This is a genomic window from Halomonas sp. HNIBRBA4712, from assembly GCF_043558675.1.
GTDB lineage: Bacteria > Pseudomonadota > Gammaproteobacteria > Pseudomonadales > Halomonadaceae > Vreelandella.
On sequence record NZ_JBIFXR010000001.1, the window covers coordinates 55,905 to 110,946 of the forward strand.

Consider the following 55,042-nt stretch of genomic DNA (forward strand, 5'->3'; position numbering starts at 1 on the left):
GTTGTGGGAGGTGGATTTCTGCTCGATGGAAATCGCCGGCGAGAGCCCTTCGATGTGGTCGACATCGGGTTTTTCCATCATGGAAAGAAACTGGCGCGCGTAGGTGGAAAGCGACTCCACGTAGCGGCGCTGCCCTTCGGCGTACAGCGTATCGAAGGCGAGCGAGGATTTCCCCGAGCCGGAAAGGCCGGTAATCACGATCAGCTTGTCGCGCGGCAGCTCCACATCGATCTGCTTGAGGTTGTGAGTGCGGGCACCTCTGACCAGAATGCTGTCCATCAACACCTCGAATCGCGTGGCAAAAGCGCAATTATACGTTCGCCCGCCCGGTTACGGCAAAGCGGCAGAGACGCTTTGTCGCAAGGCGAGCGTTTCCAGCGTCTGGCTTAAGCGCTAGAATGGAGGGCTTTCTCGGGCGCTTGCGCCCGCCACCGTTTGCCGGCGCTTGCACCCCGAGCGCGGACGGCAAGGCCGCTATTCAAGGCCGCGATTACACGTTTACGATCAAGGGCACTATGCGCAACCTTTCCACACTGCTGCTGGCTTCCGAACGCCGCGCCATCAGTGGGCTTGCCGGGCTGTACGCGTCCCGCATGCTGGGGCTTTTCATGGTGTTGCCGGTGCTGGCGCTCTACGCCGATGCACTCGAGGGCGCGACACCGTTTTTGATCGGCGTCGCGCTCGGCATCTACGGGCTCACCCAGGCGACGCTGCAGATTCCCTTTGGGCTGTTGTCGGACCGCTTTGGGCGCAAGCGTATCATCGCCATCGGCCTTGTGACCTTTGCCCTTGGCAGCATCGTCGCCGCGACCGCAGACAGCATCGGCGGCATCATCGCCGGGCGTGCGCTACAGGGCGCCGGCGCCGTCGCCGCGGCGATCATGGCGCTTCTCGCGGATCAGACCCGCGAGCAGGTGCGCACCGCCGCCATGGCCACCATCGGGCTTTCGATCGGCGTATCGTTCGCCATCGCCATGGTGCTCGGCCCCTGGCTTGCCAGTAAGGCCGGGCTTGCCGGGGTGTTCTGGGCCACGGCGGCGCTGACCCTGGCCGGGCTTTTGGTGCTGTGGCGCTGGGTACCGCCGGCGCCGCGCCGACTGCGCCACAAGGACGTGGGCATGGACCGCGCCCAGTTCAAGAGCGTGGCGGCGCGGCTGGATCTCTGGCGCCTGAACGGCTCGATTTTCTCGCTGCACCTGATTCTGATGGCGATCTTTGTCGCCATTCCGTTTCGCCTCGTCGAGGCGGGGGTGGCGCTCGAGTACCATGGCCTGGCCTACCTTTCGATCATGGCGCTGTCGTTCGTGGCCATGGTGCCGCTGATGATCGTTGCCGAGAAGCGCCAGCGGATCAAGGCGGTCTGCCTTTTGGCGATCGGTGCGATCGCGCTGAGCCTGGCGCTGCTGGCGCTGCCGAGCTTTCACGGCCATGCGCTGCTGATTGGGCTGTTCGTCTTCTTCACCGGCTTCAATCTGCTCGAGGCGACGCTGCCGTCGATGTTGAGCAAGCTCGCCCCGGCCGGCGCCAAGGGCACCGCCATGGGCGTGTACTCGACCAGCCAGTTTCTCGGTGCGTTTCTCGGCGGCACCCTGGGCGGGGCGCTCTCCAGCGCTTTTGGCCTGGACGCGGTATTCATCGGCTGCGCCGTGCTGGCGCTTGGCTGGTGGCTGTTCATGTGGCGCCTGCCGAGCCCGCCGCCGCTTTCGAGCGAAGTGGTCGCACTCGAGGACACCCATCCGGACACGCTGGCGCTTTTGATGCAGCGCCTGGCCGACGTGGTCGGCGTGGAGGACGTGATGGTGGTGCCCGAAGAGCGGCTGATGTATCTCAAGGTGAATCGCAAGGCGCTTGACCGCGGCGCTCTGAACAAGCTGATTCCCACCGACAAACCCTGACCCCGACAGGCGTAAACAGTGAATTCGTCGCGACGCAATCAGTGATACCCTAGCGCGTGACGACGGCATAACCGAACCGACCTACTCAACAGGAGCGAGCCATGGCGCGCGGGATTAACAAAGTCATCTTGATCGGTAACCTGGGCCAGGACCCGGAAGTGCGTTTCACCCCGTCGGGCACGGCGGTGGCGAACCTGAACCTGGCGACCTCGGACACCTGGACCGACCGCCAGAGCGGTCAGCGCCAGGAGCGCACCGAGTGGCACCGTATCGTGCTGTTCAACAAGACCGCCGAGATCGCCCAGCAGTACCTCAAGAAGGGCTCCAAGGTCTATATCGAAGGGCGCCTGCAAACGCGCAAGTGGCAGGATCAGAACGGCCAGGACCGCTACAGCACCGAAGTCGTGGCCAACGACATGCAGATGCTCGATAGCCGCGGCGGCGACTTCCAGGGCGGCGGCGCACCGCAGCAGAACTATCAGAACAGCGCCCCCCAGGGCGGCCAGAACTATCAGAATCACCAGAACCAGCCCAACACCCCGCCGCCCCAGCACAATCCGTACGGCGGTCAGCAAAGCGCCCCCCAGCAGGGCGGGCAGGGCGCACCCAACCGCGGCGGCCAGGGTGCCCCGAACGACCAGGGCGGCCGCTTCGGCGCGCCGGACCCGGGCAACTTCGACGATTTCGACGACGAGATCCCGTTCTGATTGCGTCGCACGTGATCGTGACCATCTTTTTTGGAACCGTCGCGCGTAGAGGAGACCGCCTGCCTTGAAGCTTTTGATCCTGGATGCCGGGCACTGCCTGAGCCTGGCGCTGGCCCGCGAGGCCAGCCGCCGGGCGGATACGGAGCTCGTCATCGAGCAGGGTATGCGGGTGGATGCCGAGACGCTTTCGACGATCGCACCCAACGCGGTGATCATCCCGCCGCTGGCGGTGCCTCAGCAGATGGCGCCGGCGGACGTCAGCGCCTACGCCGATGCGGTCGATGCGTGCATGGAGGCGTGCAAGGCCAATGGCGTGGCGCTGGTCTGGTGCGTGTCGGACCAGCTCTACGAAGAGGGCTTCGATATCCCCATCGACGAGCACGTGGTGCCCGCCCCGCGCGACGAGAGCCTGCGGCGGCTGGTGGTTACGGGCAACCGGATTCGCGCCGAGTATCACCGCCACTTGATCGTGCGGCTGGGGCCGCTCTTCGCCCTCGACGGCAGCCACGCTTGGCTTGGCGAGCTCATCGACCGGCTGGTGATGGGAGAGAGCGTGCGCGCCGCCGAGGACGTCATATGCTGCCCGACCTCGGCGGACTCTGTGGCCATGGCGCTGATCGGCATGCTCGCCCAGCAGGGCTGTGGCGCCGAGGCCTGGGGAGCCTACCATCTGGCAGGGGTGGAGCCGGTCAGCCCCTTTACCTTTACCTCGATGGTACGCACCCAGCTCGCCACCCACCTGGAAGGGCGCGGTGAAACGGTGGCGCTGGGCGCGGTGAAGGCGCTCAACCACCACCACGACGCCAAGCTGCGGCGCGTGCTCAACTGCCGCCGGGTGCTGGACGTGTTCGGCGTGCATCAGAAGCCCTGGCGGCTGGAAGTGGGGCGGATGCTCGACGCCTGGTGTTTGACCCGCGACCAGCACCATCCGGAACGAGGAGATTCCGTTTGATCAACGTGCTGCGTAGCCTGGTGTTCTACCTGGGCTACTTTTCGGTCATGCTCGCCTGCGGCGTGCTGTTTCTGCCGCTGGCGCCGTTTCTGCCGCTGGCCGGGCGCTACCGGCTGTTGAATCTTTACAACTACTTTCTGATCTTCTGGTTTCGCCTGGTGTGCAACGTGCGCTACGACATCCAGGGGCGCGAGCACATCCCCAGTGGGCCCTGCGTGATCCAGGCCAACCACCAGTGCGAGTGGGAGACGGTGTTTCTCCAGGTCATGAAGCCGCCGGTATGCACCGTGCTCAAGCAGGAGCTTCTGCGTATTCCCGTCTTCGGCTGGGGGCTGCGTCTGCTGCGCCCGATCGGGCTCGACCGCTCCAAACCCGCTCGGGCGATGAAGCAGGTGCTCACCCAGGGCGTCGCGCGCCTGCAAAGCGGGCTTTCGGTGCTGATCTTCCCCGAGGGCACGCGGGTCGACCCGGGACATCGGCGGCGCTACAACAAGAGCGGCACGGTGGTGGCGTGTCGCGCCGGCGTGCCGGTGCTGCCGGTAGCCCACAACGCCGGCGAGCGCTGGCCCGGGCGCCACTGGGTCAAGAGCCCGGGCGTTCTGCGCGTGCGTATCGGTGAGCCGATCGCAACCGAAGGACGCACGCCGGACGAAGTGCTCGTCGAGGTGGAGCGCTGGATCGAAGCGACGCTTGAGGAGATTTCCGAGGTGCCGCGCGGCGAACCCGTGGCCATGAGCGTTGCGCCGCCGGTTCGGTAGTACGTTCGAGCCGGATAGGTTCCAAGGGTTCTCGGTCCGGTGCGGACGTATGATGGCTGAGTTGGGCGCTGCCGGGCATCCCGTAGCGAGGGTCTTTCGCCAGGGAAGGCGAAAGTAGCGTACAGGGAGGTATTCACAGCGGCCCGCGTACGGCGCCCTCGCGTAGGGTTGCCCGGCACTGCACAGAGCGAATTCACAAAAACGGCGCCCGAAGGGCGCCGTTTTTGTGGCCGCATGCTGTGCTAGTCGGCGTAGCGCTGGAACACCAGGCAGGCGTTGGTGCCGCCAAAGCCGAAGCTGTTGGAGAGCGCGCGCTCGATGGTGACGTCGTCGCGCCGGGTTGTGACGATATCGAAGCCGTCGGCCTGCTCGTCGAGTTCAGTGACGTTGGCCGAGGCGGCGACGAAGCCGTGCTGCATCATCAAAAGCGAGTAGATCGCTTCCTGCACGCCGGTGGCGCCCAGCGAGTGGCCGGTCAGCGATTTGGTCGAGCTCATCGGCGGGGTCGTGTCGCCGAACACTTCGCGAATCGCTTTAAGCTCGGCGACATCGCCCACCGGCGTCGAGGTGCCGTGGGTGTTGATGTAGTCGATATCGCCATCGACCGTCGCCATGGCCTGACGCATGCAGCGCATCGCACCTTCGCCGGAAGGCGCGACCATGTCGACGCCGTCGGAAGTAGCACCGTAGCCCACGACCTCGCCGTAGATCTTCGCGCCGCGCGCTTTCGCGTGTTCGAGCTCCTCGAGCACCACCATGCCGCCGCCGCCGGCGATGACGAAGCCGTCGCGGGTCTGATCATAAGGCCGCGAGGCGGTTGCCGGGGTGTCGTTGTAGTGGGTAGAGAGCGCGCCCATGGCGTCGAACAAACACGACAGCGTCCAGTGCTCCTCTTCACCGCCGCCGGCGAAGACGACATCCTGCTTGCCCAGCTGGATCTGCTCCATGGCGCTGCCGATGCAGTGCGCCGAAGTGGCACAGGCCGAGGAGATCGAGTAGTTCACGCCGCGAATCTTGAACGGCGTGGCCAGGCACGCGGAGACGGTGCTGCCCATGGTCCGGGTGACGCGGTAGGGGCCCACGCGGCGAAGACCCTTCTCGCGCAGCACGTCGGCGGCATCCACCTGGTTGGCGCTGGAAGCACCGCCGGAGCCTGCGATCAGACCGGTACGCTCGTTGGAGACCTGCTCGGGCGTGAGTCCGGAGTCCTCGATCGCCTGAGCCATGGAGACGTAGGCGTATGCCGCCGCGTCGCCCATGAAGCGCAAGAGCTTGCGGTCGATCAGCGCCTCGAGGTCGATATCGACGCTGCCGGCCACGTGGCTACGAAACCCGCGCTCGGCATACTCCTCTTTAAAGCGAATGCCGCTGCGCCCGTTTCTCAGCGCATCCAGTACCTGCTGCTGGTCATTGCCCAGGCAGGATACGATGCCCAGGCCGGTGACTACCACTCGTCGCATGGAAGCCTCCTGTTAAAAATTCGCGGTGGAGGTGAATAGGCCAACGCGCAAGTCATTGGCCTGGTAGATGTCGCGTCCGTCCACGGACACCGTGCCGTCGGCGATACCGAGAATCAGCCGGCGCGTGATGACCCGCTTGATGTTGATTCGGTAGGTGACGAGTTTGGCATCCGGCATGATCTGACCGCTGAACTTCACTTCGCCGCAGCCCAGCGCCCGCCCGCGGCCCGGGTGACCCAGCCAGCCCAGATGAAAGCCCACCAGCTGCCACATGGCGTCCAGACCCAGGCAGCCCGGCATCACCGGATCACCGGGGAAGTGGCAGTCGAAGAACCACAAATCCGGGGTGATATCGAGCTCGGCGATCAGTTCGCCCTTGCCATGCTCACCGCCTTCTTCGTGAATGTGCGTGATGCGATCGAGCATCAGCATGTTGGGCGCTGGAAGCTGCGCGTTACCGGGGCCAAACAGCTCGCCGCGCGAGCAGGCCAGCAGTTCTTCGCGATCAAAGGAATGTTGCTTGGTCACTGAGTCGTTCCGAGGTTCAAGGTGGACGTTGGCCGCCTGTCGAGGCCGGGCCCAGGCTGTGGGCCCTGCGCGACAGACGGCTGGCAAGGCCACGCCTAGTCTACTTCCGGAAACCGCACAATGCACGCCATCCTCGGCGGATTGGCGTTAACGCGCGCGTTCACAGCGCCTTGAACGCCTCCAGCGCCCGGGTGCGGGCCGCCTTGTGATCGACGATTGGCTCGGGGTAGTCGACCTTTGTCAGCATGTCGCGCGGCGGAGCGTGGCGCGCTTTGGCAGGCAGTTCGGCGAGTTCCGGCAGCCACTCGGCGATGAACTCGCCCTGGGGGTCGAAGCGCGTCGACTGGATGGTGGGGTTGAAGATACGAAAGTAGGGCGCGGCGTCGGTGCCGGTAGAGGCGGCCCACTGCCAGCCGCCGTTGTTCGAGCAGAACTCGCCGTCGATCAAATGCTCGAGAAAGAACTGCTCGCCGCGGCGCCAGTCGATCAACAGGTGCTTGCTCAGAAACATCGCCGTGACCATGCGCAGCCGGTTGTGCATCCAGCCGGTGCTCACGAGTTGGCGCATGGCGGCATCCACGAGCGGGTAGCCGGTACGCCCTTCGCACCAGGCCTTGAAGCCTTCGTCGTCGTCGCGCCATTTGAGCGCTCTAGTGTGCTCCTGAAACGGCTCGTGGCGCGCCACGCGGGGAAAGCCCACCACCACGTGCTGGTAGAACTCGCGCCATACCAATTCGCTGACCCAGGTGGTGAGGCCCTTGTCGCCGTCGGCCAGGTGGCCGCCGTTATGACTCATTACCGCCTGCATGCACTGGCGATAGGAGAGCACCCCGAGGGCCAGATAGGGCGAAAGCTCGCTGGTGCCGGCAACCGCAGGGAAGTCGCGCTGTTCGTTATAACGCTTGGCGCGTTTTTGCAAAAAGCGCGCGAGCGCGTCGCCGGCGGCGTCCTCACCCGCAGGCCAGGCCTTCTGGTTGACCGGCTTTTGCTCGAGTTCCGGCAGCGCCGGGATGGCGTTGTTGCCGATCGAAAGCGCGTCCTGCTTTTTGGGCGCATCGAGCACGTGCAACTGCGAATCCTTGAGGTGCTTGTGCCAGGCCTTGGAGAACGGCGTGAACACGCTGTAGTACTCGTTCTTGCCGGTCAACAGCGTTCCGGGGGCGTAGGCGACGGCGTCGTGGTAGCCGTGGGCGGGGATGCCGGCATCCTTGAACGCCTCGAGCACCGCCAGGTCGCGGCGCTGCTCGTTGAGCGGGTATTGGCGGTTGAAGTGCAGCCGCTCGATGCCGTGCTCGCGGGCAATCTCCAAAAGCGCCTCGGCGGCGGCGTCGTAGCGGCCGATGTCGCGATGCAAAAGCGGGATATTGAGCGCGTTCAGGCTCTCCTTGAGCGCGCGCACCGTGCGGTGCCAGAAGTCGATCTTGTTGGCGCCGTGACCGTGGGATTGCCACTGCTCGATACAGCGTAAAAACACTGCCACCACCGGGCCTTTCTCTGCCGCCGCGGCGAGAGCGGCGTGATCGAAGGTGCGAAGGTCGGTGCGAAACCATACGAGCTGAAGCGCCATAAAGCCCTCCCTGAAGCATGAAGCGCCGGCGTGGCAAGACACCGGCGTGATGGCTGGAGCCTTAGAGAATGCCGGACTCGCGCAGCAGCGGGCGCAGTCTGGCGATCGCCTGGGGCAGGTCGTCGCCCAGCACGTGAACATCGCTGTCGCGAAGGTCGGCGTCGCGCTGGCGGGCGACGTCGCCGCACACGCCGATCGGCACACTCAGCGTGGTCGCGGCGCGGGGCAGCGCGTGGCGGATGAACTCGTCGCTTTCACGCTGGCCGCTGGTGAGAAGCACCATCGAGCAGTGCAGCCGCGTGACCGCCTGAGGCAGATCCTCGAGAGAGAGCGAATGATCCAGAAGCTGCACGCGGTAGCCCTGTTCGCTCGCCATCAGCGCGGTCATCAGCATCCACAGCGGGCCGGGGTCGTCGGGCATGGCGTTGAGCAGGATCAAGGGGCCGCGAGTCGCCTGATTGGCGTAGTGCAGGCGAATGCCGACCTGGCTGCGCAGAAATGCCTCCAGCGCCCGGCGAACCAGCGCATCGGGCTCGATCGCCCACTTGGCTTCCAGCGTCGCGATCACCGGCTGCCACAGCTCGTTGACCGCAGTGCTCAACGGGTAGAGCGCCAGACTCTGCTGATAGAGCGATTCGAGTTTGGGCAGGTCGATCGCCTCGATGGTGGCGAGCAGCTGCTGGCGCTGGCTGGCCCAGTCGCCGGCATCCGGGGCCGGCGCCTCGACGGTTTCCGGCTGATCGAGCAGATCCGCCACCTGGCTGACCGGCACGCCGCGGTTGAGCCACTGCAGGATACGCTCGATGCGAATGATGTCGTCCTGAGCATAGAGGCGGTGCCCCTTGGGAGTGCGCTCGGGGCAGATAAGACCGTAGCGGCGCTCCCAGGCGCGCAGCGTGACCGAATTCACGCCGGTCAATCGGGACACTTCCCGAATGGGATAAAGGGGCGTATCGGGGGGGTGGGTCGCCTTTGTACTCATGGGCGCCATTGCCTCTTGGTTGCCTGCCGCGCTTGCTACAGGGATCTTTCATGAATGGCGGCGGCGCGTTTTCGTGACCTGCGCGCCGTCTGATATAACGTTAAAGTCTTTTATGTCGCGTAATTTGTACAACTTTTTGCCTTTGGGTACAACCTTCAGCGTGCGAAACATTATACGGGCGTTTTATTTCTGTAACCCGTTGGCAGCGCTACCAATGCCTTTCCAAGCTCGTGCCCCGAAAGCCAGGCGTCCTCGACGCGGCTGCCGCGAAAGCTCTCGCCGCAGAGCGCAAGGCCCTGCGCGCTGTACAAGTATGACTCCCGCGACGGCTCTTTGGTCTGGGCATAGCGCCAGCGATGAGCGCCAAGATCGGTGATGTTGGGCAGCGTTATGCCTGCGGGCAGCCGCGAGCGAAACGCGGCGTACAGCGCGCAGGCCGCCTCCTCGGGCGGGCGCTCGAGGTATGCGTCGCTCCAGTCGAGCTGGGCAAGCAGGCTCAGGCTTTCGGGCTGCGCCTCGCGGCCAGGCTTGGTCTGGTTGCGCGAGACCAGCCGCAACGCCGGGTGGTGCGCATGCAGCGTCTCCCAGCGCGCAATGCCGTCAAGGGCGGGCAGCGGCGTCTCGAAGCGCACCCAGGCCACCCAGCAGCTTCGCTGCGGTTTTTCTGCGCAGGCGTTGGCCAATGCCGTGTCCCACTCATCGAGCAGCGTTTGGGCCTGGGGTGGCGGCGCGGTGATTACCACGGTGTCGAAGGGGCCGAAAACCTCGCCGGTATCGCTTACCAGCCGCCAGACCTGCTTGTCGCCGGGACTCTTTTGCAGCGCCCGGATACGCGTCTCAAAGCGGCTCGTAACGTGGCCAGAACGCGTAAGCCGGTCGCTTAGCGCAAAAGTGATCGCACTCATACGCGGGGCGCCGGCGTAGCGGGGCTTTCCATCCGCCAGCGGTGTCCAGCCGCCGTCGTCGTTAACGCGGTAGCTCACACTCGGCCAGCGGGCGATCACGCCTTCCTGCTCGAGCGAGGCCACCAGCGCTTGAAAGCGCGCATCGCGGGCGGTGAAGGTTTGCGCGCCCAGGTCGAATACCGCGCCGGGGCGACGCTTGCTGGCCATGCGCCCACCGGGGCCGCGCGCCTTGTCGAACAGCGCGACGTGAACGCCCTGATGGGCGAGCGCCTGAGCGCAGGCGAGCCCGGCGATACCGGCGCCGATTACGGCGACGCGTTCGGGGCGCCGGCCCCGGTGGGTGGTTTCGAACATGACTCCTCGCGGGAATGGGTTACACTCAGTGGACGTATCGTAGCACTTTTGTACAGCATTTTTGCAGCTAGACGTCGTGCAGGGAGGTTTCAATGCGGATTCTGGTGACTGGCGGTAGCGGTTTCGTGGGCCAGCGGCTTTGTCGAAAATTGATCGACGCGGGCCATCAGGTTGACGTGGTCTCGCGCTCACCCTCCCAAGCGGCGCGGGTGCTGCCGCGAGAGTGCAGCACGGCCAAAAGCGCCATGGGGTTTGTCGATACCCCGCCGGAGGCGATCGTCAATCTCGCCGGCGAGTCGATTGCCGGCAAACGCTGGAGCGATGCGCAGAAAAAGCGCCTGATCAGCTCGCGCGTGGAAGCGACCACGGCGCTGGTCGAGTTCTGCAAGGCGCTCAAGAAAGCCGATAAGCCGCTGCCCACGGTAATGGTCAGCGGCTCGGCCATGGGCTATTACGGCGATCAGGGGAAAAAGCGGGTCGATGAGCAGACCCCGCCGCACCCGGAGTTCGCCCACCGGCTATGCGCCCAGTGGGAAGCCGCCGCCGAGCCGATCAAGGCGCTCGGCGTCAGGCTTGCAATTGTGCGTATCGGCCTGGTGCTCGACGAAGGCGGCGGCACGCTCGCCAAAATGCTGCCGCCGTTCAAGCTGGGTTTGGGCGGGCGCTTTGGCAGCGGCGAGCAGTTCATGCCCTGGGTGCATCGCGACGACCTGGTCGAGGCGATCATCTACCTGATCAACCGGTCCGGGCTGGAAGGGCCGTTCAACGCCGGCGCCCCGCACCCGGTGACCAACCGGGAATTCACCAGAACCCTGGCGCACCACTTGAACCGTCCGGCGCTCTTCCCGGTGCCCGCCTTCGTGCTGAAAGCGGGGCTTGGCGAGATGTCGCGGCTGCTGCTCACCGGCGCCGACATGCGCCCGGACCGGCTGCACGAGGCCGGGTTCAACTTCGGCTACCCGACCCTCGACAAGGCGCTCGCCGACATCCTGGGCGACGACTAGCCTGCTTCACGATTCACGATTCACGATTCACGATTCACGGTTCACGGTTCACGATTCACGATTCACGATTCACGACTCGGAATCGACCGTAATCACCACGCGCACCGCATCGAGGCGCAGGCGGGTGGCGCCAATCGCCTCAAGGAGGGCCTGGCGCTCGCGCCGCACCGCTTCGAGCTCTTCATCGCGTACCGCCGGGTTGTGGCGAGCGAGCGCCTCGAGGCGGTCGAGTTCGCCGTCGAGCTGGGCGCGCATGGCGCTGCGTGCCTGCTCGACGAGTCCCGGCAGCGCCTTCTCCGCTTCGGCTTCGCCCTGGCTCAACAGCGTACGCAGCTCGGTCAGCCGGCTCTTGATCAGGTCGCGTGCCATCGACTTGTTGACCTTCTGCACGTTCTTCGACAGCCCGGTGAAGGAGATGTTGGCGGTCAGGTTGGCGCCGGACTCGTCGAGCAGCACGCGTACCGTGGTCGGCGGCAGGAAGCGGTTGAGATGCAGCGCTTTCGGCGCCGGGCAGTGAGTGCAGAACACCAGCTCCGCCATCAGCCGTCCGCTGGGTATCGACGGGTGACGCAACAGCGCCAGCGCGGTGTTACCCATCGTGCCGTCGATCACCCGGCCCATCATTTCGCGCACCAGCGGGTGCTCCCAGCTGAGCCGATGGACGTCGTCGCGGGCCAGCGCCACGTCGCGCTTATAAGTAGCCGAGAAGCCCTCTTCGCCCTTGATCAGCCCGGGCAGGCCGTCGAGCATGTGCGAGCCAGGCGCCAGATACACGAGATCGCGGCCGATCTCCTGGCTGTCGACGCCGAACACGTCGAGCGCGCGCTCGACGTAGCGCGGCAGGGCGGTATCCTCGTCGAGTTCGCGCACCGCCTCGATCACTTGCTCGGCGCGGGCCGGGCGGCAGGCGTTGAGCTCCAGAAGGCGGTTGCGCCCGGCTTCGCGCTCGGCCATCTTCGCGGTGAAGAACGTCCGGGTCTCCTCGATGATCTCGTCGAGCGCCTCGTCGTCGAGCAGGGCGTCGGCCAGCGCGTCGCCAAAGGTATCGAACAGCTCGCTGCCCACGCCGTGAGGCGCGGCGAAGGCGCTCATGCCTTCGTGGTACCAGCGTAAAAGCCGCTCGCCGGGCGAGGCGCTGAAGCTGGGCACGTGCAGCTCGATGGCGTGACGCTGACCGATCCGGTCGAGCCGGCCGATGCGCTGTTCGAGCTGGTCCGGGTGCTGGGGCATGTCGAACATCACCAGGTGGCGGCAGAACTGGAAGTTGCGCCCCTCGGAGCCGATCTCCGAGCACACCAGTACCTGGCAGCCCTCTTCTTCGTCGGCGAAGGCCGCCGCGGCGCGGTCGCGCTCGATCAGCGAAAGATCCTCGTGAAACACCGGGGCATGCAAACCGCCGAGCACGCGCAGCGCCTCGGAAAGGCCCTCGGCGGTTTCGCGATGGTGCGCGATCACCAGTACCTTGTCGCCGGCCAGGCCGTCATCATTGGTATCGGCGAGCTTTTCGAGCAGCCAGTTCACCCGCGGGTCGATCTGCCACCAGGGCTCGCCGTTGAGTGGGTCGTCGGAGAGCGCGCGGTAGGTGGCGTCCGGGTAGATCAGCACGTCCGGGTGATCCATGCCGGTTTCGATCAGAAGCTCGTCGAGGTAGTCCTCATCGCGCTCGACCCGGCGCAGCACGCGCCGATAGGCGGACGGCAGCTCCAAAGCGCTCTGGTGCAGGTGGCGCTCGGGGAAACCGCCCACGTGGCGGCGGCTGTTGCGAAACATCACCCGCCCGGTACCGTGGCGGTCGAGCAGCGCGTTTTGCAGCTGCTCGCGGGCCTGGGTTTTTGCTTCATCAGCGGCGGCGTCGTCGCATAGCGTGGCCAGCAGCGCCTGGCTGTCCGGGTCGCTGGCCACCGCGGCCACCTGCTCGCGGGCGGCGGGCAGCGCGTCGAGCGCCTCGATGGCGGCGGCCACCTCAGCGTAGTGGCTCTCTTCCTGCTTGAAGCGGGAAAGGTCGTGGTAGCGCTCCGGGTCCAGCAGGCGTAGCCGGGCGAAGTGGCTCTCGAGGCCCATCTGCTCCGGCGTGGCGGTCAGCAGCAAAAGTCCGGGAACCTGGCCTGCGAGCTGCTCGACGCAGCGATAGCCCGGGCCGCTTTCGCCGTCGGCGTGCCACTCCAGGTGGTGGGCTTCGTCGACGATCAGCAGATCGAAGCGGCTATCGAGCGCCTGGGCCTGGCGCGCCTCGTTGGCGAACAGCCACCCCTGGCTTGCCAGAATCAGCTGGGCGCTCTCGAACGGGTTGGCGTCGGCCCGGGCCTGGCTCTGGGTTTCGTCGAGCAGCGTCACCTCAAGCGAGAAGCGGCGCAGCAGCTCGACCAGCCACTGGTGGGTGAGGCTATCCGGCACCAGGATCAGCGCCCGCGAAACGCGCCCGGTCAGCAATAGCCGGTGCAGGATCAGCCCGGCCTCGATGGTCTTGCCAAGGCCTACCTCGTCGGCGAGCAGCACGCGCGGCGCGCGGCGGCTGGCTACCTCGTTGGCGATATAGAGCTGGTGAGGAATCAGGTCGATGCGCGGGCCGCCAAAGCCCAGCGCTGCGTGCTGCTCGATACGCTGGTAGTGGTGCAGGGTGCGAAAGCGCAGGTCGAACCAGTCGTTGCGATCCACCTGGCCGGTCAAGAGACGATCGCGCGCCTGGTTGAACTGCATGGTGTCGGCCAGGCGCGTTTCGGGAAGCTCGCGGGTCACACCGTCGTCGTCCTGGCCGTGGTAGGTGATCAGTCCCCGGTGCTCGGTGCTTTCGTCCACGGTGATCTGCCAGCCTTCGGCGGCGATCACCCGGTCACCGCTGCCGAACACCACGCGGGTCAGGGGCGCCTGGCGGGTGTTGTAGGTGCGGGTTTCCTGGCTGGCACTGAACAGGATGGTCACGCTGCGGGCATCGCCGTTGAGTACGGTGCCCAGCCCAAGGTCGGCTTCACCGTCGCTGATGAAGCGCTGGCCGGGTATGAAATCGCTCATGGTGCCTCAAGGAAGTTCGAAAACGGGGCGAACCGCCTGCGGACAGGCGGCGATAGGGCGGGGGATTCTAACGCAAAGGCCGGGAAGGATTAAGCGGCGCGACCTCTAATTATCCTCGAGCCAGCGATCGAGCTCGGCGCGGGTCAGCTCGCCGACGTGAACCGCCTGGGTGCGCCCGTCTGAATCGAACAGCAGGGTGGTGGGAAGGCCCGGCGCGTTGAAGCGCGCCATCAGCGTCTGGCTCGGGTCGCGCAGGGCGAAGCGAAACGCAAGGCTTTCGTCGTCCAGGTAGCGCACCGTGGGCAGCAGGTCTTCGCCCTGGTTGACGATCACCACACGCACGCCGTCGCGCGCATCGGCCTCCTCCAGCAGAGGCATCTCGCGCCGGCACGGCGGGCACCAGGTGGCCCACAGGTTGACCAGCAGGCGCTCGTCGCCGTCGGCCAGATCCGGCAGGTAGACCTCGTTGCCGTCGAGATCCTCGAGGGTCACCTCGGGCAGCGCGGCCACGGGGAAGTCGTCGCCGGGCAGCGCGACCATGACCGCCACCAGCCACACGGCCGACGCCAGCGCGAACAAAATCACCGCCTGGGCCATCGCCTTGAGGCGGTGGCGCAGGTACCAGGCGCACCATAAAAGCCCCGCCATGAAGCCGCCCAGCGGGTGGTAGCCCGGCTGCCACACCTTGAGCGCCTCGAGGGGGTCCAGCGCAAAGCTTTGCGCGTTGAGGGCAACGTAAACCAGGCGCGCGCCCAGAAGCCACACCAGCACCAGCCCATTGAACCAGCGGGTTTGCTCGCGCGCGGGCAGCGGCAAAATGTAGCGGCTGGCGAGCAGCAGTAACAGCGTCGCGCCCAGGGCGAACAGCCGCGGCAGCGAAATTAATAGCGGACCCAGGGCAATCGCGTTCATGGTTTACCTGTTAAGCAGTTACACTGGGTCACCATATCATGCACGCTACTTTTTACGGAGATCTCCATGCAGTCGTCCGGCATCGATGTGCTCAGGGCACTCGCGATCGGCTCCCAGGCGCTGGGGCTTGCCCTGATCATTACGCTGGAAACCGTGATGGGCAACGCCGCCCGCCCTTGGCAGGGGTGGGTGCTGGCCGCGATGCTCGCCGTGGCGTTGAGCATCGCCCTGGCCAGGCTCTACCGGCGCAACCGCCAGCGCAAGGCGGCAGACGCGCGCCGGGCGCGGCTCGACGAGACCGGCGCCGACGATGCTTAGCCCTGGGCGGGGGCTTTTGGCGCTGGGGCTTTTGCTGCTGCTCGCCGGCTGCGTCGACGAGCAGGCGCCGCGCGAGGCGAGCGAAGCACTCTCACCCACCGGTGACGGCTGGCTCGATCGGCGCGTCGCCGAGGCGTTCCAGGAGCAGAGCGCACCGGACGGCTTCGCGCTTCTCGCCAACGGCGAGGAGGCCTTTCGCGTGCGCGTCGAGCTCATTCACCGCGCCGAGCGCTCGCTCGATATCCAGACCTACCTCTTTGGTGACGGCCAGACCACGCGGCTGGTAATGGAGGAGCTGATCAAAGCCGCCGAGCGCGGCGTGCGGGTGCGGCTTTTGCTCGACGACATGGGGGCGATCGGCCAGGGCGATCGGCTGGCCGCACTTTCGAGCCACGCCAATATCGAGGTGCGGGTGTTCAACCCGGTGGCCTTTGGCCGTGGCCATCTGGCCACCCGGGTGCTGGCCTCGTTCACCGATCCCAGGCGCCAGCACCGGCGCATGCACAACAAGCTCTGGATCGCCGACAACACCGTGGGCATTGCCGGCGGGCGCAACCTGGGCGACGAGTACTTCGACGCCAACGACGCGGTCAACTTCGCCGATCTCGACCTTCTGACCCTCGGCCAGGTCGTGCCGGCGCTCTCGCAAAGCTACGACGACTACTGGAACCACGCACTCGCCCAGCCGATCGCGCGCTACCACGACGCCGCGCCGGGCGCCTGGCGGGCGCTGTCGCTCGATCTGACGAGCTGGCTCGATGACAACGCCGAGGCCGATTACATCGTCGAGCTGCGCGAGGGCGCCTCTCCGGCGCCGCCCTGGGAGACGCTTTACTGGGGCCGCGCCCGGGCGATCTGGGACCGCCCGGACAAGATCACGGAAGACGGCGCCCCGGCCTGGCAGGAGACGCTTTTGGGCGAGCTTTTGAGCCATACCCAGAGCCGCGAACGGCTGACGCTGATCTCGGCCTACTTCGTGCCCACCGAGGCCGGCACCGAGCGGCTGGCGGCGCTGGCGCGCGACGGCGTGACGGTCGACGTCATCACCAATTCACTCGAGTCCACCGACGCGGCGGTGGTGCACGGCGCTTACGCCCCTCGGCGAGCGCGGCTGCTGGAAAGCGGCGTGCGCCTTTATGAGCTGCGCCCGGAGCAGGAGGCCGACCCCAACGAGGAGCTCGATGAGATGCGCGTGCCCGGCGCTTCGGCCTCGGCGCTGCACATCAAGGCGCTCGGTTTCGACGATCAGGTCTTCATCGGTTCGTTCAACGTCGACCCGCGCTCGGTGCTCTGGAACACCGAGGTCGGCGTGCTGGTAGAGAGTCCGGCGCTCAGGGAAGCGTTCGACGAGCTTGTCGAGATCGGCAAGCGCCCGGGCATCAGCTACCAGGTGGTGCTCGACGACGCCGGCGCGCCGGCGTGGGAGTACCAGCACGACGGCGAGCGCCTGCGCGCCGAACAGGAGCCGGGCAACTGGTGGCGCCATCTCAACGCCTGGGCCAGCGACACCTTTCGGCTCGAGATGCTGCTTTGAGCTGGCGCTTCGTTAAGGAGCGTTAGAAAGACGCGCTTGTGTTTTCGCCCCGGCGGTTTCAGATTAAAGGCAGCGCCGGCGTGCGCCTGGCGCCTCACCTACCGGGAGCGACGAACAACATGACCAATAAACGCACACTCGTGGCCGCCATCGCGGCTTCCTCTCTGGCGCTTGCCGCCACTGCCCAGGCCGAGGTCAAGATCGGCTTTCTCGGCGGCTTCACCGGCGGCATCGAAAGCCTGACGCCGCCGATTTTCGAAGGCGCGCAGCTGGCCGTGGCGCAGATCAACGAGCAGGGCGGCATTCTCGACGGCCAGACCCTCTCCATGCCCTCCGGCGACACCACCTGCTCTGACGCCTCGGCGGCCTCCAACGCCGCCGACCGCATGGTCAACTCGGAAAACGTCACCGCGATCGTCGGCGCCCTGTGCACCGGCGCGACCATCGCCGCGGCCAACAACGCCGCGATCCCCGGCGGCGTGGTGATGGTCTCGCCGGCCTCCACCGCGCCGGCGGTCACCGAGCTCGACGACAACGATCTGGTGTTTCGTACCGTGCCCTCGGATGCTTTCCAGGGCCAGATGCTCGCTCGACTGCTGCTCGATAAAGGCATCGACGTCGTGGCCGTCACCTTCGTCAACAACGACTACGGCCAGGGCCTGGCGGACGCCTTCAGCGCGGCGTTCGAAGAGGGCGGCGGCGAGATCACCGCAAGCCTGGCCCACGAGGACAACCGCGCCGACTACCGCTCGGAGCTCGGTTCGCTCTCCGCTGGCGGCGCCGACACCCTGGTGGTGCTCGCCTACGCCGACACCTCCGGCCAGACCGTGCTGCGCCAGGCGTATGAAAGCGGCATGTTCACCCAGTACGTGGGCGCCGACGGCATGGTCGGCGACAGTTTGGTCGAGGCGATCGGCGCCGACGTGCTCGACGGCATGATCGCCACCCGCCCGGGCAGCCCGGAGCTTCCCGGCACCGAGATTTTCGAAACCGCCGCTGCTGATGCCGGCTTCGACCCGAGCGCCGTGTTCGCCGCGCAAGCCTATGACGCCGCCTTCCTGCTGGCGCTGGCCATCGAGCAGAACGGCAGTGCCGAGCGCGAAGGGCTCTCGGAGGCGCTGAGAAGTGTGGCCAGCGCCCCGGGCGAGGTGATTCTGCCCGGCGAGTGGGAGAAAGCCGTGGAGCTGATCGCCGCGGGTACCGAGATCAACTACGAAGGCGCCTCCGGCTCCCACGAGTTCGATGAAAACGGCGACGTGCCCGGCGTGGTGGTCGAGATGGCGGTGGAGGATGGCCGCTTCGTCACTAAAGGACAGCTCGACCTGTAAGCCACGTGGCGTAGCGCCTTTACAAAAAAACGCCCCGAGTCGACTCGGGGCGTTTTTCGTGGTGCCTTTGCTCAGCCGTGGGCCTTGATGTTCTCCGGCAAGAGCCCTTTCGGCGCGAAGCGCAGCACGACGGTGATCAGCATGCCGATCACCAGCACGCGGGCCTGCAGCGCGCGGCTGTCCAGGTTGCTGGGGAGCTCCCAGCCGGCGCCTTCGCCCAAACTCGCCAGCAGCTGCATGAGAAACAGCGCCAGGGGCTCTGACATGATCCAGATGATGTAGACCGCCACGGCGCCGAAGATCGTGCCCAGGTTGTTGCCCGGCCCGCCGAGGATCACCATCACCAGCACCAGAAAGGTGTGATTCAGCGGCAGGTAGCCCTGAGGGTCGAACAGGCTGTTGAAGGTGCCCAGCACCCCTCCGCCCAAGCCCATCAGAATGCAGCCGAGCACGAAGATCTCGAGGCGGCGCCTGTTGATGTCCTTGCCCATGGCCGCCGCGGAGACTTCGTTGTCGCGGATGGCGCGGATCATCCGCCCCCAGGGCGCGTGGTAGGCGCGGTGGAGCAGAAAGAAGATCGCCGCGATGATCACTGCGGTCAGCGACAGATAGATCGCCCGCGACAGCGTAAAACCGAGCTCCGCCGGCCCCGGGGTCGGCCAGGGCAGCGGCGAGACCGTGGCGGTGCCGCGGGTCAGCCAGTCGGAATTTTTCAAAAACGCCTTGATGATCTCGGCGATACCAAGCGTTGCGATCGCCAGGTAGTCGCTGCGAAGCCCGAGGCAAATATGGCCGATGAAGTAGCCCACGCCACCGGCCAGCGCCCCGCCGACGATCCAGCCGACCCAGGGCGGCAGCCCAAAGCCGCCAACGAAGCCGGCGCGGCTCTGGATCTCGCCGGTCACCTCGCGCAGCATACTGATCACCACGAGATAGAGCACAACGGCCAGCACCACGGCGAGCAGGGTGCGCAGCACCTTCGGCATACCAAAACGGTCGAGCCGGCTCACGCCGAGGACCACCAGCACCGCGGCGACGCCATAGAGCAGCACGCGGCCAAGCTCCCAGGGCAGCTCCGAGCCCCAGAAGGCGTCGTTGACCGGCACGCTAAAGAGCATGGCGCTAAAGCCGCCAAGCGCCACGAAGCCCATGACCCCGGCGTTGAACTGCCCGGCGTAGCCCCACTGAATGGTAAGGCCGAGAGCCAGAATGGCGTAGCAGGCGGCCTCGACCAGCATGCGCGTGCTGTAGGCCGCGCCCATCAGCGCGTAGACGCCGAGCACGGCCACCAGCAGCGCGGCGAACAGCACCACCTCGCGAAGCGGAAAGCGCCGGGTGACGGTGGTGTCGTGGGGCGTGTAGGAAGCGGTTTTATCGTTCATCAGATCACCTTGCCCTTGAACAGGCCCGTGGGGCGCCAGACCAGAATGGCGACCAGGATGAAAAACGGCACCACGATCTTGTACTCGGTGCCCACGAAGGCCAGATTCGAGGGAAGCTCGAGCCACGCGGGAAAACTGTCCTGAAACGGGCGCAGCAGCACGTTCCAGTTGAACACCGCTAGGGTCTCGGCAAAGCCCACCACGAAGCCGCCGGCGATCGCCCCGTAGGGGTGGCCCACGCCGCCGACGATGGCGGCAGCGAAGATCGGCAGCAGCAGAAAGAAGCTCAAATCCGGCTTGAAGGTCACGTCCAGCGACAGCAGCGTGCCGGCAATGGCGGCAAGCCCCCCGGCGATCACCCAGGTCACCGCCACGATGGTGTTGGTATTGATGCCCGAGGCCTGAGCGAGCTCCGGGTTGTCCGACATCGCGCGCATCGCCTTGCCCAGCCGCGAGCGGTTCAGAAACAGCGCCAGCGCCACGACTGCCACCACCGTGATCACGAACAGATAGAGCTGCGGCTCGGTCACCACGATCGGCGCACGGGCGCCTTCAAACGGCAGGCCGATGCGGAAGATCTCCTTGCGATCATCGACGTAGAGGCTCTGGCCGCTGGTGCCGGCGAACAGCCGAATCAGCCCCTGGAGCATCAGCGTGACGCCGAGGGAGCCGATCACCATGACGATGGGTTTGACGCCGAAGGCGCGCAGCGGCTTATAGAACGCCTTGTCGATGCCGACGGCCAGCAGTGCGGTCAGCACCATCGCCAGCGGCAGCATGATCAGCGCGGTGGGCACGCCAAGGCTCGCGCCGGCGGCGGGAAACGCGGTGGTGAGCAAGAGCACCATGAAAGCGCCGAAGGTCATCATGTCGGCGTGGGCGAAGTGGGCAAAGCGCATGATGCTGAAGATCAGCGTCACGCCGATCGCGCCGATGGCGTAGATCGAGCCGGTGACGCTGCCGGCGATCAGGACGTTGTTGATGAAAAAGACCAGTTCGTTCACGAATTTCTCCCCCGGGCTAGCCGCCCAAAAAGCTTCTGGCGACGTCCGGGTCGGCGAGCAGCGCCGCGCCCGTATCGGTGAAACGGTTCTGACCGGCGGCCAGCACGAAACCCTTGTCGGCAATGGCGAGCGCCTGTTTGGCGTTCTGCTCGACCATCAGGATGCCGACGCCGGCGGCGTTGATCTTCTTCACCCGGTCGAAGATCTCGTTCATGTAGAGCGGCGAGAGCCCGGCGGTGGGCTCGTCGAGCAGCAAAAGCGTCGGTTCGGCCATCAGCGCGCGGCCCATGGCGACCATTTGACGCTGGCCGCCGGAGAGCTCGCCGGCGCTCTGGTGGCGCTTCTCCTTGAGCGGCGGGAAGAACTCATACACCTGCTCGAGCATGCGCTTGACGTTGTGCGGTTTGAGGTACGCGCCCATCTCCAGGTTCTCCTTCACCGAAAGACTCGGGAAGACGTTCTTCTCCTGGGGGACGAAGCCCATGCCGCGCTTGACCAGCTGGTTCGGCGCCAGGTTCTGGATCGGCTCGCCGTGGAGCAGGATCTCGCCCTGGCTTACGTTCAGAAGGCCGAACACCGCCTTCAGCATGGTGGACTTGCCGGCGCCGTTGGGGCCGACGATGACGCCGACCTCGTCGGCCTGCAGGGTCATGTCGACCCCGTTCAGGATGTTCATGCTGCCGTAGCCGCCGTGAACGCCGCGCGCATCCAGAAGCGGCGGGGCGTTCGAGGCCGACGAAGGGGGTGACGCGTCGTTGGACATGGTCGAAAAATCTCGAAATGAAAGATGTGTTGTTGGAGTCGTCTTGTTATGGGCGCCTGGTTATGGGGGCCTAGGCGGCGTCGCTGCCGAAGTAGGCCTCGATCACCTCGGGGTTCTGCTGGATCTCGTCGATCGAGCCCTCGACCATGACGCTGCCCTGGGCGAGCACGATCACCGGGTCGCACAGGCGACTGATCATGTCCATGTCGTGCTCGATGACCAGGAAGGTGTAGCCCATCTCGCAGTTCAGTCGCTCGATGTTGCCCATCAGATCGCCCAGCAGCGTGCGGTTGACCCCGGCGGCGATCTCGTCGAGCAGCACCACTTTCGCGTCGGTCATCATGGTGCGGCCAAGCTCGAGAAGCTTCTTCTGGCCACCGGAAAGGTTGCCCGCCAGCTCGTTGCGCACGTGGTGCAGGCCCACGAAGTCGATCACCTCAAGCGCCCGGCGGCGCACTTCCTCTTCTTCACGGCGCACCAGGCCCGGCTTGAACCAGGTGTTGAAAAGGCGCTCGCCGGCCTGGCGCGGCGGCACCATCATCAGGTTCTCCAGCGCGCTCATTTGGCTGAATTCGTGGGCGATCTGGAAGGTGCGCAGTAATCCCTTGTGAAAGCGCGCATCGGCGGAAAGCGCGGTGATCTCCTCGCCGTCGAGCAGGATGCGGCCGCTGTCCGGGGGGAGGGCGCCGGCAATCAGGTTGAAAAGCGTCGACTTGCCCGCGCCGTTGGGGCCGATCATGCCGGTGATCGAGCCTTTCTCGACCTGGATCGAGCAGTCGTTGATGACCTTGAGCCCGCCAAACGCCTTGTTGACGCGCTGTACGTCGATGATGGGAGTCATGCTGTCCTCATGAAAGCGAACCGGATGCGTGGCCCGGGTCGGCGGTTGTTGTTGGGGCGCTGGGGCGGCAGCACGATCCAAACGTTTGTATGAATTATGGGATGTGGCCGCGGCGCGTTGCGGTTCACTTTGCGCCAGAATGCGCCCGCTTTCCAGCCCCCTTGCGTTTAGGCTGCGTTAATCCCGCGCGCGGAAACGAAAAAAGCCCGCGCGAGGCGGGCTTTCGGGGTCATGCTGGCGAAGGCTTACTTCTTGGAGGAGCGCTTGCGCTCGTTCTCTTTAAGTAGCTTCTTGCGCAGGCGGATGAAGTTCGGCGTGACTTCGACCAGCTCGTCGGAATCGAGAAACTCGATCGCCTGCTCCAGGGTGAAGCGGACCGGCGGCGTCAGTACGATGTTCTCGTCGTTGCCCGAAGCGCGCATGTTGTCGAGCTTCTTGCCCTTGGTCGGGTTGACCACGAGATCATTGGCGCGGCTGTGAATACCGATCAGCATGCCTTCGTACACCTCGGTGCCGTGGTCGATGATCAGCTTGCCGCGCTCCTGCAGAGTGTAGAGCGCATAAGAGAGCGCTTTGCCGTCGACCATGGAAACCATGACGCCGTTGCGCCGCTCGATGGAGGCGTCGGGCTTGAGCGGGCCGTAGTGGTCGAAGCGGCTGGTGAGGATGCCGGTGCCGGAGGTCAGGGTCAGAAACTGACCACGGAAGCCGATCAAGCCCCGTGCGGGGATGATGAAGTCCAGGCGAACGCGGCCCTTGCCGTCCGGGTTCATGTTGGTCATCTCGCCCTTGCGGTAGCCGAGCTCTTCCATGATCGAGCCCTGATGCTGCTCTTCACAGTCGATGATGACCTCTTCGTAGGGCTCCTGCTTCTCGCCGTCGATCTCCTTGATGATGACCTCGGGGCGGCCCACGGCAAGCTCGAAGCCTTCACGGCGCATGGACTCGATCAGCACCGACAGGTGCAGCTCGCCGCGCCCGGAGACCTTGAACTTCTCCGGGGTTTCGCCCTGCTCGACCCGCAGCGCCACGTTGTGGATCAGCTCCTGATCGAGGCGATCCTTGATGTTGCGGCTGGTGACGTACTTGCCGTCCTTACCGGCAAAGGGCGAGTCGTTGACCTGGAAGGTCATGGAGACGGTCGGCTCGTCGACGGTCAAGGGCGGCAGCGCTTCGACGGTGTTGACGTCGCACAGCGTATCGGAGATCGCCAGATCCTCGATGCCGGTGATGCAGACGATGTCGCCAGCGGTGGCTTCCTCGGTCTGCACGCGCTCGAGACCCATGTGGGTCATCACTTGGCCGACCTTGCCCTTGCGGGTCTTGCCTTCCTTGGTGATCACGCTGATCTGCTGGTTGGGCTTGATCGAGCCGCGCTTGATGCGGCCAAGGCCGATGACGCCGACGTAGCTATTGTAGTCGAGCGCGGAGATCTGCATCTGGAACGGGCCGTCGATCTCGACTGCCGGGGGCTCGACGATGTCGACGATCGACTTGAACATCGGGTCCATGCTCTCTTCGAGCGCGTCCGGCTCCATGCCGGCGATGCCGTTGAGCGCCGAGCAGTAGATGATCGGGAAGTCGAGCTGCTCGTCAGTGGCGCCGAGGTTGTCGAACAGATCGAAGATCTGGTCGATGACCCAGTCCGGGCGCGCGCCGGGGCGGTCGATCTTGTTGACCACGACGATCGGCTTCAAACCCTGGGCGAAGGCTTTCTGGGTCACGAAGCGGGTCTGCGGCATCGGGCCGTCGACGGCGTCGACCAGCAAAAGGACCGAGTCCACCATCGACATGACGCGCTCGACCTCGCCGCCGAAATCGGCGTGCCCGGGCGTGTCGACGATGTTGATGTGGTAGTTCGTACCCTTGTCATCCTGCCACTTGATAGCGGTGTTCTTGGCCAGGATGGTGATACCGCGCTCCTTCTCCTGGTCGTTGGAGTCCATGATACGCTCCTGACCTTCGGCCTTACGGTCAAGCGTACCGGATTGACTCAACAGCTTGTCGACCAGGGTGGTTTTACCGTGGTCAACGTGGGCGATAATGGCAATGTTACGAAGATTCTCGATCACGACGCGATCCTGCTGGAAAAATAGGGCGGCATTATAGGGTCTGGGATGGGGCCACTACCAGCGCTGTCTTAAATAAAGGGCCAAGTCAATAACCCAATGGCGGCAGTTTTCGCCGCCCAGCCGCATCCGGTAAGATAGGCGTTTTCCCAACCAGGGCAAGGACATGACCATCGGTAACCTGATGCGTTTGTTAAGCGATGGCGAGGTCCACTCCGGCGAGGCGCTGGGCGAGGCGCTGGGCGTCTCCCGAGCGGCGGTCTGGAAGCAGCTCAAGAAGCTCGAGGCCATGGGCGTTGCGCTCGTCGCGGTAAAAGGGCGCGGCTACCGCCTGGCCCAGCCGCTCGAGCCACTCGACCACCGCCGGGTGGTCGCTGGCCTTCCCGCCGAGGCGCGCCATCTGCTGGCGCGGCTGTTCGTCGAGGACCAGCTGCCCTCGAGCAACGAGTACCTGCGCGCGCGCTTCGAGCAAGGCGCCGGCCACGGCGAGGTCTGCCTGGTCGAGCTTCAAACCGCCGGGCGCGGGCGGCGCGGGCGGGTCTGGTCCACGCCCTGGGGGCAGAGTCTGATGCTCTCGCTTGGCTGGCGCTTCGACGCCGGGGTCGCTTCGCTTGAGGGCTTGAGCCTGGCGGTGGGCGTAGTCGTCGCCGAGGCGCTCGAACGCTACGGCGTGACGCCAGGGCTCAAGTGGCCCAACGACATCCTGCTCGCCGACCAGAGCGGCGAACTTGCCAAGCTTGCCGGTATCCTGATCGAAGTGACCGGCGACGCCGCCGGGCCCTGCGAGGCGGTGATCGGTATGGGCATGAACCTCTTCTTGCCCCAGAGCCTTCGCGACACCATCGACCAGCCGGTGGCAGCGCTTCTTGAGGCTGTACCCGAGGTGTCGCGCAACCAGCTCGCTGCCGAGGTGATCGCCGGGCTCGTACTGATGCTTTCCGAGTTCGAGGAGCGCGGGTTCGGCGTCTGGCGCGATGCGTGGAACGCGCGTCACGCCTATAAAGGGCTCAACGTGCGCGTGATTCAGGGCGCGCGTGAAAGCGAGGCGGTCGCCGGCGACGTCGATGACAGCGGCAACCTCTGGGTGAGTGAAAACGGCCAGCCGCGGCGGCTCTCCGGCGGTGAGATCAGCGTACGCAGGCGCCTATGATTCTGGATCTGGATATCGGCAACACGCTCTCCAAGTGGCGCCTGAAGGATGCGGACAGCAGCGAGATACGCTCGCGCGGCGCGGTGTGGACCCGGGAGGAGTGGCGCCCCGGGGCGGACATCCCGAATCTGGACGTGGTCGAGGCGGTGCGCATCTCGAGCGTGGCCCGCGCTGCGGTGCTCGACGATACGGTCAAGCTCTTGCGCCGCCAGGTGCGCCAGGTGTTCGTCGCCCGCTCGCTGCCCGAGTCGCTTGGCGTGGTCAACGGCTACAGTGAGCCGGGCAAGCTCGGGGTGGATCGCTGGATGGGGGCGCTCGCCGGCTACCAGCTCGCCGGCGGCTGCTGCGCGGTGGACTGCGGCAGCGCCATCACCGTCGACTTCGTGCTGCCCGGCGGCACGCATCTGGGCGGCTTCATCATTCCCGGCCTCCGCCTGATGAAGGAGAGCCTGAAGCTTGGCACGCGCAACGTGGCGATCGACCCGGACAGCGAAGCCGATGCGCTGCTGGAACCGGGGCGGCGCACCGTGGACGCGGTCAATCACGGCATTTACATGGCGGCGGTCAGCGCGATCAACCGCATTTACAGCGAAGTGTGCGACCAGCAGGGCGTGACGCTGCCGATGCTCTTGACCGGCGGCGACGCGCGGGTAGTGTCACGCGGCGTGCGCGTGCCCCACGCGGTATGGCCGGACATGGTCTACGGCGGGCTTGAGGCGAGCTTTCCGCTGACGTTTGCCGAGCGCGCCGGCAAGATGGCCGGCGCCCCCAGAGTGCCGGAAACCGTCGCGCTGGAAAAAATCCGCGCAGCGCTTGCTTTTTCGATGCTGCTTTGACAGAATGCAGCGCGTTCCAGGGCGGTAGCCTTTCGTGAAAGCGATAGGTGCAAGTCGAAAGCTTCGAAAAATTAAGTAGCTATCTGACTTGACACTGTTTTGGAGGCTGGCATAATGTGCCGCCACAGATGGAGAGGTTCCCGAGTGGCCAAAGGGAGCAGACTGTAAATCTGCCGCGAAAGCTTCGAAGGTTCGAATCCTTCCCTCTCCACCAGTTTGTAGCAGCAATTGAAGGTTGCTGGAGTTGAAAGCCGCAAGGCGCGTTTTTCGGTTGAGCTTGCCGGTTTTTGATTCTTGTTTGATCAAGCGGGCGTAGTTCAATGGTAGAACCTCAGCCTTCCAAGCTGATGGTGCGGGTTCGATTCCCGCCGCCCGCTCCAGTCAAGCGTTGGCTGTTTTAGCTCATGTAGCTCAGGGGTAGAGCACACCCTTGGTAAGGGTGAGGTCGACGGTTCAATTCCGTCCATGAGCTCCATATTATGAAAAAAGCGGGCATTGCTCGCTTTTTTTGTCTTCTCGCCGCGTCGAGCGGTAGACGAAGCGCAAGGGTTGTCAAGCGGTAATGCATCCGCTATCATGGCGCCCGCTGTAGCGTAGGTGTGCAAATGCACACGATGATACAGGCCAGTGGCTCAATTGGCAGAGCAGCGGTCTCCAAAACCGCAGGTTGGGGGTTCGAGTCCCTCCTGGCCTGCCAACCTTCCCCAGGTTGGTACGTCTTTTCAAGAATTCCAAGTCGCTCGCTGCACCCTGAGGAGTCTCGTTTTTATGAAGCCTAGTTCCGTAAAACATGGCGCCGAGGTGCAACAGTCACGCCATGACGGGCTCAAGTGGGCGGCGGTTGCAGTGCTGCTTGTCGTCGCTGTCGTGGGTAATACATATTTCGCCGATGTCGCTTTGCTCTACCGTGTTCTGGGCGTGGTGCTTCTGTGCGTCGGCGCCGGTCTCATCGCGCTGACCACGACCAAGGGTCGCGCGCTGGTTGAGCTTGCGGTCAGTGCCAAAAAAGAGATTCAGCGCGTCGTATGGCCGACTCGGCCCGAAACCATTCAGACCACCGCCATCGTGCTGGTGGCGGTTCTGGTGGTGGGTCTGATGCTTTGGCTGATCGATACTCTTCTTGGCTGGGCGATGTCCGGCGTCATTGGTTAGGAGTTTTCATGTCCAAACGTTGGTACGTCGTCCACGCCTACTCCGGCTTTGAAAAGCACGTGATGCGCTCGCTCATAGAGCGAGTCAAGATGTATGGCATGGAAGACCGCTTTGGCGAAATTCTGGTGCCGACGGAAGAAGTGGTCGAAATGCGCGACGGCAAGCGTCGCAAGAGCGAACGCAAGTTCTATCCCGGCTACGTTCTGGTCGAGATGGAAATGGTCGACGAAACCTGGCACCTGGTCAACGAAACGCCCCGCGTCATGGGCTTTATCGGTGGCACCAAGGAGAAGCCGGCGCCGATCACCACTCGCGAAGCCGACGCCATCCTGCATCGCGTCAAGGACGGCACCGACAAGCCGCGGCCGAAGACCATGTTCGAGCCGGGCCAGTCGGTTCGCGTGACCGACGGCCCGTTCGCCGATTTCAACGGCGTGGTCGAAGAGGTGAACTACGAAAAGAGCCGTCTGCAGGTAAGTGTGCTGATTTTTGGTCGCGCCACGCCGGTAGAGCTCGAGTTCTCTCAGGTCGAAAAAGAGTAAGTATCAAGCAAGGGCGCGCTCGTCGAGCGCGCCGTTTCGCGCAGGGCCGAGCCCTGCCAAGTCCGGGGAGCCGCAAGGCGTTATCACCCAATTGGAGTAAACAGTATGGCCAAGAAAGTACAGGCTTATATCAAACTGCAGGTGGCTGCAGGTAAAGCCAACCCGAGCCCGCCCGTAGGCCCCGCGCTGGGTCAGCACGGTGTGAACATCATGGAGTTCTGTAAAGCGTTCAACGCCGAGACACAGGACATCGAGCCGGGCCTTCCGACGCCGGTCGTGATCACCGTCTACTCTGACCGTAGCTTCACGTTCGTCACCAAGACGCCGCCGGCTGCCGTGCTGCTGAAGAAAGCTGCCGGTATCAAATCCGGTTCCGGCGTGCCGAACAAGCAGAAGGTCGGCACCGTGACCCGTGAGCAGCTCGAAGAGATCGCCAAAACCAAAGAGCCGGACATGACCGCTGCGGATCTTGACGCCGCGGTACGCACGATCGCTGGTAGCGCTCGTAGCATGGGCCTAAACGTGGAGGGTCTCTGATCATGGCTAAACTGACCAAGCGCGCGAAAGCCATTCGCGAGAAAGTCGACACCAAAAAAGCGTACTCCCTGGACGAAGCCGTCGCGCTTCTCTCCGAGCTTTCCACCGTGAAGTTCAAGGAGTCCGTGGACGTGGCGATCAACCTCGGCGTTGATCCGCGTAAATCCGACCAGGTCGTGCGTGGCGCTACCGTCATGCCCAACGGCACGGGCAAGGATGTACGCGTTGCCGTCTTCACCCAGGGTGCCAACGCCGACGCCGCTAAAGAAGCCGGCGCCGACATCGTGGGCATGGACGATCTGGCCGAGCAGGTCAAGAAAGGCCAGATGGACTTCGACGTCGTCATCGCCTCGCCGGACGCCATGCGCGTCGTTGGCCAGCTGGGCCAGATTCTCGGTCCGCGCGGTCTGATGCCGAACCCGAAAGTCGGCACCGTGACGCCGGACGTCGCCACCGCGGTCAAGAACGCCAAGGCCGGTCAGGTGCGTTTCCGTACCGACAAGAACGGCATTATTCACACCACGCTCGGCAAGATCGATTTCGAAGCCGACGCGGTGAAAGGTAACCTGGAAGCACTGGTGGCAGACCTCAAGCGTCTGAAGCCGAGCACCTCCAAGGGTATCTACTTCAAGAAAATGACCCTGTCCACCACCATGGGCCCGGGTCTGACCATCGACCACTCCGCTTACGTCTAAGCGAGCCGGTCAGGGCGCTCGCCTTCACGGCGGGCGCCTGGTCAGGAATGCAAGAACTTTGCGGTCCTCCACGGTTTCGTGGAGCGCCGTCAAAGACCGCAGGTGCCATCGTCGGGTTCATTGACGTGGCTTAATCGCTCAAAGCGCCTGCGCAGATGGTGTGGCCGCCAGTTGGTTGAAGCTTAGCGAGGCTTGTCTGGTGAGCACCATCCCTACGGCTTTCAGGGCGCGGGTTGGCCTTGAAAGAGATGGTAACCACCGGGTTTTTGACCCGGCACGAAGGAGTGATCACTGTGCCACTAGCACTTGAAGGCAAGAAAGCGATTGTTGCCGAGGTGAGTGAAGCGGCCAAGGACGCACTCTCCGTCGTAGTTGCCGATTCTCGTGGCGTAACGGTTGGCAAAATGACCGACCTGCGCAAGCAAGCGCGCGAGAATGGCGTCCAGATCCGTGTTGTGCGCAACACGCTGGCACGCCGCGCCCTCGAGGGCACTCAGTGGGAGTGCCTCAACGAGAGCTTCGTTGGTCCGACTCTGTTGGCCTTCTCCACCGAACACCCGGGCGCTGCCGCTCGTCTGTTCAAGGAGTTTGCCAAGACCGAGCAGAACTTCGAAGTCAAGGCGCTGGCCTACGAAGGTGAGCTGATTCCGGCTGCCGACATCGACCGTCTGGCAACGCTGCCGACCTACGACGAGGCAATCGCCAAGTTGATGTCGGTCATGAAAGAAGCCTCCGCTGGCAAGCTGGTTCGTACCCTGGCCGCCCTGCGCGACCAGAAGCAGGAAGCCGAAGCGGCGTAAACCGCTTTCCCTGCTGGCGGCGTGAAAACGCTGCCTGAACCGAGCAACGAATCCCGAGTCGCAAGACTCCCGCAAAGTTAGGAACGAAACAATGGCACTGTCCAAAGACGATATCATCAATGCTGTAGCCGACATGTCCGTAATGGAAGTCGTCGAGCTGATCGAAGCGATGGAAGAGAAGTTCGGCGTATCCGCCGCGGCTGCCGTCGTAGCTGGCCCGGGTGCTGGTGGCGACGCCGCTGCCGCTGAAGAGCAGACCGAGTTCGACCTGGTTCTGACCTCTGCCGGTGACAAGAAAGTTAACGTCATCAAGGCCGTTCGCGAAATCACCGGCCTTGGCCTGAAAGAAGCCAAGGGTGCCGTTGACGGCGCGCCGGCGACCATCAAGGAAGCCATGTCCAAGGACGACGCAGAAGCAGCGAAGACCAAGCTGGAAGAAGCAGGCGCTTCCGTCGAGCTCAAGTAATACTTGTGCCGGTGGCTTTACGCGCGGCGTAAGCTTCCACGGCTGGCGGCGGGCTCTCCCGCTGCCGGCCTTTTTCTGTTGTAGCTGGCATCAAACGCGCTGTCGTGCTATGCAGGAAGGCTACGAAAGTAGCAACACAGTAAGACCGGTGTTTGGTAGCGCTTTGGAGGATCTCCTCGATATGCGCAATAACACTGTTATCTATCAGAATTTTTGACGGCGAGCTACCCATCCAGGAGCTTGCTGTCTGCGTCTGAGACGCCCGCGGGGCAGATGACCACGCATCGGCCACCCATGGTGAACAAGCTGGGGAATACAGATGGCTTACTCATATACTGAGAAAAAACGCATCCGCAAGGATTTCGGCAAACTGCCCCAAGTGATGGATGTGCCTTACTTGCTGGCGATCCAGCTTGATTCCTACTACGACTTTCTCCAGCAGGACCGTTCGCCTGACGAGCGTCACGAGGTCGGTCTGCATGCGGCGTTTAAGTCCGTCTTTCCAATCGAGAGTTTTTCCGGCAACGCCGCGCTCGAGTATGTCAGCTACCGCTTTGGTACGCCGGCGTTCGACGTAAAAGAGTGTCAGCTGCGTGGCGTGACCTACTCGGCACCGCTGCGCGTGAAGGTGCGCCTGATCATCTACGATCGCGACTCTTCCAATAAAGCCATCAAAGACATCAAAGAGCAAGAAGTCTACATGGGGGAAATCCCCCTGATGACCGAGAACGGTACCTTCGTCATCAACGGTACCGAGCGGGTAATCGTCTCCCAGCTCCACCGCTCCCCCGGTGTGTTCTTCGATCACGACAAGGGCAAGAGCCACTCCTCGGGCAAGCTTCTGTACTCTGCCCGCGTGATTCCTTACCGTGGCTCCTGGCTCGACTTCGAGTTCGACCCGAAGGACAACGTCTTCGTGCGTATCGACCGTCGCCGCAAACTGCCGGCGTCGGTGCTGATGCGTGCGCTCGGCATGAGCGCCGAAGAGATTCTCGGCGAGTTCTTCGAAACCAGCGTGTTCCACATCGAGAAGTCCGGCTTCTCCGTGGAGCTCGTGCCGTCGCGCCTGCGCGGCGACACCGCCACCTTCGACATCAAGGATGGCAGCGGTGAAATGATCGTCGAGGAAGGCCGTCGTATCACCCAGAAGCACATCCGCCAGCTCGAAAAAGCGGGCCTTGAGCGTCTGGAAGTGCCGATGGAGTACCTCTACGGCAAGACCCTGGCCAAGGATCAGATCGACGCCAAGACCGGCGAGCTGATCGTGGCCTGCAACACCGAGATCACCCCGGAAGTGCTCGAGCGCATGGCCGAAGGCGGCATCACGCGCATCGAAACGCTCTACACCAACGATCTCGACTGCGGTTCGTTCATCTCCGACACCTTGAAGCTCGACACCACCGGCTCGCAGCTCGAGGCGCTCGTCGAGATCTACCGCATGATGCGCCCCGGCGAGCCGCCCACCAAGGAAGCCGCCGAGACGCTGTTCCACAATCTGTTCTTCACCGAAGATCGCTACGATCTCTCCGGTGTCGGCCGGATGAAGTTCAACCGCCGCCTGCGTCGCGAGTCCGACACCGGCTCCGGCGTGCTCGACCGTGGCGACATCCTCGATGTGCTGCGCGAGCTGATCAGCATTCGTAACGGCTTCGGCGACGTCGATGACATCGACCACTTGGGCAACCGCCGCATTCGCTGCGTCGGCGAGATGGCGGAGAACCAGTTCCGCGTGGGTCTCGTGCGCGTCGAGCGCGCGGTGAAAGAGCGCCTCTCCATGGCGGAAAGCGAAGGCCTGATGCCCCAGGACTTGATCAACGCCAAGCCGGTCGCGGCGGCGGTGAAGGAGTTCTTCGGCTCGAGCCAGCTCTCTCAGTTCATGGACCAGAACAACCCGCTGTCGGAAGTCACGCACAAGCGTCGTGTCTCCGCACTCGGCCCGGGCGGTCTGACCCGCGAGCGCGCCGGCTTCGAGGTGCGCGACGTTCACGCCACGCACTACGGTCGCCTGTGCCCGATCGAGACGCCGGAAGGCCCGAACATCGGTCTGATCAACTCGCTGGCGACCTACAGCCACACCAACAGCTACGGCTTCCTCGAAACGCCGTACCGCAAGGTGAACGCGGGTCAGGTCACCGACGACATCGTCCACCTTTCGGCGATCGAAGAGGGCGACTACGTCATCGCCCAGGCCTCTGCCGCCGTGGACGAGTCCAACAAGCTTTCCGACGACCTGGTGCAGGTTCGCCACCGCGGCGAAACTACCTTCATGCGCCCGGAACAGGTCACGCTGATGGACGTGTCGCCGCGTCAGGTCGTTTCCGTGGCCGCGGCCTTGATTCCGTTCCTCGAGCACGATGACGCCAACCGCGCCCTGATGGGGGCGAACATGCAGCGTCAGGCGGTGCCGACCCTGCGCGCCGACAAGCCGCTCGTCGGTACCGGCATGGAGCGCTTCGTCGCGCGCGACTCTGGCGTGTGCGCCGTGGCGCGCCGCGGCGGCGTGATCGACTCCGTCGACGCGCGTCGCGTGGTGGTACGGGTCAACGAAGACGAGATCATCGGCGGTGAAGCCGGGGTCGACATCTACAACCTGACCAAGTACACCCGTTCGAACCAGAACACCTGCATGAACCAGCGTCCGATCGTGCGCCCCGGCGACAACGTGGCGCGTGGCGACATCCTCGCCGACGGCCCGTCCGTCGACATGGGCGATCTGGCCCTCGGTCAGAACATGCGCATCGCGTTCATGCCCTGGAACGGCTACAACTTCGAGGACTCCATCCTGCTCTCCGAGCGGGTCGTTCAGGAAGACCGCTTCACCACGATCCACATCCAGGAGCTGACCTGTGTGTCTCGCGACACCAAGCTCGGCCCGGAAGAGATCACCTCGGACATCCCCAACGTCGGCGAGTCGGCGCTGGGCAAGCTCGACGAGGCGGGTGTCGTCTACATTGGTGCCGAAGTCGGCCCCGGCGACATTCTGGTCGGCAAGGTCACGCCGAAGGGCGAAACCCAGCTGACGCCGGAAGAGAAGCTTCTGCGTGCGATCTTCGGTGAGAAGGCAAGCGATGTGAAAGACACCTCGCTGCGCGCGCCGACCGGCATGAAGGGCACCGTCATCGACGTGCAGGTCTTCACCCGCGACGGCGTCGAGAAGGACTCCCGCGCGCTCTCGATCGAGCAGATGCAGCTCGACGAAGTGCGCAAGGATCTCCAGGAGACCTACCGCATCGCTGAAGACGCGACCTTCGAGCGTCTCAAGCGCACCCTGGACGGCCAGGCGGTCAACGGCGGCCCGAACCTGAAAAAAGGCGACGTGCTGAGCGAGTCCTACCTGGAGGAACTGCCGCGTCAGCAGTGGTTCAAGCTGCGCATGCAGGACGAGGCGTTCAACGAACTGCTCGCCCAGGCGGATGAGCAGCTCGAAAATCGCCGCAAGGAGATGGACGAGCGCTTCGAGGACAAGAAGCGCAAGCTCACCCAGGGCGACGATCTCGCGCCGGGCGTGCTCAAGATCGTCAAGGTCTACATGGCGGTCAAGCGTCGCATCCAGCCCGGTGACAAGATGGCCGGTCGTCACGGTAACAAGGGTGTCATCTCGGCGATCATGCCGATCGAGGACATGCCTTTCGACGAGAAGGGCGAGCCGGTCGACCTGGTCCTGAACCCGCTGGGTGTACCGTCGCGCATGAACGTGGGTCAGATTCTCGAGACTCACCTGGGCATGGCGGCTCGCGGGCTTGGCGTGAAGATCGACGCGATGCTTCGCGACGCGCGCGGCCAGCAGCTGGCGGAAATCCGCGACTTCCTTGGCCAGGTGTACAACACCCCGGGCACGCGCCTCGAGGACATCGACTCGCTTTCTGATGACGAAGTGATTGCGCTGGCGAAGAACCTCAAGGGCGGTGTGCCGATGGCAACGCCGGTGTTCGACGGTGCGCGGGAGCACGAGATCAAGCACCTGCTGAAGCTCGCCGACATTCCCGAGTCCGGCCAGATGACGCTGTACGATGGCCGTACCGGCGACAGCTTCGACCGTCCGGTGACCGTGGGCTACATGTACATGCTGAAGCTCAACCACCTGGTCGACGACAAGATGCACGCGCGCTCTACCGGTTCCTACTCGCTGGTCACCCAGCAGCCGCTGGGCGGCAAGGCGCAGTTCGGCGGTCAGCGCTTCGGGGAAATGGAAGTGTGGGCGCTGGAAGCGTACGGCGCCGCGTACACGCTACAAGAGATGCTCACCGTCAAATCGGACGACGTCGAGGGCCGCACCAAGATGTACAAGAACATCGTGGATGGCGACCACACCATGCAGGCAGGCATGCCGGAGTCCTTCAACGTGCTGGTGAAGGAAATCCGCTCGCTGGGCATCGATATCGAGTTAGAGAGCTAGGAGCTGTCCAATGAAAGATTTGGTGAAAGTACTCAAATCGCAGTCTCAGTCCGAAGAGTTCGACGCGATCAAGATCACGCTGGCGTCGCCGGACATGATTCGCTCCTGGTCGTTTGGCGAGGTGAAAAAGCCCGAGACCATCAACTACCGGACCTTCAAGCCGGAGCGTGATGGCCTGTTCTGCGCCAAGATCTTTGGTCCGGTCAAGGATTACGAGTGCCTGTGCGGCAAGTACAAGCGCATGAAGCACCGCGGCATCATCTGTGAGAAGTGCGGCGTCGAAGTGACCAAGGCCGCCGTGCGCCGCGAGCGCATGGGCCACATTGAGCTTGCCTCGCCGATCGCTCACATCTGGTTTCTGAAGTCGCTACCGTCGCGCATCGGCATGTTCCTCGACATGACCCTGCGTGACATCGAGCGCGTGCTCTACTTCGAGTCCTTCGTGGTGATCGACCCGGGCATGACCACCCTCGAGCGTGGCCAGCTTCTGAACGACGAGCAGTACTTCGAAGCGCTGGAAGAGTTCGGCGATGACTTCGACGCCCGCATGGGCGCCGAAGCCGTGCGCGAGCTTCTGAAGGACATCGATCTGGAGGAGGAGATCAACCAGCTGCGCGAAGAGATTCCGCAGACCAACTCCGAAACCAAGATCAAGAAGCTCTCCAAGCGCTTGAAGCTTCTGGAAGCGTTCTACCACTCCGGCAATGCGCCGGCGTGGATGGTCATGGAAGTGCTGCCGGTACTGCCGCCGGATCTGCGTCCGCTGGTACCGCTGGACGGCGGCCGCTTCGCGACGTCGGATCTCAACGATCTGTACCGCCGCGTGATCAACCGCAACAACCGTCTCAAGCGCCTTCTGGATCTGAACGCGCCGGACATCATCGTGCGCAACGAAAAGCGTATGCTTCAGGAAGCGGTCGACGCTTTGCTGGACAACGGCCGTCGCGGCCGGGCGATCACCGGCTCCAACAAGCGCCCGCTGAAGTCGCTTGCCGACATGATCAAGGGTAAGCAGGGACGTTTCCGTCAGAACCTTCTGGGTAAGCGCGTCGACTACTCCGGCCGTTCGGTCATCACCGTTGGCCCGACCCTGCGCCTGCACCAGTGCGGTCTGCCGAAGAAAATGGCGCTCGAGCTGTTCAAGCCGTTCATCTACTCCAAGCTTCAGTCGCTGGGCCACGCGTCCACGATCAAGGCCGCCAAGAAGATGGTCGAGCGTGAGCTGCCGGAAGTGTGGGACATCCTCGCCGATGTCATCCGCGAGCATCCGGTGCTCCTGAACCGCGCGCCGACGCTGCACCGCTTGGGTATCCAGGCGTTCGAGCCGCTTCTGATCGAAGGCAAGGCGATCCAGCTGCACCCGCTCGTTTGTGCCGCCTACAACGCCGACTTCGACGGTGACCAGATGGCGGTTCACGTACCGCTGACCCTGGAAGCCCAGCTCGAAGCCCGCGCGCTGATGATGGCCACCAACAACGTGCTGTCACCGGCCAACGGCGAGCCGATCATCGTACCGTCCCAGGACGTGGTACTGGGTCTTTACTACATGACCCGCGAGAAGATCAACGCCAAGGGTGAAGGCATGGTGTTCTCGAACCTCAACGAGGTCGAGCGCGCCTTCGGTACGCAAAGCGTCTCGCTGCACGCCCGCATCAAGGTGCGCCTGGAAGAGGTCGTGGTGGACGAAGAGAGCGGTGAGCGTAGCGACAAGCGCACCATCTATGACACCACCGTCGGCCGCGCGCTTCTGTTCCGCATTCTGCCGGAAGGCGTGCCGTTTGAGCTCATCGACAAGCCGATGAAGAAGAAGGCGATCTCCGGGCTGATCAACGAGGTGTATCGCCGCTCCGGGCTCAAACCCACGGTGATCTTCGCCGACCAGCTGATGTACACCGGTTTCCGTTTGGCGACCTGGTCCGGTGCGTCCATCGGCGTCAACGACTTCGTCATCCCGGAAGCCAAGACCGAGATCGTCGAGGCGGCAGAAGCGGAAGTCAAAGAGATCGAAGACCAGTTCTCCTCGGGTCTTGTGACCGCGGGCGAGAAGTACAACAAGGTCATCGATATCTGGTCCAAGGCCAACGATAAAGTGGCCAAGGCGATGATGACCGGTATCTCGAAAGAGACCGTGGTGGATCGCGACGGCAACGAAGTCGAACAGGACTCGTTCAACAGCGTCTTCATCATGGCCGACTCCGGCGCGCGTGGTAGCGCCGCCCAGATTCGTCAGCTTGCCGGTATGCGCGGCCTGATGGCCAAGCCCGATGGCTCGATCATCGAGACGCCGATCGTTGCCAACTTCCGTGAAGGTCTGAACGTACTTCAGTACTTCATCTCGACCCACGGCGCGCGTAAGGGTCTGGCGGATACGGCACTGAAAACCGCCAACTCCGGTTACCTGACCCGCCGTCTGGTCGACGTGGCCCAGGATCTGGTCATCACCGAGACCGACTGCGGCACCGAAAACGGTCTCACGCTGCACCCGATCATCGAAGGCGGCGATATCATCGTGCCGCTCTCCCAGCGCGTGCTGGGCCGGGTCGTGGCGGTCGACGTGGTCGACCCGAGCACCGAGGAAGTGCTGATTGCGCGCAATACGCTGCTCGACGAGAAGTGGTGCGCGGATCTCGACACCATGGGCGTCGACGAGATCGTCGTGCGCTCGACGATTACCTGTGACACCGCGCACGGCGTCTGCTCCTCCTGTTACGGGCGCGATCTGGCCCGCGGTCATCAGGTCAACATCGGTGAGTCCGTGGGCGTCATCGCCGCTCAGTCCATCGGTGAGCCGGGTACCCAGCTGACCATGCGGACGTTCCACATCGGCGGCGCGGCCTCGCGCTCCTCCGCGGTGGACAGCGTTCAGGTCAAGCACGGCGGCAAGGTGCGCCTGCACAACATCAAGCACGTTGAGCGTAGCGACGGCAAGCTGGTCGTGGTGTCGCGCTCCAGCGCCCTGGCGGTCGCCGACGACCACGGCCGCGAGCGTGAGTACTACAAGCTGCCTTACGGCGCCGAGCTTTCGGTACGCGACGGCGACGTCGTCGACGCCGGCGCCACCGTGGCCAAGTGGGATCCGCACACTCACCCGATTGTCGCGGAAGTGGAAGGTAAGGCGCAGTTCATCGACCTCGACGAGGGTGTCACCATGCACCGCTCCGTCGACGAGATGACCGGTCTCTCCTCCATCGAGGTGATCGAGTCCGCGGCGCGCCCGATGGCCGGCCGCGACAAGCGTCCGATGGTCATGCTGCAGGACGCCGCCGGCGAGTACGTCTCCATACCGGGCTCCAACACGCCGGTCCAGTACCCGCTGCCGGGTAACGCGATCATCTCCGTCGACGATGGCTCCGCCATCGGCGTGGGCGAGGTCGTGGCGCGTATCCCGGTCGAAGCGTCCGGCAACAAGGACATCACCGGTGGTCTGCCCCGCGTGGCGGATCTGTTCGAGGCGCGCAAGCCGAAGGAATCGGCGATCCTCGCCGAGATCAGCGGCGTGATCAGCTTCGGCAAGGAGACCAAGGGCAAGCGTCGTCTGACGATCACCCCGGAATCCGGCGACCCCTTCGAGGCGCTGATTCCCAAGTGGCGTCAGATTGCGGTCTTCGAAGGTGAGAGTGTCGAGAAGGGCGAGGTCATCTCCGATGGCCCGAGCAACCCGCACGACATTCTGCGGCTTTTGGGCGTGGCGGAGCTGGCCAAGTACATCACCGCCGAGGTGCAGGACGTTTATCGTCTGCAGGGCGTAGGTATCAACGACAAGCACATCGAAGTGATCGTGCGTCAGATGCTGCGCAAGGTCGAGATCACCGACTCCGGGGATTCCGACTTCATCACCGGCGACCAGGCGGAACTCGTGCGCGTTCTCGAGCAGAACGAGCGCCTCGAGAAGGAAGGCAAGTTCCCGGCCAAGTACACCCGCCTGCTGCTGGGTATCACCAAGGCGAGTCTCGCGACCGAGTCGTTCATTTCGGCGGCCTCGTTCCAGGAGACCACGCGGGTACTCACCGAAGCGGCGGTGACCGGCAAGCGCGACTATCTGCGCGGCTTGAAGGAGAACGTCGTGGTAGGGCGTCTGATTCCGGCAGGTACCGGTTTGACCCACCACGCCGAGCGTCGTCGCAAACGCGAGGACGTCGAGCGCCTGTTCACCCCCTCGGCCACCGAGGTCGAACAGGAGCTGGGTGCGCAGCTGACCGCCCTCGACACCGACGACGAGCTCTAAGCGCGTCGGCAGTGATTGAAAAGGCGGTATAGCGAGCCACCAGGCGGCTGGCCTCGGGACGCGGTTTCACCGGCGACACGCCGGTGGGGCTTGACGAAACCCGAGGCCAGCCTTTAGAATGCGCAGCCTTTAACAGTGGGGTGGGTGCGCCCGCACCGCTAGAAAGGCCAAGGCAACCATTGGAGTCAGCTAAACACCATGGCAACGATTAATCAGCTAGTGCGCAAGCCGCGCAAGCGCCCCGTCACCAAAAGTGACGTGCCCGCGCTTCAGGCCTGCCCGCAAAAGCGCGGCGTTTGTACCCGCGTTTACACCACCACCCCGAAGAAGCCGAACTCGGCCCTGCGTAAGGTTTGCCGTGTGCGCCTGACCAACGGGTTCGAAGTCTCTTCCTACATCGGTGGTGAAGGTCACAACCTGCAGGAACACTCCGTTGTTCTGATCCGCGGCGGTCGTGTAAAAGACTTGCCCGGTGTGCGCTATCACACCGTTCGCGGCGCGCTCGACACCTCCGGCGTTCAGAACCGTCGTCAGGGTCGTTCCAAGTACGGTACCAAGAAGCCGAAGGCCTAAGGCCGCGGTCTCTTGACCACGAAATTTGCTGGTCTGATAAGAGTAAGGTCGGGCAACGCCAGAAGGCGACCATAAGCCCCGGGTTTACCTGAAGGATCCTTAATCGAGGGCTTATCATGCCTAGAAGAAGAGTTGTAGCCAAACGCGAAATCCTGCCGGATCCGAAGTTCGGAAGTGATCGTCTGGCGAAGTTCATGAACCACCTGATGGTCAGCGGCAAAAAGTCCGTAGCTGAGCGCATCGTATACGGTGCGTTGGACAGGGTTGCCGAGCGCAGTAATGAAGAGCCGCTGGAAATCTTCGACAAGGCGCTGGAAACCATTCAGCCGATGGTCGAAGTCAAATCGCGCCGCGTAGGCGGTGCGACCTATCAGGTGCCGGTCGAAGTTCGCCCGTCACGCCGCCAGGCGCTCGCCATGCGCTGGCTGGTGGACGCTGCGCGTCGCCGCGGTGAGAAAACGATGGTTCAGCGCCTGGCAGGCGAGATGCTGGATGCCGCTGAAGGCCGAGGCTCCGCTGTCAAGAAGCGTGAAGACGTGCACCGTATGGCGGAAGCCAACAAGGCCTTCTCTCACTATCGTTTCTAAGCTCGGCGTTGCTGAGTGCGGGCTTCTTTTGGCCCGTTGCAGCCGTCGCGCTCTTCGCGTCGCTGCTGCAGCCCGCCGCTATCTCCGGATGGCGGCGCTGGCATAAAAGAAGTCGCAGGATTGTAATGCATCGCCAACTAACGGGAGTTTCACCGTGGCACGCAAGACTCCACTAAAGCGTTATCGCAATATCGGTATCGTCGCTCACGTTGACGCGGGTAAAACCACGACCACCGAGCGCGTACTGTTTTACACCGGCCTTTCCCACAAGGTGGGTGAAGTGCACGACGGCGCGGCGACCATGGACTGGATGGAGCAGGAGCAGGAGCGGGGTATCACCATTACCTCGGCTGCGACCACCTGTTTCTGGCAGGGCATGAACAAGCAGTTCGACGAGCACCGCATCAACATCATCGACACCCCCGGGCACGTTGACTTCACCATCGAAGTCGAGCGTTCGCTGCGTGTTCTCGATGGTGCGGTCGTCGTACTGTGCGGCTCCTCCGGCGTACAGCCGCAGACCGAGACCGTATGGCGTCAGGCCAACAAGTACGAAGTTCCGCGCATGGTGTTCGTCAACAAGATGGACCGTACCGGCGCCGACTTCTTCATGGTCGTTGACCAGCTCAAGGAGCGTCTGGGCGCCAACGCCGTGCCGATCCAGATCAACTGGGGCACGGAAGAAGAGTTCCAGGGCGTTATCGACCTGATCCAGATGAAAGCCATCCTGTGGGATGAAGAGAGTCTGGGCATGAACTACGACCTCGTGGACATCCCGGCCGAGCTCCAGGAGACCGCCGAGAAGTACCGCGAAGAGATGGTCGAGTGCGCCGCTGAAGCCTCTGAAGAGCTGATGGACAAGTACCTCGAAGAGGGCGACCTGTCCATCGAAGAGATCAAGGCTGGTCTTCGTGCACGCACACTCGCCAACGAAGTCGTGCTGGTCACCTGTGGCTCCGCGTTCAAGAACAAGGGCGTACAGGCGGTTCTCGACGGCGTTATCGAGTACATGCCGTCACCGACCGAAGTAAAAGCGATCGAAGGTGAGCTGGACGATAAAGACGGCACCATCGCCACCCGCGAAGCCGACGACAACCAGCCCTTTGCAGCGCTGGCGTTCAAGATCGCCACCGACCCCTTCGTCGGTACCCTGACCTTCATCCGCGTCTACTCGGGCGTTCTGAAGTCGGGCGACGGTGTCTACAACTCCGTCAAGAGCAAGAAAGAGCGCGTGGGCCGTATCGTTCAGATGCACGCCAACTCGCGTGAAGAGATCAAGGAAGTACTGGCCGGCGACATCGCCGCTTGTATCGGCCTGAAGGACGTCACCACCGGTGATACCCTGTGCGACATCGATAACAAGATTATCCTTGAGCGCATGGAGTTCCCGGACCCGGTTATCTCGGTTGCCGTCGAGCCGAAGTCGAAAGCCGACCAGGAGAAAATGGGCGTGGCGCTGGGCAAGCTGGCCCAGGAAGACCCCTCCTTCCAGGTCAAGACCGACGAAGAAACCGGCCAGACCATCATTTCCGGTATGGGCGAGCTGCACCTTGATATCATCGTTGACCGCATGCGTCGCGAGTTCAAGGTCGAAGCCAATATCGGTAAGCCTCAGGTCGCTTACCGCGAAACCATTCGCGGCAGCGTCGAGCAGGAAGGCAAGTTCGTACGCCAGTCCGGTGGTCGTGGTCAGTTCGGTCACGTTTACCTGCGTATCGAGCCGCTGACTGCCGAAGAGAAGGGTGAAGGCGAAGAGGAAATCTTCTTCAAGTTCAACTCTGAAATCGTGGGCGGCGTGGTTCCCAAGGAATACGTGCCGGCGGTAGAGAAGGGTGCTTACGAGCAGCTGAAAAACGGTGTCATCGCGGGTTACCCGATGATCGACGTTAAAGTGACGCTGTACGATGGCTCCTACCACGACGTGGACTCCAACGAGACCGCGTTCAAGATCGCTTCTTCCATGGCAGTGAAGGAAGGTGCCAGGAAGGCCAAGGCCGTGCTGCTGGAGCCGGTGATGAAGGTCGAGGTCGTGACTCCCGAGGAATTCATGGGTGACGTCATGGGCGACCTGAACCGTCGTCGCGGCCTGGTGCAGGGCATGGATGACTCCTCCGCAGGCAAGGTCATCCGTGCAACAGTGCCGCTGGGTGAGATGTTCGGTTACGCAACCGATCTTCGCTCTCAGACCCAGGGCCGTGCGAGCTACTCCATGGAGTTCGCGAAGTACGATGAGGCGCCCAATAGCGTCGTTGAAGCCGTCATCAACCAAAACGGTTAACCGTTAGCTAACGTAAAGAGGTTATAGCAGTGGCTAAGGAAAAATTCGAACGTTCCAAACCGCACGTCAACGTCGGCACCATCGGTCACGTCGACCACGGTAAAACGACTCTGACTGCGGCCCTGACTCGCGTATCTGCCGAAGTTTTCGGTGGCGACTGGCGTGAATTCGATACCATCGATAACGCTCCGGAAGAGCGCGAGCGCGGTATCACCATCGCAACGTCTCACGTTGAGTACCAGTCCGAAGTGCGTCACTACGCGCACGTTGACTGCCCGGGACACGCTGACTACGTCAAGAACATGATCACCGGTGCCGCCCAGATGGACGGCGCGATCCTGGTATGTTCTGCAGCCGACGGCCCCATGCCGCAGACTCGCGAGCACATCCTGCTGTCTCGTCAGGTTGGCGTTCCGTTCATCGTCGTGTTCCTGAACAAGGCCGACATGGTCGACGACGAAGAGCTGCTCGAGCTGGTCGAAATGGAAGTGCGCGAACTGCTGTCCGAGTACGACTTCCCGGGCGACGACACCCCGATCATCACCGGTTCTGCCCTGATGGCGCTCAACGGTGAAGACGAGAACGGCATGGGCACCACCGCCGTTGCCAACCTGATCAAGGCACTGGACGACTACATTCCGGAGCCGGAGCGTGCTATCGACCAGCCGTTCCTGATGCCGATCGAAGACGTATTCTCCATCTCCGGTCGTGGTACCGTTGTAACCGGTCGTGTAGAGCGCGGTATCGTCAAAGCCGGCGAAGAAGTTGAAATCGTCGGTATGAAGGACACCACCAAGACCACCGTTACCGGTGTCGAAATGTTCCGTAAACTGCTCGACGAAGGTCGTGCCGGTGAGAACGTTGGTGCCCTTCTGCGTGGTACCAAGCGTGATGACGTCGAGCGTGGTCAGGTTCTGGCCAAGCCGGGCACCATCAACCCGCACACCGTGTTCGAAGCCGAAGTTTACGTTCTGTCCAAGGAAGAAGGTGGTCGTCACACGCCGTTCTTCAAGGGCTACCGTCCGCAGTTCTACTTCCGTACCACCGACGTAACCGGTACCTGTGAACTGCCGGAAGGCGTTGAAATGGTTATGCCGGGCGACAACATCAAGATGGTTGTCACCCTGATCGCTCCGATCGCCATGGATGACGGTCTGCGCTTCGCGATTCGCGAAGGCGGACGTACCGTTGGTGCCGGCGTCGTAGCCAAGATCGTCAAGTAATCGATTTACTTGATCGATAAAAGGGGGCTCGCGAGAGCCCCCTTTTCTGCGCACCAATAGCAAATGTTTGACACGCGCTATTGGCGTGCCTATAATGCGCATCCTTTGAATGCGTGGGTAGACGGCTCGCGCCGTCGACATCCATTGGAGTTTAGGGCAAATGCAGAACCAGAAGATTCGCATTCGGTTGAAAGCGTTCGACCATCGCCTGATCGATCAGTCCACAGCGGAAATCGTAGAGACCGCTAAGCGTACTGGTGCTCAGGTTCGTGGACCGATTCCGCTGCCGACCAACCGCGAGCGCTACACCATCCTGATTTCTCCGCACGTCAACAAGGACGCGCGCGATCAGTATGAGATTCGTACGCACAAGCGCGTGCTTGACATCGTCGAGCCGACCGAGAAAACCGTTGATGCGCTGATGAAGCTCGACCTCGCCGCTGGCGTCGACGTGCAAATCAAGCTCGACTAATCACACTAGACACTCGCGGCCCAGCGTTCATCACCTTCATTTGAACAGCAGCCGCCGCGTCGTGAGACGCCACACAATGTGCTAGTGGAATGCTCTGGAAAGGGCAGCCATAGCGGGTGATAGCCCCGTACACTATAGGAGACTGAGTATGACTATCGGTTTAGTCGGTAAAAAGGCCGGGATGACCCGTGTCTTTACCGAAGACGGCGCATCTGTGCCCGTAACCGTTATTGAAGTGGATCCTAACCGTGTCACGCGCGTTAAAACCGTCGAGTCCGACGGCTACGCCGCGGTACAGGTTACCACTGGCTCTCGCAAGGCCAAGCACCTCACCAAAGCGCAAGCGGGTCAGTTTGCCAAGGCGGGTGTTGAGGCCGGTCGTTCACTGATGGAATTCCGTCTTGCAGAAGGCGAGCAAGCTCCTGAAGTGGGTGGCGAACTCACCGTATCCCTCTTCGAAGCTGGTCAAATGATCGACGTGACCGGCACCTCCAAGGGTAAAGGCTTCCAGGGCGCAGTTAAGCGCTGGAACTTCCGTACCCAGGATAACAGCCACGGTAACTCCCTGTCGCACCGCGCGCCGGGTTCCATCGGCATGTGTCAGACCCCGGGTCGCGTATTCAAGGGCAAAAAAATGGCCGGTCAGATGGGCAACGTCCGCTGCACCGTTCAAAGCCTTGAAATCGTCCGTGTCGACGCCGAGCGCAATCTGCTGCTGATCAAGGGTGCCGTTCCGGGTGCTACCGGCAGCGACGTCATCGTACGCAGCGCCGTGAAAGCTGGCTGAAGAGGATAAATACCAATGAATCTGAATCTTGCTGCAGGCACGGGTACCGTTGAAGTAGCCGACGCCACTTTTGGCAAAGAATTCAATGAAGCGCTGGTTCACCAGGTCGTCACCGCCTATCTGGCCGGTGGTCGTCAAGGTACCCGCGCTCAAAAGAACCGTTCTGAAGTGCGCGGCGGCGGCAAGAAGCCGTGGCGTCAGAAGGGTACCGGTCGCGCACGTGCCGGCACCATCCGCTCTCCGCTGTGGCGCAGTGGCGGCGTAACCTTCGCGGCACGTCCGCAGGACCATTCCCAGAAGGTTAACCGCAAGATGTACCGCGCGGCGATGCGCTCCATCCTGTCCGAGCTGGTTCGCCAGGAACGCCTGGTAGCCGTCGAAGAGTTTAGCGTCGACGCGCCCAAGACCAAGCAGGTCGCTGCCAAGCTGAAAGAGCTCAACCTTGAGAAAGTGTTGATCGTCACTGAAGAAATTGACGAAACGCTCTATCTGGCCGCGCGTAACCTTCCCCACGTGAGCGTGGTGGATGTCGCGGCAGCCGATCCGGTGAGCCTGGTTGCCTTCGATAAGGTCCTGATCACCGTCTCCGCCCTGCGTAAATTCGAGGAGAAGCTGGCATGAATCAGGAACGCGTATTCAAGGTTCTGCTGGGTCCGCACGTGACCGAGAAGGCCGCGATGGCCGCCGAGCGCAACCAGTACGTCTTCAAGGTAGCAAGTGACGCTACCAAGCCCGAGATCAAGAAAGCCGTTGAAGCTCTGTTCGGCAAGAAGGTCGGTGGCGTTCAGGTTTTGAACGTCAAGGGCAAGACCAAGCGTACTGCTCATGGCGTTGGCCTGCGCAAGGGTTACCGCAAGGCGTATGTGACCCTGGCTGCGGGTGAAACGCTCGAAGACTTCTCTGGCGCCGAATAAGGGCAGGAGTACGGATAATGGCAATCGTCAAGACCAAACCCACATCCGCCGGTCGTCGCCACGTCGTCAAGATCGTTGGTGAGGAACTGTACAAGGGCCGCCCTCATGCGCCGCTCTTGGAAAAACAGTCCAAGTCCGGTGGCCGTAACAACTACGGTCGCATCACCACCCGCCACGTGGGCGGTGGTCACCGTCAGCACTACCGTCTGATCGACTTCAAGCGCACCAAGGATGGCATTCCGGCCACCGTTGAGCGCCTCGAGCACGATCCGAACCGCAGCGCCCACATCGCGCTGCTGAAGTACGCCGATGGCGAGCGTCGCTACATCATCGCACCGAAAGGCATCAGCGCGGGTGACGTGCTGGAGTCCGGTGTCAACGCCGCCATCAAGAAAGGCAATGCCTTGCCGCTGCGCAACATCCCGCTGGGTTCGACCGTTCACGCGATCGAGCTGAAGCCGGGCAAGGGCGCGCAGATTGCTCGCAGTGCCGGTACAAGCGCTCAGCTGGTCGCCCGTGAAGGCAACTACGCCACTCTGCGGCTTCGCTCCGGCGAAATGCGCAAGATTCTGGCGGAGTGCCGCGCGACGCTGGGTGAAGTGAGCAACTCCGAGCACAGCCTGCGTCAACTTGGCAAGGCCGGTGCGAAGCGCTGGAGAGGCGTGCGTCCGACTGTTCGCGGTGTCGCGATGAACCCTGTCGACCACCCGCACGGTGGTGGTGAAGGCCGCACCAGCGGTGGCCGTCACCCGGTTTCCCCGTGGGGTATTCCGACCAAGGGTCACAAGACGCGTAAGAACAAGCGCACCGACAAGCTGATCGTTCGTCGTCGTAACAAGACGCGCTGATCGAAATTGCCAAGACATTAAGAGGTAACGGCTGTGCCACGTTCACTTAAGAAAGGTCCCTTCATTGACCTTCATCTTTTGAAGAAAGTTGAGGCTGCAGTGGAGAAGAACGAGCGTAAACCGATCAAGACCTGGTCGCGTCGTTCGATGATCCTGCCCAACATGGTAGGTCTCACCATCGCAGTCCATAACGGACGCCAGCATGTCCCGGTGCACGTCTCCGAGGAAATGGTGGGTCATAAACTGGGCGAATTTGCTGCCACCCGCTTGTATCGCGGCCACGTGGCGGACAAGAAAGCCAAACGGTAAGCCAGAGAGGATTGAGAGATGGAAGTCACAGCTAAGCTGCGTGGCGCTCGTTTATCCGCCCAGAAGGCCCGTTTGGTGGCTGACCAGGTGCGCGGTAAACCGGTCGCCGAAGCTATTGACCTGCTGACCTTCTCACCGAAGAAGGCGGCCCAACTGGTCAAGAAAGTGCTTCAGTCCGCCATCGCGAATGCGGAAGAAAATAACGGCATGGACATCGACGAGCTGCGTGTCTCGACCATCTGCGTCGATGAGGGCATGACGCTCAAGCGTATCAAGCCGCGCGCCAAGGGCCGCGCAGATCGTATCTTGAAGCGCACCTGCCACATCACCGTCAAGGTAGCCGAGAAGTAGGAGTCGACCAGATGGGTCAGAAAGTCAATCCAATAGGCATCCGACTGGGCATTGTCAAGGACCATGCTTCTGTCTGGTATGCCGAGCGCGGCGCTTACGCCGATAAGCTCAACAACGATCTCGCAGTGCGCAGCTTCCTGGAAGAGCGTCTGAAAAACGCCTCCGTTAGCCATATTCATATCGAGCGTCCTGCGAACAATGCCCGCATCACCATTCACACTGCCCGTCCGGGTATCGTGATTGGCAAGAAAGGTGAAGACGTCGACCGCCTGCGTCGCGATCTTACCGAGATGATGGGCGTTCCGGTTCACGTGAACATCGAAGAAGTTCGCAAGCCGGAACTCGACGCCAAGCTGGTAGCCGCGAACGTGGCAGGTCAGCTCGAGCGTCGCGTGATGTTCCGTCGCGCCATGAAGCGCGCGGTACAGAACGCCATGCGTTTGGGCGCCGGCGGCATCAAGATTCAGCTGTCGGGTCGTCTGGGTGGTGCTGAAATCGCACGTACCGAATGGTACCGCGAAGGCCGTGTTCCGCTGCATACCCTGCGTGCGGATATCGACTACGCCACCTTCGAAGCTCACACCACCTACGGCGTCATCGGCGTCAAAGTGTGGATCTTCAAGGGTGAGATCCTCGGCGGTATCGAGGAAGTACGTGCCAAGGCCAAGCAGCCTGCCGGCAACGCGCCCAAGAAAAAAGGTTCCAGGTAAGGGGAGAGCGAGTCGATGTTACAGCCCAAGCGTATGAAATTCCGCAAGATGCAGAAAGGCCGCAACCGTGGCCTCGCGCATCGCGGAAGCAAGATCAGCTTCGGGGAGTACGGCCTGAAAGCTACCGGTCGCGGCCGCATTACTGCGCGCCAGATCGAAGCCGGCCGTCGTGCGATCACACGTCACGTCAAGCGTGGCGGTAAGATCTGGATCCGCGTATTCCCGGACAAGCCGATCTCCAAGAAACCACTCGAAGTTCGTATGGGTAAAGGTAAGGGTTCCGTTGAGTACTGGGTAGCCCAGATCCAGCCGGGTCGGGTCCTGTATGAAATTGAAGGCGTATCCGAAGAGCTGGCCCGTGAAGCGTTTGAGCTGGCCGCACAGAAGATGCCCTTGTCCACCACCTTTGCAAAACGGACGGTGATGTGATGAAAGCTCAAGAAATTCGTGAAAAGTCCGCAGGCGAGCTCCAGGAGCAGCTCCTCGAGCTACTCCGCGAGCAGTTCAACCTGCGCATGCAGAAGGCCACTGGCCAGCTGAGCCAGACTCATCTGCTCAAGCAGGTCCGTCGGGATATCGCCCGCGTGAAGACTTTGCTCAACGAGAAGGCAGGTGATTGAGATGGCCGAAGAGAAAAAAGCCCGTACGCTCACCGGTAAGGTGGTGAGCGACAAGATGGAAAAATCCATCGTCGTCATGATCGAGCGTCGTGAGCGTCACCCGATCTACGGAAAATACGTCAAGCGCTCCACCAAGCTGCACGCCCATGATGAGGCGAACCAGGCGAAGGAAGGCGATACGGTTTCCATTCAGGAGTGCCGTCCGATTTCCAAGAAGAAAGCCTGGACGCTGGTCGAGGTGGTCGAGCAGGCCAAGGGTTAATCCCCTCGGTCTTCCAACCAGTGCAGTCAGATTAGGTTTGGAGAAAACCGATGATTCAGACTCAGTCAATGCTGGATGTCGCCGACAACAGCGGAGCGCGCCGGGTGCAGTGCATCAAGGTGCTCGGTGGTTCCCACCGTCGCTACGCTCGCGTAGGTGATGTCATCAAGGTAACGGTGAAAGAAGCCATTCCGCGGGGCAAGGTCAAGAAAGGCCAGGTCCTCAAGGCAGTGGTCGTTCGCACCCGTAGCGGTGTCCGTCGTAACGACGGGTCGCTTATTCGTTTCGATGGAAATGCGGCGGTCTTGTTGAACAACACCAACGAGCAGCCGATCGGCACCCGTATTTTCGGTCCGGTCACTCGTGAGCTGCGTAACGAGCGGTTCATGAAGATCATTTCCTTAGCGCCTGAAGTGCTGTAAGGAGCGAGGCGAATATGCAAAAGATCAAACGTGACGATGAAGTCATCGTCATCGCCGGAAAGGATAAGGGCAAGCGCGGCACCGTTAAGCGGGTAATGGAAAACCGCTTCGTGGTGTCCGGTGTGAACATGATCAAGCGTCACACCAAAGCCAATCCCATGGCGGGAAATCAGGGCGGTATCGTCGAGCGTGAGGCTCCGATTCACGCGTCCAACGTAGCCATCTTCAATTCGGAGACCGGTAAGGCGGATCGCGTCGGCTTCCAGGTGAAGGAAGACGGTACCAAGGTACGTATCTACAAGTCGACGCAGACGCAGATCGACGCCTAACGCGAGTCGGGTAGCACAATGGCGAACTTGAAAGAACGTTATCAAAACGAGGTGGTGGCTCAACTCAAAGAGCAGTTCAGCTACGCCAACGTAATGCAGGTACCCCGGATCACGAAAGTGACCCTGAACATGGGTATCGGCGATGCGGTCAGCGACAAGAAGCTGATCGACAATGCCATCGGCGACCTGGAGAAACTCTCCGGTCAGAAACCGCTGGTGACCAAGGCACGTAAGTCCATCGCGGGCTTCAAGGTGCGCGAAGGCTGGCCGATCGGTATCAAGGTAACCCTGCGCGCCGAGCGCATGTGGGACTTCCTGGACCGTTTGGTGAACATCGCGATTCCTCGCGTGCGTGACTTCCGTGGTCTCAACCCGAAGTCCTTCGACGGTCGTGGCAACTACTCCATGGGTGTGCGTGAGCAGATCATCTTCCCGGAGATCGAGTATGATAAAATCGATCGCATCCGGGGACTTGACGTCACCATCACCACTACCGCCAACACCGACGAGGAAGGTCGCGCGCTCTTAACCGCGCTGAACTTCCCGTTCAAGAAATAAGGGTGGGATCATGGCTAAGAAAAGCATGGTAGAGCGCGAACAAAAGCGTGCACAGCTGGTCGAGAAGTACGCGGCCAAACGCGCTGAGCTCAAGAAGATCATCTCGGACGTGAACACGTCCGACGAAGAGCGCTTCGAGGCGACGCTGAAGCTGCAGCAATTGCCGCGCGATTCGAGCCCGGTGCGTCGGACTAACCGCTGCCGCATCACTGGCCGTCCGCACGGTTTTTACAACAAGTTCGGCCTTGGCCGTAACAAGCTGCGTGAAGCCGCCATGCGTGGCGACGTCCCTGGTCTGAAAAAGTCCAGCTGGTAACGCCACGTAGATTCATCAGGAGCGCACATTAAATGAGCATGCAAGACACTCTGGCGGATATGTTTACTCGTATCCGCAATGCGCAGATGGCCACCAAGGAGACGGCAGCCATGCCGTCCTCCAAGTTGAAAGTGGAAGTGGCCCGCGTGCTAAAGGAAGAAGGTTACATTACCGACTTCACGGTCAGCGAAGGCGTCAAGCCCGAGCTTGCCATTACCCTGAAATACTTCGAGGGTAAGCCGGTCATCGAGCACATTCAGCGGGTTTCCAAGCCGTCTCTGCGTCAGTACAAGGGCAAGAGCAATCTGCCCAAGGTCGCCGATGGTCTGGGTATCGCGATTGTCACCACCTCCAATGGTGTCATGACCGATCGTGCCGCGCGCCAGGCTGGCGTCGGTGGCGAAGTCATCTGCACCGTATTCTAGGAGGCTGGAATGTCCCGCATAGCGAAATATCCGGTTAAAGTGCCCGCCGGCGTTGACATCAAGATCAACGGCGACCAGCTGACCGCCAAGGGCGGCCAGGGCACGCTGTCGATGCCCATTCACCAGGACGTGGTGATTGGTCAGGAAGACGGCCAGCTGACCTTCGCCCCGAGCGAAAACGCCAAGAGCTGGGCCATGGCCGGTACCACCCGCGCCCTGGTTCAGAACCTGGTCACGGGCGTCTCCGAGGGTTTCACGAAGACTCTCGAAATTGTCGGCGTCGGCTACCGCGCGCAAGCGAAAGGCCAGACGCTCAATCTTTCACTGGGCTTCTCGCACCCGGTCGACTACGAACTGCCGAAAGGTGTGACAGCGGAAACGCCGAAAAACACCGTGATCGTGCTGAAAAGCGCGGACAAGCAGCAGCTCGGTCAGTGCGCCGCGGAAATCCGCGCCTTCCGTCCGCCCGAGCCGTACAAAGGCAAGGGTGTCCGGTACGCCGACGAGCAGGTGCGTCGCAAAGAAGCCAAGAAGAAGTAAGGCAGGGTTATGAACGCGAAGAAAGAATCTCGTCTCCGTCGTGCCCGCCGCGCTCGCGCCAAGATCCGCGAGCTGGGCGTGTATCGCCTGTGCGTCAACCGTACCCCGCGTCACATCTACGCGCAGATTATCTCGCCGGATGGTGGCAAGGTGCTGGCCAGCGCTTCAACGCTGGACAAGGCACTGCGCGAAGGTGCGACGGGCAACTCCGACGCCGCTTCCAAAGTGGGCGCTTTGATTGCCGAACGCGCAAAGGAAGCAGGCATCACCCAGGTGGCCTTCGATCGTGCTGGCTTTAAGTATCACGGTCGCGTCAAGGCTCTGGCCGACGCCGCGCGTGAAGGCGGCCTGGAATTCTAAAGGGTTTTTACGATGGCGAAGAACGAACAGCAAAGCGGTGATCTGCAGGAGAAGTTGGTGCAGGTCAACCGCGTCGCCAAGGTGGTCAAGGGTGGTCGTATTTTCGGCTTCACCGCGCTGACCGTCGTTGGTGATGGTAAAGGTCGTGTCGGTTTCGGTCGTGGCAAGGCGCGTGAAGTGCCGGTCGCGATTCAGAAAGCGATGGACCAGGCGCGTCGCAACATGGTCAAGGTGAACCTCGCAGGCCAGACGCTGCAGTACCCGGTCAAGGCCCGTCACGGCGCCTCCAAGGTGTACATGCAGCCGGCTTCCGAAGGTACCGGCATCATCGCCGGTGGCGCCATGCGCTCCGTACTGGAGCTGGCCGGCGTCCACGACGTACTGGCCAAGTGCTACGGTTCCACCAACCCGGTAAACGTGGTGCGCGCGACCGTCAACGGTCTGGCCTCCATGCAATCACCGGACGACGTGGCCGCCAAGCGCGGTCTGTCTGTCGAAGCGATTACGGGGTAAGACACCATGGCAGCTTTGATCAAGGTTACCCAGACCCGCAGCACCATCGGCGTTCTGCCCAAGCACAAGGCCACCATGAAAGGTCTGGGCCTGCGTCGCATCGGTCATACGGTTGAACTGGAAGACACCCCGGCCGTACGCGGCATGATCCACAAGGTGACCTACCTTGTGCGCGTTGAGGGAGAGTAATCCATGAAACTTAATACCTTAAGCCCGGCTCCGGGCTCAAAACACGCTGAAAAGCGCGTGGGTCGTGGTATCGGTTCCGGTCTGGGCAAGACCGGTGGCCGTGGCCACAAGGGTCAGAAATCGCGCAGCGGCGGTACCGTCAAGCCCGGTTTCGAAGGCGGTCAGATGCCGCTGCAGCGCCGTCTGCCGAAATTCGGCTTTACGTCGGCGAAGTCGCTGGTCTCTGAAGAAGTTCGTCTGGCCGAGCTTGCCAAGGTCGAAGGTGGCGACGTCACCCTCGAAACCCTGAAGCAGGCCAACGTGCTGAAGGATTCTACGCAGTTTGCGAAGATCATCCTTTCCGGCGATCTGAACAAGGCGGTCACCGTTCTCGGTCTCAAGGTCACCAAGGGTGCCCGGGAAGCGATCACGGCCGCTGGCGGCAAGGTAGAGGACTAAATGGCCAAGTCAGGAAACATGCCGGCGACGGGCAGCGGTCTGAGTGAACTATGGGCGCGTCTGCGCTTCGTGCTCCTCGCCATCGTGGTGTACCGTATCGGTGCCCATATTCCCGTTCCCGGTATCAATCCTGACCAGCTTGCTGCCTTGTTCAGGGAGCAGCAGGGCACCATCCTGGGCATGTTCAACATGTTTTCGGGTGGTGCGCTGGAGCGCATGAGTGTTCTCGCGCTGGGCATCATGCCCTACATCTCGGCGTCGATCATCATGCAGCTCATGACCGCGGTCTCCCCTCATCTTGAGCAGCTCAAGAAAGAGGGCGAGGCCGGCCGCCGAAAGATCAGCCAGTACACCCGCTACGGCACGGTGATACTGGCGTTTGTCCAGGCCACCGGCATGTCCGTGGGTCTGGCTAGCCAAGGCATCGCTTACAGCGCTGACTTTAGCTTCTACTTCACCGCCGTGGTGACGTTCGTCTCCGGCGCGGTGTTTATGATGTGGCTAGGTGAGCAGATCACCGAGAAGGGGATCGGCAACGGTATTTCGCTGCTGATCTTCGCCGGGATCGTCGCCGGGCTACCCAGCGCCGTGGGTCAGGCTTTCGAGCTTGCCCGCAACGAAGGGGCCTGGAATGTTCTTCCGCTGTTAGCGCTGTCAGTGCTAGGGATCGCCACCGTGGCGTTCGTGGTGTTCATCGAGCGCGGCCAACGCCGCCTCAAGGTGAACTACCCGCGACGTCAGGTTGGCAACAAGATGTACGCAGGCCAAAGCAGCTACCTGCCCCTGAAGGTGAACATGGCGGGTGTCATCCCGGCCATCTTCGCCTCCAGTATCCTCCTCTTTCCGGCGTCGATCGGTCAGTGGGTGGGTGCCGGTGAAGGGATGGAGTGGCTGCAGCGGGCATCGCAAGCGCTTGGCCCCGGCCAGCCGCTCTACATCTTGCTTTTTGCGGCGGCAGTGGTATTCTTCTGCTTCTTTTACACAGCGCTGGTCTTCAACCCCAAGGATGTGGCTGACAATCTGAAAAAGTCAGGCGCGTTTTTGCCGGGTATTCGCCCCGGCGAGCAGACCGCTCGCTACATCGACAAGGTGATGACTCGTCTCACGTTGTTCGGTGCCCTGTATATCACTGCAGTTTCCCTGATGCCCCAGTTCCTCATCGTGGCCTGGAACGTTCCGTTCTTCTTTGGCGGCACGTCGCTTCTGATCGTGGTGGTGGTAATCATGGACTTCATGGCCCAGGTGCAGTCGCATCTCATGTCGCATCAGTATGACTCGGTGATGAAGAAGTCCAACCTGAAAGGCTACGGCAGCGGCGGCATAGTGCGCTAAGCGTTGCCCGCCGGGCATTCGGTCGACGCCTGAAACGCGAAGGCTGAATGCTTTGGTCGAGCCGCGAGCCGTTTTTGGAGAAAGAACGATGAAAGTTCGAGCTTCCGTAAAGAAGATGTGCCGTAACTGCAAGATCATTCGTCGCAATGGCGCCGTGCGCGTCATTTGCACCGAACCGCGGCACAAGCAGCGCCAGGGCTAAGCCCTGGGCTGTATTCAAGCGGCGCCGGCATACCCCTTGCCTTCGGGCAGCCAAAGGGGTATGCTGTTGCGCCTTTTAAAGATGAACAAACGAGCAAGCCGCTCAAATTTCGGAGTAAGCTGATGGCCCGTATTGCAGGCGTCAATATCCCGGACAACAAGCATGCGGCGATCTCGCTGACCTACATCTTCGGGATCGGTCGTACCCGCGCGGCTCACATCTGTGAAGCAGCCGGTATCGCACCGAATGCCAAGATTCAGGACCTGTCGGCTGAAGAAGTCGACACACTGCGTTCTGAAGTTGGCAAGTACACCGTAGAAGGCGACCTTCGCCGTGATGTCACGCTTAACATCAAGCGTCTCATGGACCTGGGTTGCTACCGTGGTCTGCGTCATCGTCGTAGTCTTCCGCTG

General features: G+C 62.5%; 59 protein-coding genes and 4 tRNA genes (2 of these 63 only partly in view). 50 read left to right on the forward strand and 13 right to left on the reverse strand.

Features of this window, described 5'->3' with window-relative positions:
• A protein-coding gene (gene uvrA / locus ACGK9R_RS00290) for an excinuclease ABC subunit UvrA (RefSeq protein ID WP_394577572.1) crosses the window boundary here: on the reverse strand, positions 1-279 show its 5' end (the start). It extends 2,553 nt beyond the left edge of the window; 279 of the gene's 2,832 nt are visible here — the first part of the coding sequence; the start codon lies at positions 277-279; its stop codon lies off the left edge, out of view.
• Between the two features lie 236 nt (positions 280-515).
• Here uvrA and ACGK9R_RS00295 point away from each other — a divergent pair, with 236 nt between their 5' ends.
• From ACGK9R_RS00295 to ACGK9R_RS00310, 4 genes are all read left to right on the forward strand, one after another.
• The gene (locus tag ACGK9R_RS00295; RefSeq protein WP_394577573.1) at positions 516-1,895 is read left to right on the forward strand and encodes an MFS transporter; all 1,380 of its coding nucleotides are present in this window, start codon (positions 516-518) and stop codon (positions 1,893-1,895) included.
• Positions 1,896-1,996: 101 nt separating this feature from the next.
• The gene (locus tag ACGK9R_RS00300; RefSeq protein ID WP_394577574.1) at positions 1,997-2,602 is read left to right on the forward strand and encodes a single-stranded DNA-binding protein; all 606 of its coding nucleotides are present in this window, start codon (positions 1,997-1,999) and stop codon (positions 2,600-2,602) included.
• A 64-nt stretch (positions 2,603-2,666) separates the two neighbouring features.
• Positions 2,667-3,554, forward strand: a complete 888-nt coding sequence (locus tag ACGK9R_RS00305) for a sugar nucleotide-binding protein (RefSeq protein WP_394577575.1) — start codon at positions 2,667-2,669, stop codon at positions 3,552-3,554.
• A complete protein-coding gene (locus ACGK9R_RS00310; RefSeq protein WP_394577576.1) occupies positions 3,551-4,312 on the forward strand; it encodes a lysophospholipid acyltransferase family protein in 762 nt (253 codons plus the stop codon). Before ACGK9R_RS00305 ends, ACGK9R_RS00310 begins: the two co-directional genes overlap by 4 nt.
• A 242-nt stretch (positions 4,313-4,554) precedes the next feature.
• Here ACGK9R_RS00310 and fabB read toward each other — a convergent pair whose 3' ends face one another.
• The 5 genes from fabB to ACGK9R_RS00335 all read right to left on the reverse strand — a co-directional run bounded on the left by fabB (position 4,555) and on the right by ACGK9R_RS00335 (position 10,108).
• A complete protein-coding gene (fabB, locus tag ACGK9R_RS00315; protein ID WP_394577577.1) occupies positions 4,555-5,772 on the reverse strand; it encodes a beta-ketoacyl-ACP synthase I in 1,218 nt (405 codons plus the stop codon).
• A 12-nt stretch (positions 5,773-5,784) separates the two neighbouring features.
• Complete coding sequence (gene fabA / locus ACGK9R_RS00320) at positions 5,785-6,300, reverse strand: 3-hydroxyacyl-[acyl-carrier-protein] dehydratase FabA (protein ID WP_394577578.1); 516 nt, start codon at positions 6,298-6,300, stop codon at positions 5,785-5,787.
• A gap of 160 nt (positions 6,301-6,460) precedes the next feature.
• The gene (gene phrB, locus ACGK9R_RS00325; RefSeq protein WP_394577579.1) at positions 6,461-7,867 is read right to left on the reverse strand and encodes a deoxyribodipyrimidine photo-lyase; all 1,407 of its coding nucleotides are present in this window, start codon (positions 7,865-7,867) and stop codon (positions 6,461-6,463) included.
• A 61-nt stretch (positions 7,868-7,928) separates the two neighbouring features.
• Positions 7,929-8,849 carry a MerR family transcriptional regulator gene (locus tag ACGK9R_RS00330; protein WP_394577580.1) on the reverse strand — a complete coding sequence of 307 codons (921 nt, stop codon included), beginning with the start codon at positions 8,847-8,849 and terminating at the stop codon, positions 7,929-7,931.
• 170 nt (positions 8,850-9,019) lie between these two features.
• Positions 9,020-10,108: an NAD(P)/FAD-dependent oxidoreductase gene (locus tag ACGK9R_RS00335; RefSeq protein ID WP_394577581.1), complete on the reverse strand. Its 1,089-nt coding sequence runs from the start codon at positions 10,106-10,108 to the stop codon at positions 9,020-9,022.
• A gap of 92 nt (positions 10,109-10,200) precedes the next feature.
• Here ACGK9R_RS00335 and ACGK9R_RS00340 point away from each other — a divergent pair, with 92 nt between their 5' ends.
• Complete coding sequence (locus ACGK9R_RS00340) at positions 10,201-11,112, forward strand: TIGR01777 family oxidoreductase (protein ID WP_394577582.1); 912 nt, start codon at positions 10,201-10,203, stop codon at positions 11,110-11,112.
• Positions 11,113-11,181: 69 nt separating this feature from the next.
• On the opposite strand, the gene rapA is transcribed toward ACGK9R_RS00340, so the two are convergent.
• Together rapA and ACGK9R_RS00350 are read right to left on the reverse strand one after the other, a co-directional pair.
• On the reverse strand, positions 11,182-14,121 hold the full coding sequence (gene rapA, locus ACGK9R_RS00345) for an RNA polymerase-associated protein RapA (RefSeq protein ID WP_394577583.1): 2,940 nt from the start codon (positions 14,119-14,121) through the stop codon (positions 11,182-11,184).
• A 105-nt stretch (positions 14,122-14,226) separates the two neighbouring features.
• A complete protein-coding gene (locus ACGK9R_RS00350; RefSeq protein ID WP_394577584.1) occupies positions 14,227-15,033 on the reverse strand; it encodes a prolipoprotein diacylglyceryl transferase family protein in 807 nt (268 codons plus the stop codon).
• A 66-nt stretch (positions 15,034-15,099) separates the two neighbouring features.
• Here ACGK9R_RS00350 and ACGK9R_RS00355 point away from each other — a divergent pair, with 66 nt between their 5' ends.
• From ACGK9R_RS00355 to ACGK9R_RS00365, 3 genes are all read left to right on the forward strand, one after another.
• Positions 15,100-15,351 (forward strand): hypothetical protein, encoded by a 252-nt coding sequence (locus ACGK9R_RS00355; protein WP_394577585.1) that lies wholly within the window; start codon positions 15,100-15,102, stop codon positions 15,349-15,351.
• Positions 15,344-16,885: a phospholipase D family protein gene (locus ACGK9R_RS00360; RefSeq protein WP_394577586.1), complete on the forward strand. Its 1,542-nt coding sequence runs from the start codon at positions 15,344-15,346 to the stop codon at positions 16,883-16,885. The genes ACGK9R_RS00355 and ACGK9R_RS00360 overlap by 8 nt, the downstream gene beginning before the upstream one ends.
• 119 nt (positions 16,886-17,004) lie before the next feature.
• Complete coding sequence (locus tag ACGK9R_RS00365; RefSeq protein WP_394577587.1) at positions 17,005-18,213, forward strand: ABC transporter substrate-binding protein; 1,209 nt, start codon at positions 17,005-17,007, stop codon at positions 18,211-18,213.
• A gap of 71 nt (positions 18,214-18,284) precedes the next feature.
• Here ACGK9R_RS00365 and ACGK9R_RS00370 read toward each other — a convergent pair whose 3' ends face one another.
• From ACGK9R_RS00370 to typA, 5 genes are all read right to left on the reverse strand, one after another.
• Positions 18,285-19,595 carry a branched-chain amino acid ABC transporter permease gene (locus ACGK9R_RS00370; protein ID WP_394577588.1) on the reverse strand — a complete coding sequence of 437 codons (1,311 nt, stop codon included), beginning with the start codon at positions 19,593-19,595 and terminating at the stop codon, positions 18,285-18,287.
• On the reverse strand, positions 19,595-20,599 hold the full coding sequence (locus ACGK9R_RS00375) for a branched-chain amino acid ABC transporter permease (RefSeq protein ID WP_394577589.1): 1,005 nt from the start codon (positions 20,597-20,599) through the stop codon (positions 19,595-19,597). Before ACGK9R_RS00375 ends, ACGK9R_RS00370 begins: the two co-directional genes overlap by 1 nt.
• A 16-nt stretch (positions 20,600-20,615) precedes the next feature.
• Positions 20,616-21,362, reverse strand: a complete 747-nt coding sequence (locus ACGK9R_RS00380; RefSeq protein WP_394577590.1) for an ABC transporter ATP-binding protein — start codon at positions 21,360-21,362, stop codon at positions 20,616-20,618.
• Positions 21,363-21,432: 70 nt separating this feature from the next.
• Positions 21,433-22,203, reverse strand: a complete 771-nt coding sequence (locus ACGK9R_RS00385; protein ID WP_394577591.1) for an ABC transporter ATP-binding protein — start codon at positions 22,201-22,203, stop codon at positions 21,433-21,435.
• A 245-nt stretch (positions 22,204-22,448) separates the two neighbouring features.
• On the reverse strand, positions 22,449-24,275 hold the full coding sequence (gene typA, locus ACGK9R_RS00390) for a translational GTPase TypA (RefSeq protein WP_394577592.1): 1,827 nt from the start codon (positions 24,273-24,275) through the stop codon (positions 22,449-22,451).
• Positions 24,276-24,438: 163 nt separating this feature from the next.
• On the opposite strand from typA, the gene ACGK9R_RS00395 reads away from it, so the two are divergent.
• The 42 genes from ACGK9R_RS00395 to rpsM all read left to right on the forward strand — a co-directional run.
• Positions 24,439-25,422, forward strand: a complete 984-nt coding sequence (locus tag ACGK9R_RS00395) for a biotin--[acetyl-CoA-carboxylase] ligase (RefSeq protein ID WP_394577593.1) — start codon at positions 24,439-24,441, stop codon at positions 25,420-25,422.
• On the forward strand, positions 25,419-26,258 hold the full coding sequence (locus ACGK9R_RS00400) for a type III pantothenate kinase (protein ID WP_394577594.1): 840 nt from the start codon (positions 25,419-25,421) through the stop codon (positions 26,256-26,258). Before ACGK9R_RS00395 ends, ACGK9R_RS00400 begins: the two co-directional genes overlap by 4 nt.
• A 130-nt stretch (positions 26,259-26,388) precedes the next feature.
• Positions 26,389-26,472, forward strand: a tRNA-Tyr gene (locus tag ACGK9R_RS00405).
• A 92-nt stretch (positions 26,473-26,564) separates the two neighbouring features.
• Positions 26,565-26,638, forward strand: a tRNA-Gly gene (locus tag ACGK9R_RS00410).
• A 20-nt stretch (positions 26,639-26,658) separates the two neighbouring features.
• A tRNA-Thr gene (locus ACGK9R_RS00415) sits at positions 26,659-26,733 on the forward strand.
• 146 nt (positions 26,734-26,879) lie between these two features.
• Positions 26,880-26,955 (forward strand) — tRNA-Trp (locus tag ACGK9R_RS00420).
• Between the two features lie 71 nt (positions 26,956-27,026).
• Positions 27,027-27,410, forward strand: coding sequence for a preprotein translocase subunit SecE (secE, locus tag ACGK9R_RS00425; RefSeq protein WP_394577595.1), 384 nt, complete (start codon positions 27,027-27,029; stop codon positions 27,408-27,410).
• An 8-nt stretch (positions 27,411-27,418) separates the two neighbouring features.
• A complete protein-coding gene (gene nusG / locus ACGK9R_RS00430) occupies positions 27,419-27,952 on the forward strand; it encodes a transcription termination/antitermination protein NusG (protein ID WP_394577596.1) in 534 nt (177 codons plus the stop codon).
• A 105-nt stretch (positions 27,953-28,057) separates the two neighbouring features.
• On the forward strand, positions 28,058-28,489 hold the full coding sequence (gene rplK, locus ACGK9R_RS00435; protein WP_394577597.1) for a 50S ribosomal protein L11: 432 nt from the start codon (positions 28,058-28,060) through the stop codon (positions 28,487-28,489).
• Positions 28,490-28,491: 2 nt separating this feature from the next.
• Positions 28,492-29,184, forward strand: coding sequence for a 50S ribosomal protein L1 (rplA, locus tag ACGK9R_RS00440; RefSeq protein WP_394577598.1), 693 nt, complete (start codon positions 28,492-28,494; stop codon positions 29,182-29,184).
• 293 nt (positions 29,185-29,477) lie between these two features.
• Entirely contained in the window at positions 29,478-29,984 is a 507-nt protein-coding gene (rplJ, locus tag ACGK9R_RS00445) for a 50S ribosomal protein L10 (protein WP_394578542.1), read from the forward strand.
• A gap of 91 nt (positions 29,985-30,075) precedes the next feature.
• A complete protein-coding gene (gene rplL, locus ACGK9R_RS00450; protein WP_394577599.1) occupies positions 30,076-30,450 on the forward strand; it encodes a 50S ribosomal protein L7/L12 in 375 nt (124 codons plus the stop codon).
• Between the two features lie 319 nt (positions 30,451-30,769).
• Positions 30,770-34,846, forward strand: a complete 4,077-nt coding sequence (rpoB, locus tag ACGK9R_RS00455) for a DNA-directed RNA polymerase subunit beta (RefSeq protein ID WP_394577600.1) — start codon at positions 30,770-30,772, stop codon at positions 34,844-34,846.
• A gap of 10 nt (positions 34,847-34,856) precedes the next feature.
• Complete coding sequence (gene rpoC, locus ACGK9R_RS00460) at positions 34,857-39,071, forward strand: DNA-directed RNA polymerase subunit beta' (protein ID WP_394577601.1); 4,215 nt, start codon at positions 34,857-34,859, stop codon at positions 39,069-39,071.
• A 198-nt stretch (positions 39,072-39,269) separates the two neighbouring features.
• Complete coding sequence (gene rpsL / locus ACGK9R_RS00465) at positions 39,270-39,644, forward strand: 30S ribosomal protein S12 (protein ID WP_394577602.1); 375 nt, start codon at positions 39,270-39,272, stop codon at positions 39,642-39,644.
• Between the two features lie 116 nt (positions 39,645-39,760).
• Positions 39,761-40,231 carry a 30S ribosomal protein S7 gene (gene rpsG / locus ACGK9R_RS00470; protein ID WP_394577604.1) on the forward strand — a complete coding sequence of 157 codons (471 nt, stop codon included), beginning with the start codon at positions 39,761-39,763 and terminating at the stop codon, positions 40,229-40,231.
• A 154-nt stretch (positions 40,232-40,385) separates the two neighbouring features.
• The gene (gene fusA / locus ACGK9R_RS00475; protein ID WP_394577605.1) at positions 40,386-42,509 is read left to right on the forward strand and encodes an elongation factor G; all 2,124 of its coding nucleotides are present in this window, start codon (positions 40,386-40,388) and stop codon (positions 42,507-42,509) included.
• 29 nt (positions 42,510-42,538) lie between these two features.
• Complete coding sequence (gene tuf, locus ACGK9R_RS00480) at positions 42,539-43,732, forward strand: elongation factor Tu (protein ID WP_394577606.1); 1,194 nt, start codon at positions 42,539-42,541, stop codon at positions 43,730-43,732.
• 160 nt (positions 43,733-43,892) lie between these two features.
• Positions 43,893-44,204, forward strand: a complete 312-nt coding sequence (gene rpsJ / locus ACGK9R_RS00485; RefSeq protein ID WP_009098983.1) for a 30S ribosomal protein S10 — start codon at positions 43,893-43,895, stop codon at positions 44,202-44,204.
• A gap of 148 nt (positions 44,205-44,352) precedes the next feature.
• Positions 44,353-44,991: a 50S ribosomal protein L3 gene (gene rplC / locus ACGK9R_RS00490; protein WP_394577607.1), complete on the forward strand. Its 639-nt coding sequence runs from the start codon at positions 44,353-44,355 to the stop codon at positions 44,989-44,991.
• Between the two features lie 15 nt (positions 44,992-45,006).
• Positions 45,007-45,612, forward strand: coding sequence for a 50S ribosomal protein L4 (gene rplD / locus ACGK9R_RS00495; protein WP_394577608.1), 606 nt, complete (start codon positions 45,007-45,009; stop codon positions 45,610-45,612).
• Positions 45,609-45,905, forward strand: coding sequence for a 50S ribosomal protein L23 (rplW, locus tag ACGK9R_RS00500; RefSeq protein ID WP_009098989.1), 297 nt, complete (start codon positions 45,609-45,611; stop codon positions 45,903-45,905). The genes rplD and rplW overlap by 4 nt, the downstream gene beginning before the upstream one ends.
• Before the next feature lie 17 nt (positions 45,906-45,922).
• On the forward strand, positions 45,923-46,753 hold the full coding sequence (rplB, locus tag ACGK9R_RS00505) for a 50S ribosomal protein L2 (protein WP_394577609.1): 831 nt from the start codon (positions 45,923-45,925) through the stop codon (positions 46,751-46,753).
• 33 nt (positions 46,754-46,786) lie between these two features.
• Entirely contained in the window at positions 46,787-47,062 is a 276-nt protein-coding gene (rpsS, locus tag ACGK9R_RS00510) for a 30S ribosomal protein S19 (RefSeq protein WP_394577610.1), read from the forward strand.
• Between the two features lie 18 nt (positions 47,063-47,080).
• Positions 47,081-47,413 carry a 50S ribosomal protein L22 gene (gene rplV / locus ACGK9R_RS00515; protein ID WP_394577611.1) on the forward strand — a complete coding sequence of 111 codons (333 nt, stop codon included), beginning with the start codon at positions 47,081-47,083 and terminating at the stop codon, positions 47,411-47,413.
• An 11-nt stretch (positions 47,414-47,424) separates the two neighbouring features.
• Complete coding sequence (gene rpsC / locus ACGK9R_RS00520; protein ID WP_394577612.1) at positions 47,425-48,123, forward strand: 30S ribosomal protein S3; 699 nt, start codon at positions 47,425-47,427, stop codon at positions 48,121-48,123.
• A 15-nt stretch (positions 48,124-48,138) separates the two neighbouring features.
• Complete coding sequence (gene rplP / locus ACGK9R_RS00525; RefSeq protein ID WP_227389089.1) at positions 48,139-48,552, forward strand: 50S ribosomal protein L16; 414 nt, start codon at positions 48,139-48,141, stop codon at positions 48,550-48,552.
• Positions 48,552-48,743, forward strand: coding sequence for a 50S ribosomal protein L29 (rpmC, locus tag ACGK9R_RS00530; protein WP_007111999.1), 192 nt, complete (start codon positions 48,552-48,554; stop codon positions 48,741-48,743). The genes rplP and rpmC overlap by 1 nt, the downstream gene beginning before the upstream one ends.
• Position 48,744: 1 nt before the next feature.
• Entirely contained in the window at positions 48,745-49,005 is a 261-nt protein-coding gene (gene rpsQ / locus ACGK9R_RS00535; protein ID WP_394578544.1) for a 30S ribosomal protein S17, read from the forward strand.
• A gap of 50 nt (positions 49,006-49,055) precedes the next feature.
• Complete coding sequence (gene rplN, locus ACGK9R_RS00540) at positions 49,056-49,427, forward strand: 50S ribosomal protein L14 (RefSeq protein ID WP_394577613.1); 372 nt, start codon at positions 49,056-49,058, stop codon at positions 49,425-49,427.
• Between the two features lie 14 nt (positions 49,428-49,441).
• Positions 49,442-49,756, forward strand: a complete 315-nt coding sequence (rplX, locus tag ACGK9R_RS00545) for a 50S ribosomal protein L24 (protein ID WP_252105869.1) — start codon at positions 49,442-49,444, stop codon at positions 49,754-49,756.
• 18 nt (positions 49,757-49,774) lie between these two features.
• Positions 49,775-50,314 carry a 50S ribosomal protein L5 gene (rplE, locus tag ACGK9R_RS00550; protein ID WP_394577614.1) on the forward strand — a complete coding sequence of 180 codons (540 nt, stop codon included), beginning with the start codon at positions 49,775-49,777 and terminating at the stop codon, positions 50,312-50,314.
• A 10-nt stretch (positions 50,315-50,324) separates the two neighbouring features.
• Entirely contained in the window at positions 50,325-50,630 is a 306-nt protein-coding gene (rpsN, locus tag ACGK9R_RS00555) for a 30S ribosomal protein S14 (protein ID WP_394577615.1), read from the forward strand.
• Positions 50,631-50,662: 32 nt separating this feature from the next.
• Positions 50,663-51,055 carry a 30S ribosomal protein S8 gene (rpsH, locus tag ACGK9R_RS00560; RefSeq protein WP_394577616.1) on the forward strand — a complete coding sequence of 131 codons (393 nt, stop codon included), beginning with the start codon at positions 50,663-50,665 and terminating at the stop codon, positions 51,053-51,055.
• A 9-nt stretch (positions 51,056-51,064) separates the two neighbouring features.
• Positions 51,065-51,595, forward strand: coding sequence for a 50S ribosomal protein L6 (gene rplF / locus ACGK9R_RS00565; protein ID WP_394577617.1), 531 nt, complete (start codon positions 51,065-51,067; stop codon positions 51,593-51,595).
• Positions 51,596-51,604: 9 nt separating this feature from the next.
• Positions 51,605-51,955, forward strand: coding sequence for a 50S ribosomal protein L18 (gene rplR, locus ACGK9R_RS00570; protein ID WP_008959159.1), 351 nt, complete (start codon positions 51,605-51,607; stop codon positions 51,953-51,955).
• Between the two features lie 12 nt (positions 51,956-51,967).
• Positions 51,968-52,468, forward strand: a complete 501-nt coding sequence (rpsE, locus tag ACGK9R_RS00575; protein WP_252105874.1) for a 30S ribosomal protein S5 — start codon at positions 51,968-51,970, stop codon at positions 52,466-52,468.
• A gap of 6 nt (positions 52,469-52,474) precedes the next feature.
• A complete protein-coding gene (rpmD, locus tag ACGK9R_RS00580; protein WP_394577618.1) occupies positions 52,475-52,657 on the forward strand; it encodes a 50S ribosomal protein L30 in 183 nt (60 codons plus the stop codon).
• Positions 52,658-52,660: 3 nt separating this feature from the next.
• Positions 52,661-53,095 (forward strand): 50S ribosomal protein L15, encoded by a 435-nt coding sequence (gene rplO / locus ACGK9R_RS00585; protein WP_394577619.1) that lies wholly within the window; start codon positions 52,661-52,663, stop codon positions 53,093-53,095.
• On the forward strand, positions 53,096-54,427 hold the full coding sequence (gene secY / locus ACGK9R_RS00590; RefSeq protein ID WP_394577620.1) for a preprotein translocase subunit SecY: 1,332 nt from the start codon (positions 53,096-53,098) through the stop codon (positions 54,425-54,427).
• A gap of 88 nt (positions 54,428-54,515) precedes the next feature.
• Positions 54,516-54,629 (forward strand): 50S ribosomal protein L36, encoded by a 114-nt coding sequence (rpmJ, locus tag ACGK9R_RS00595; RefSeq protein WP_031384759.1) that lies wholly within the window; start codon positions 54,516-54,518, stop codon positions 54,627-54,629.
• A 122-nt stretch (positions 54,630-54,751) separates the two neighbouring features.
• Positions 54,752-55,042, forward strand: partial view of a 30S ribosomal protein S13 gene (gene rpsM / locus ACGK9R_RS00600; protein ID WP_394577621.1) — the 5' portion only. It continues 66 nt past the right edge of the window; 291 of the gene's 357 nt are visible here — the first part of the coding sequence; the start codon lies at positions 54,752-54,754; the stop codon falls past the right edge of the window.

Excerpts from the sequence above, each read along its gene's own strand:
- ACGK9R_RS00295 (WP_394577573.1), top strand. The coding sequence starts at position 516 with ATGCGCAACCTTTCCACACTGCTGCTGGCTTCCGAACGCCGCGCCATC.
- ACGK9R_RS00300 (WP_394577574.1), top strand. The coding sequence starts at position 1,997 with ATGGCGCGCGGGATTAACAAAGTCATCTTGATCGGTAACCTGGGCCAG.
- fabB (WP_394577577.1), bottom strand. The coding sequence starts at position 5,772 with ATGCGACGAGTGGTAGTCACCGGCCTGGGCATCGTATCCTGCCTGGGC.
- phrB (WP_394577579.1), bottom strand. The coding sequence starts at position 7,867 with ATGGCGCTTCAGCTCGTATGGTTTCGCACCGACCTTCGCACCTTCGAT.
- ACGK9R_RS00330 (WP_394577580.1), bottom strand. The coding sequence starts at position 8,849 with ATGAGTACAAAGGCGACCCACCCCCCCGATACGCCCCTTTATCCCATT.
- ACGK9R_RS00335 (WP_394577581.1), bottom strand. The coding sequence starts at position 10,108 with ATGTTCGAAACCACCCACCGGGGCCGGCGCCCCGAACGCGTCGCCGTA.
- ACGK9R_RS00340 (WP_394577582.1), top strand. The coding sequence starts at position 10,201 with ATGCGGATTCTGGTGACTGGCGGTAGCGGTTTCGTGGGCCAGCGGCTT.
- rapA (WP_394577583.1), bottom strand. The coding sequence starts at position 14,121 with ATGAGCGATTTCATACCCGGCCAGCGCTTCATCAGCGACGGTGAAGCC.
- ACGK9R_RS00350 (WP_394577584.1), bottom strand. The coding sequence starts at position 15,033 with ATGAACGCGATTGCCCTGGGTCCGCTATTAATTTCGCTGCCGCGGCTG.
- ACGK9R_RS00355 (WP_394577585.1), top strand. The coding sequence starts at position 15,100 with ATGCAGTCGTCCGGCATCGATGTGCTCAGGGCACTCGCGATCGGCTCC.
- ACGK9R_RS00360 (WP_394577586.1), top strand. The coding sequence starts at position 15,344 with ATGCTTAGCCCTGGGCGGGGGCTTTTGGCGCTGGGGCTTTTGCTGCTG.
- ACGK9R_RS00365 (WP_394577587.1), top strand. The coding sequence starts at position 17,005 with ATGACCAATAAACGCACACTCGTGGCCGCCATCGCGGCTTCCTCTCTG.
- ACGK9R_RS00370 (WP_394577588.1), bottom strand. The coding sequence starts at position 19,595 with ATGAACGATAAAACCGCTTCCTACACGCCCCACGACACCACCGTCACC.
- ACGK9R_RS00380 (WP_394577590.1), bottom strand. The coding sequence starts at position 21,362 with ATGTCCAACGACGCGTCACCCCCTTCGTCGGCCTCGAACGCCCCGCCG.
- ACGK9R_RS00385 (WP_394577591.1), bottom strand. The coding sequence starts at position 22,203 with ATGACTCCCATCATCGACGTACAGCGCGTCAACAAGGCGTTTGGCGGG.
- ACGK9R_RS00395 (WP_394577593.1), top strand. The coding sequence starts at position 24,439 with ATGACCATCGGTAACCTGATGCGTTTGTTAAGCGATGGCGAGGTCCAC.
- ACGK9R_RS00400 (WP_394577594.1), top strand. The coding sequence starts at position 25,419 with ATGATTCTGGATCTGGATATCGGCAACACGCTCTCCAAGTGGCGCCTG.
- secE (WP_394577595.1), top strand. The coding sequence starts at position 27,027 with ATGAAGCCTAGTTCCGTAAAACATGGCGCCGAGGTGCAACAGTCACGC.
- nusG (WP_394577596.1), top strand. The coding sequence starts at position 27,419 with ATGTCCAAACGTTGGTACGTCGTCCACGCCTACTCCGGCTTTGAAAAG.
- rplK (WP_394577597.1), top strand. The coding sequence starts at position 28,058 with ATGGCCAAGAAAGTACAGGCTTATATCAAACTGCAGGTGGCTGCAGGT.
- rplA (WP_394577598.1), top strand. The coding sequence starts at position 28,492 with ATGGCTAAACTGACCAAGCGCGCGAAAGCCATTCGCGAGAAAGTCGAC.
- rplL (WP_394577599.1), top strand. The coding sequence starts at position 30,076 with ATGGCACTGTCCAAAGACGATATCATCAATGCTGTAGCCGACATGTCC.
- rpoB (WP_394577600.1), top strand. The coding sequence starts at position 30,770 with ATGGCTTACTCATATACTGAGAAAAAACGCATCCGCAAGGATTTCGGC.
- rpoC (WP_394577601.1), top strand. The coding sequence starts at position 34,857 with ATGAAAGATTTGGTGAAAGTACTCAAATCGCAGTCTCAGTCCGAAGAG.
- rpsL (WP_394577602.1), top strand. The coding sequence starts at position 39,270 with ATGGCAACGATTAATCAGCTAGTGCGCAAGCCGCGCAAGCGCCCCGTC.
- rpsG (WP_394577604.1), top strand. The coding sequence starts at position 39,761 with ATGCCTAGAAGAAGAGTTGTAGCCAAACGCGAAATCCTGCCGGATCCG.
- rpsJ (WP_009098983.1), top strand. The coding sequence starts at position 43,893 with ATGCAGAACCAGAAGATTCGCATTCGGTTGAAAGCGTTCGACCATCGC.
- rplC (WP_394577607.1), top strand. The coding sequence starts at position 44,353 with ATGACTATCGGTTTAGTCGGTAAAAAGGCCGGGATGACCCGTGTCTTT.
- rplD (WP_394577608.1), top strand. The coding sequence starts at position 45,007 with ATGAATCTGAATCTTGCTGCAGGCACGGGTACCGTTGAAGTAGCCGAC.
- rplW (WP_009098989.1), top strand. The coding sequence starts at position 45,609 with ATGAATCAGGAACGCGTATTCAAGGTTCTGCTGGGTCCGCACGTGACC.
- rplB (WP_394577609.1), top strand. The coding sequence starts at position 45,923 with ATGGCAATCGTCAAGACCAAACCCACATCCGCCGGTCGTCGCCACGTC.
- rplV (WP_394577611.1), top strand. The coding sequence starts at position 47,081 with ATGGAAGTCACAGCTAAGCTGCGTGGCGCTCGTTTATCCGCCCAGAAG.
- rpsC (WP_394577612.1), top strand. The coding sequence starts at position 47,425 with ATGGGTCAGAAAGTCAATCCAATAGGCATCCGACTGGGCATTGTCAAG.
- rplP (WP_227389089.1), top strand. The coding sequence starts at position 48,139 with ATGTTACAGCCCAAGCGTATGAAATTCCGCAAGATGCAGAAAGGCCGC.
- rpmC (WP_007111999.1), top strand. The coding sequence starts at position 48,552 with ATGAAAGCTCAAGAAATTCGTGAAAAGTCCGCAGGCGAGCTCCAGGAG.
- rpsQ (WP_394578544.1), top strand. The coding sequence starts at position 48,745 with ATGGCCGAAGAGAAAAAAGCCCGTACGCTCACCGGTAAGGTGGTGAGC.
- rplN (WP_394577613.1), top strand. The coding sequence starts at position 49,056 with ATGATTCAGACTCAGTCAATGCTGGATGTCGCCGACAACAGCGGAGCG.
- rplX (WP_252105869.1), top strand. The coding sequence starts at position 49,442 with ATGCAAAAGATCAAACGTGACGATGAAGTCATCGTCATCGCCGGAAAG.
- rplE (WP_394577614.1), top strand. The coding sequence starts at position 49,775 with ATGGCGAACTTGAAAGAACGTTATCAAAACGAGGTGGTGGCTCAACTC.
- rpsN (WP_394577615.1), top strand. The coding sequence starts at position 50,325 with ATGGCTAAGAAAAGCATGGTAGAGCGCGAACAAAAGCGTGCACAGCTG.
- rpsH (WP_394577616.1), top strand. The coding sequence starts at position 50,663 with ATGAGCATGCAAGACACTCTGGCGGATATGTTTACTCGTATCCGCAAT.
- rplF (WP_394577617.1), top strand. The coding sequence starts at position 51,065 with ATGTCCCGCATAGCGAAATATCCGGTTAAAGTGCCCGCCGGCGTTGAC.
- rplR (WP_008959159.1), top strand. The coding sequence starts at position 51,605 with ATGAACGCGAAGAAAGAATCTCGTCTCCGTCGTGCCCGCCGCGCTCGC.
- rpsE (WP_252105874.1), top strand. The coding sequence starts at position 51,968 with ATGGCGAAGAACGAACAGCAAAGCGGTGATCTGCAGGAGAAGTTGGTG.
- rpmD (WP_394577618.1), top strand. The coding sequence starts at position 52,475 with ATGGCAGCTTTGATCAAGGTTACCCAGACCCGCAGCACCATCGGCGTT.
- rplO (WP_394577619.1), top strand. The coding sequence starts at position 52,661 with ATGAAACTTAATACCTTAAGCCCGGCTCCGGGCTCAAAACACGCTGAA.
- secY (WP_394577620.1), top strand. The coding sequence starts at position 53,096 with ATGGCCAAGTCAGGAAACATGCCGGCGACGGGCAGCGGTCTGAGTGAA.
- rpmJ (WP_031384759.1), top strand. The coding sequence starts at position 54,516 with ATGAAAGTTCGAGCTTCCGTAAAGAAGATGTGCCGTAACTGCAAGATC.